Here is a 45,824-nt window from a genome sequence, read left to right on the forward strand (position 1 = left end):
TAAGACAGGCTGAGCGATGAGCAGGCTATGAAGCTGTGGGATGACGTATTGAATAGCTTCAGATTGCGTCCCACTTCTGATCCCGAAAAAACCAGCCAGCTCAATCCAGCCCCCTCGCCTGTGTCACCGCCCATGTGACGCCGCAAGGCGCGCGCGGTGCGCTGGTCGGAACCCGGTGCGCGCCCCAGGCCGAGGTCGATGCGGCCCGGATAGAGCGACTCCAGGGTGCCGAACTGTTCGGCAATGACCAGCGGCGAATGATTGGGCAGCATGATGCCGCCGGAACCGACGCGAATGCTGCGGGTATGGGCGGCGATGTGCGAGATCACCAGTGCGGTAGCCGCGCTGGCGATGCCGGGCATGTTGTGGTGCTCGGCCAGCCAGTAGCGTTTATAGCCCAGCGCCTCGGCGCGCTGCGCCAGTTCCTTGCTGTTCTGGAAGGCCTGGGCGGCGCTGCTGCCTTGGTTGATGGGAGACAGATCGAGGACGGAAAAGGGAATCATGCGTGCATCCTTGTTGACGCGGTGGCCGGGTAGCTTCCCCGGAAAAAGCCCATGCGGGTGGTGTCTGAACCGAAGGTTCAGTCCAGCTTGACCACCAGCTTGCCGAAGTTCTTGCCTTGCAGCAGGCCCATGAAGGCCTCTGGCGCCTGTTCCAAGCCCTGCACCACGTCTTCGCGGTAGTGCAGCTTGCCCTGCTTGAGCCAGGTGCCGACTTCCTGCTGGAACGCGGCATACAGGTCGGGACGGTTGACGTAGTAGTCGAAGATGATGAAGCCCTGTACGCGGATGCGTTGGGTCAGCACGCGGCGCAAGATCGCGCTGCTTTCGGTGGCCAGGCTACCGCCGTTGTAGTGGGCGATCAAGCCGCATACCGGCACCCGGGCGTGGATGTTCAACAGCGGGAAGACGGCATCCAGCACGGCGCCACCGACGTTTTCGAAATACACATCGATGCCGCGCGGGCAGGCAGCCTGCAATTGCTGGGCGAAGTCGGCGGCACGATGGTCGATGCAGGCGTCAAAGCCCAGTTCCTTGACCGCCGACTCGCACTTCTGCGCGCCACCGGCAATGCCCACCACGTGGCAACCGCGCTGCTTGGCGATCTGCCCCACCAGGGAGCCGACCGCGCCAGTGGCAGCGGCCACCACCACGGTCTCGCCAGCACGCGGCTGGCCGATGTCGATCAGGCCGGCGTAGGCAGTGTAGCCGGGCATTCCCAGCACGCCCAGGGCGTGGGAGGGATGGTCGAACCCGGCCGGCAACTTGTGGGCGCCAGTGCCATCGGAGACCGCGTATTCCTGCCAGCCGGTGTAGGCCATGACCAGGTCGCCTTCCTTGAAATCGGGATGGCGCGAGCTGAGCACTTGCGAGACCACGCCACCGATCATGACGTCACCGATGGCCACCGGCGGGGCATAGGAAGGGGCATCGCTCATGCGCCCGCGCATGTAGGGGTCCAGCGAGAGCCATTGGCCGCGCAAGAGCATCTGGCCTTCCTGCAGCGCCGGAATGGCGACTTGTTCCAGGCGGAAGTTGTCGGCGCTGGGGGCCGCAGTCGGGCGCGAGGCGAGGACGATGCGGCGGTTGTTCTGGGGAAGCTGGGTCATGGGAAATCCTTTCTGTGTTCAGTTCATCGATGCGACGCAATCGGGGGCGGCACCAGCACGCGCCGGGTCACCAGCATGGCCGCTTCCATCGGTGCGCGGTCGCGACTCAAGCGCGCCAGCAGGCTGGCGCCCAGCCATTGCTGGTAGAGCATGGTGGCCGTGGCCAGCGGATGCAGTACGGTGTGCAGCGAGCCTTCGGCAATGCCCTCTTCGATGCACACGGCGATGCGCTCGATGAAGCGCTGCGTGCCTTCATGCAAGGCCTGGCGCATATCCTCGGAGAGATCGGCCACCTCGGCCGAGAGCTTGACCACCAGGCAGCGCTGCTCGACGTGCTGGCAGCACTGGCTTTCCAGCCAATTGCCCCAGTAGGTCAGCAGGCGCTCGCGGGCGTTGCCGCCATGGCGGGCCTCCAGAACCTCGGCTAGCCGGTCCAGGTAGCCGGCCACATAATGCTCGATCAGTTCGCGGCCGTATTGTTCCTTGGAACCGAAGTAATGGTAGAAGGAACCTTTGGGGATGTCGGCTGCGGCCAGGATCTCGGACAGGCCGACCCCGGAAAAACCTTTTTGCGCAATGATGGCGCGGCCGGCCTGGAGGATGTTGCGCTTGTTTTCGCCATAGTGTTCTCGCATGGCGACCATTCTAACGAAAAATTAGACCGGTCGTCTAAGACCGGTCTTTTAGGGTGAATCAGGCCCGTGGTTTGGCCAGCGCCGGGAACAAGGGAAAGACCAGCACGGCCACCAGCGCCGTGCCCAGCCACACGGCCGGCCAGCCCTGCCAGTGCAGCAGCAGCGGCACGGCCTGGGCGGTGAGGAAGAACACCAGGAACACGCAGCTATTGCCCAGCCCCAAGGCGGTGCCGACCTGGGAGGGGCCGGCCACCACGGCCAGTTCGGTATAGGCCACGCCATGCCAGGCCGACACCACCACGCCGGCGCTCACCAGTAGCAGTGACAGCCAGGGCAAGGCAGCGTGCAGGCTCGGGTGGGACAGCACGCCCAGCGCGGCGAACAGGATGGCGCTGGCCAGTGCGCAACCGCGCAGGTAATCGCGACGCTGGCCGCGCCGGTCGGTCCAGCGCCCGCTGGCAATGCGCGTGATCGCCGCGCCGATCTGGACCAGGGTCAACAGCACGCTGATGAGCAGCAAACCGGCCTGCCCGACCTCATGCAGGAAGATGCCGCCGAAGCTGATCAAGGCCACCTGCGGTGCGCAAAGCAAACCGATGCCCAGCGCCAGGCGCCACACCATTGCATTGCGCAAGGCCGGGGTGGTGCTGGTGGCGGCGAGTCGGGCGTGCAGCTGCAGCGGCGGTTCGCGCAGCCACCACAGCACCAGGCCCACGCTGGCCAGGCACCACGACATGAGCACGCCGAACACCGCAGCGAAGCCGGCCTGCGCCGCCAGCGAGGGCAGCAGCAAGGCGCCGATGCCGCCCCCCAGCGGCACGGCGGTCTGGCGGATGCTCATGGCCAGGCCGCGCTCGCCATCGGCGAACCAGCCCATGATGGCGCGCCCGCTGGCACCGTTGACGCTGCCGCCCAGCAAACCGGCCAGCATCAGTCCGCCACACAGCCACAGGTAGGCCGCATCCGCACCCAGCCCCGGGCGCGCCAGCAGCATCAGCAAGCCCAGTGCCACACTGGTGCCGAGCAGGCCCACCAGCAGCACCTTGCGGTCGCCCAGGCGGTCGGTGAGCAGGCCCCAGGGCAGCTCACCCAGCGCCACGCCCAGGCTCAACAGGCCCAGCGCCAGGCCCAGTTGCGCATTGCTCAAGTGGTAGTCGCTGCGCAAGACCAGCGAGGTCACGGGAATGCCCGAAAACACCGCCGAGAAGCTGGCATTGGCGGCCACACCCGCGGCCAGGACTTTCCAGCGATGCGCGCTGGCGGGCAGGGATGAGGATGGCGTTGAGACCAGTGGTGCAGAGGCTGTGGCGACGGGTTCCATGGCGGGCTCCGGTGAGGATCAGGCCCTGCAGTGTGGCGTGCAAGTCGATGGCTTGAATGTCATAATTCCGGCATTTCCAGCCATTTGACGTTTTCTGCACCATGCCCGCGCGCGATACTGCTTTTCTCATCTTTGCCGATTGCAGCATGTTGGATTTCACCGGTCCGCTATCGGCCTTCGATGCAGCCAACCGGGTCTCCGGTCAGGCGCTGTATCGGCTGACGCTGTATTCCGAAGCCGGCGGCATGATCCGCAGTTCGGCCGGCGCACTGATCCAGACCGAGCGCATCGGCCGTGCCAGCTTCGATACGCTGGTGGTAGCCGGTGGTGGTGCGCCGCGCGAGGGGCTGGTGTCACCAGCGCTGCGGCGGTACATCGTGCGGGCGGCGACGCGTTCGCGGCGCATCGCCGGGGTCTGCACCGGGGCCTTCGTCCTGGCGGCCGCGGGGGTGCTCGATGGCCGGCACGCGACCACCCACTGGCGCATGGCGGCCAAGCTGCAACAGATGCATCCGCAGGTGAAGGTCGATAGCGATCGCATCTATTCACGCGATGGCAAGGTCTGGACCTCGGCCGGCATTTCTGCCGGCATCGACCTGGCCCTGGCGCTCATCGAAGAGGATCACGGGGTAGAACTGGCGCGCAGCGTGGCGCGCGAGCTGGTGGTGTATCACCGCCGTCCGGGCGGGCAGTCGCAGTTCTCGGCCTTGCAGGAGATGGATGGCGGTTCCGAGCGCATCCGCCGCGCGCTGGGCTTTGCGCGCGAACACTTGCAGCATGAGTTGACGGTGGACCTGCTGGCCGAAGTGGCCTGCCTCAGCCGCCGCCAGTTCGACCGCGCCTTTGCCGCCGAGACCGGCCAGACCCCGGCGCGCGCCATCGAGCAGATGCGGGCCGAAGCGGCGCGGCTGCGGATCGAACAATCGCAGGACAGCCTGGAGAGCATCGCCCGCGCCACCGGCTTTGGCGACGCCGACCGGATGCGGCGCGCCTGCCTGCGCCTGTTCGGTCAGCCGCCGCAGGCCATGCGCCGACTGGCACGGCTGGATGAAACGTAAAACTGAAAACGTAAAACTGAAACGTAGAACGCCTCAGCGCGCCGTGAGCCGCAGGCGCGTGATTTCAGACGGCGCCAGCAGGCGCTTGGGTGGGCCCCAGTAGCCGGTGCCGCGACTGACGTAGATCCACAGCCCTTGCAAACGCTTCAAGCCCGCCACATAGGGCTGTTGCAGCGGCACGAAGAAATTCCAGGGGAAGAACTGGCCACCATGGGTGTGGCCCGACAATTGCAGGTCGAAGCCGGCCTCCACTGCCGCGGTCGCAGTGCGCGGCTGGTGCGCCAGCAGGATGCGGGGATGACCCGCTGGGGCCGCGGCGATGGCTGCCTTGGGATCGCTGCGATGGGCTTCATCGAAATGATGGGCGGTGTAGTCGGTCACGCCGGCCAGCACCAGGCCGGCCCCTTCATGGTCCAGCACCACGTGTTCATTCATCAGCACGGTCACGCCCAGGCGGCGCACTTCGGCTATCCATTCATGGGCATTGGAGTAGTACTCGTGGTTGCCGGTGACGAAGTAGCTGCCATGGCGGGCGCGCAATTGCGCCAGCGGCGCGGTATGCGGCGCGAGCTGGCGCACGCTGCCATCGACCAGGTCACCGGTGATGGCCACCACGTCCGGTTGCAGCGCATTGACCTTGTCGACGATGGCTTGCAGATAGGGCGCCTTGATGGTGGGGCCGACATGGATGTCGCTGATCTGGACGATGGTAAATCCTTCCAGCGCGCTGGGCAGCCCGGCGATGGGTACGCTGACCTCGACCACGGCGGCGGTGCGGCGAGCGTTGAGATAGCCGATGACGGTGGCCGCTGCGGTCAGCGCCAGCACCAGCCAGGCGGTCAGTTCCACCATCTCATGCCGCTCGATGGGCGACAGCGGCAACCAGGGCAACAGGGCCAGGGCGAGGCTGCGCAAGAGGGTCAGCAGCAGCGCCGAGGAAAACGCGCCCATGGCCAACATGCCGGCCCAGGCCAGGCGATCCGACCAGGGTTCGGGCAGGCCGCGCCGCTTCAGGTAGGGAATGGCCAGCGCCACCGGCATCAACAGGACCGACAGGACCAGCACGGTCACGCCCAGGCCGATCCAGAGCGCATCGCTGCTCAGTGCCGGCAGCAGTTGCCAGCCGATCCAGGCGTGCAGCGCGGCCAGCAGGCCCAGGACGAGGAAGACGGAAACGTAGCTACGTCGCATGGAATGCCTTTGCAAGAGGAAGGTGGGACAGCGCCACACAGGCTGCCGGAGCTTGCCAGAAGGCAAGCAGATGGAGGCTGGGGAAATGCTTTTCAAGCAATGTCTGCGAAAAACATCATAAATTCTCGGCAAAATAGCCCAACATTCAGTTAGTCAAGCCCTTCGCATAAAGAAAAAGTCGGCATCGGGTATGCAAGAAGACGTGCAGAGGAGGATAATATTGCCTTCATCCCCCCGTTTTTAATTTGCGCGACCTTGGCGGCACCCGCTGCATCGATGGCAAGAGCATCGACCAAAGGCCGCGCCTGCATCATTGGAAGAGTTATTTTGAGTTCAAGCAAAACCAAACGTTGGCATGGCAACGTCGAGGCGATCAAGGCCGAATTCCTCAACGGCGTGATCACCCAGATGACCTCCTACGGCGACCGCGTCCATTTCAGCATGTTCGGTTCGGTGCAAAAACCGCACTATGAAGTCATCAACAGCTTCGACAAGAAGATGGCCTTCGACGGCAACCATCACCTGCACCGCGCCGAGGAAACCGAGTTCGGTCCCGGCAACGTAACGCCCATCTTCACGCTCGACCAGATCAAGCGCATCGTCGCCACCGGTGGCAGCGGCACCCGCAGCACGCCGCGCTCGGCACGCGCCGCCTCGGCCCGCAGCGCCGGCGGCACGGCCCGCCCGACTACCGCCGCGGCCCGCGCGCGCGAAGCGGTCGATGGCGAGAAGTACGCCTACTTCAAGGCCAACCGCCACATGCTGCCCGATGAAATCAACCAGCATTCCGATGAGATCAGCAAGCTCATGCTCAATGGCATGTCGGCCGAACAGGCCTTTGGCGAAGTCATTTCCAAGTACTTCGACTAAGCTGGCTGGCACCACGCTGGCATCGGCGTGGTCCCAATGAAAATGGCCGGAGCTGCACTGCTCCGGCCATTTTTTTATGGGGGTGATCGACGCCGATCTTCCGTAGGTCAATAGTATTCCGGCACGATCATGGAATCCGGCACCGGGTGGCGCTCGTAATCCTCATGGCGCTCGCGCTCGGGCAAGATCACCGGCGGGTGCGGCACTTCGGCATAGGGCATCTGTTGCAGCAGGTGCTGGATGCAGTTCAGGCGTGCCTTCTTCTTGTCCACCGCCTGCACCACCCACCACGGCGCTTCGGGGATGTGGGTGCGTTCCAGCATCACTTCCTTGGCCTTGGTGTATTCCTCCCAGCGGCGGCGCGATTCCAGGTCCATGGGGCTCAACTTCCACTGCTTGAGCGGATCATGGATGCGCGAGAGGAAGCGCAGGTGCTGCTCTTCATCGGTGATGGAGAACCAGTACTTGATGACCTGGATGCCGGCACGCGTCAACATGCGTTCGAACTCGGGCACAGAGCGGAAAAACTCTTCATATTGCTCATCGGTGCAAAAGCCCATCACCCGCTCCACACCGGCCCGGTTGTACCAGCTTCGGTCAAATAGCACGATTTCACCGGCAGCCGGCAGGTGCGAGACGTAACGCTGGAAATACCACTGCGTGCGTTCGCGGTCGTTGGGGGCCGGCAGCGCTGCCACACGGGCTACGCGCGGGTTCAGGCGCTGGGTGATGCGCTTGATGACGCCACCCTTGCCAGCGGCATCGCGACCTTCGAAGACGATCACCACCTTGTGACCGGTCTGCACCACCCAGTCCTGCAGCTTGACCAGCTCCCCCTGCAGGCGGAACAGCTCGCGGAAATACAAGCGGCGGTATTCCTTTTCCTCGTTGCCATGGGCGCTGGAGAATTCACCGGTGACCGGGTCCACGGTGCGGTCTTCCAGCTCCAGTTCCATTTCTTCGTCGTAGCTGTCGGCCAGTTCGCGGTGGACGCGCTTGACCAGTTCTTCCTTATCCATTGTTTCCTCGTGTGCAAGATAAAGTGGCGAACGCGGCACTCCCCTTCGCCTGAAAAGTGCGTGACAACATACCTGCCCATTGTGACCAAGACGTGACAGGACGATAACACCCGGCGACAATCCCGGCAAACCCTGCCAATGCCCTTGCATCCTGCGCCAAAGAGCGGGAAATCACCATGATGCTGCGCAGAACCAGCACGGCCAAAATACGCTATAGTCCCGGAAACAGATTCGGCATAACAGCATGACACTTACAGAACTCAAATACATCGTGGCCGTGGCGCGCGAAAAGCACTTCGGCCATGCAGCAGAAGCTTGTTTCGTCGCCCAGCCCACGCTGTCGGTGGCCATCAAGAAACTGGAAGATGAGCTGGGCGTGGTCATCTTCGAACGCGGCGGCACCGAGGTCTCGGTCACGCCGCTGGGCGCGCAGATCGTGGCCCAGGCCGAGCGCGTGCTGGAACAGACTGCGGCCATCAAGGAGATCGCCAACCAGAACAAGGATCCGCTGTCGGGCCCCTTGCGCCTGGGCATCATCTATACCATCGGCCCTTACCTGCTGCCCTCGCTGGTCAAGACCATGATAGAGCGGGTGCCTCAGATGCCGCTGATCCTGCAGGAAAACTTCACTACCCGCCTGATCGAACTGCTGCGCCAGGGTGAGCTCGATGCCGCCATCATGGCCCTGCCCTTCCCCGAACATGGCTTGAACGTCTTGCCGCTGTATGACGAAGAATTCATGGTGGCCCTGCCGCGCCAGCATAAATGGGCCGACCGCAAGCAGATCGATGCCCGCGAACTGAAGAGCGAGACCATGCTGCTGCTGGGCAACGGCCACTGCTTCCGCGACCAGGTGCTGGAAGTCTGCCCGGAGATGTCGCGCTTTTCCACCAATGGCGATGGCATTGCCCGCACCTTCGAGGGCTCTTCGCTGGAGACCATCCGCCACATGGTGTCCTCGGGCATCGGCGTGACCGTGCTGCCGCGCGCCTCCATCCCCGATGCCGATACCCGCGACGGCATGGTGCGTTACGTCCCCTTCGTCGCCCCCGCGCCATCGCGCCGGGTGGTGATTGCCTGGCGCAAGAGCTTCACGCGCCAGGCCGCCATCGATGCCGTGCACCAGGCGGTGCTGGCGTGCAAGCTCAATGGCGTGGAAATGTTGACCAACGAAACCGTCACCACGGCTTGACGCCAACCAAGCCAGCCACAATAACAAACGGGCCTCGCAATGCGAGGCCCGTTGCATTTCCCATGCGCTTGCGCTGTTGCCTTCAGCCTATCCGGTGTGTGCTTTGCACATCGAACCAATGCACATCCGCCGCGCCGAAGGAGGCGCCAATACGCTGACCGGTGCTGACCGGTACATTGGCCGGACAGCGCAACACCAGCGACTGTCCACCGCAGCGCGCATGGACCAGCAATTCCGCGCCCAGCGCTTCGACCAGTTCCACCTCCAGCGCCAGTTGCGCCGCCGAGCCATCGAGGATGGGCAGCAGGTGTTCCGGTCGCACGCCCAGGATGCGCTCCTGACCGGCCGCAGCCGGCAGCGCCTGCGGCAGCCGGACGGTATCGGCCGCGCCGCCCTGGTCGACCTCAAAACTGGCGCCATCGGCCGACAGCTTGCCGCGCAGCAGGTTCATCGGCGGCGAACCGATGAAGCTGGCCACGAAGGTGGTAGCCGGGCGCGCATAGACTTCGGCGGGCGTGCCGATCTGTTCGGCCACGCCACGGTTCATGACGATCATGCGCTGACCCAGGGTCATGGCTTCGACCTGGTCGTGGGTCACGTACAGGCTGGTGGTGCGCAGATTGGCGTGCAGCTTCTGGATTTCCAGGCGCATCTGCACGCGCAGCTTGGCGTCCAGGTTGGAGAGCGGTTCGTCGAACAGGAACACCGCCGGTTTTCTGACGATGGCGCGGCCCATGGCCACGCGCTGGCGCTGACCGCCGGAGAGCTGGCGCGGGGTGCGTTCCAGCAAGGCGCCCAGTTCCAGGATGGCGGCGGCGCGCTGCACCCGTTCATCGATCTCGCTCTTGGACAGGCCCTGGATCTTCAAGCCATAGGCCATGTTCTGGTACACCGTCATGTGCGGATAGAGCGCATAGTTCTGGAACACCATGGCGATGTCGCGCTCCTTGGGTTCCAGATCATTGACCACGCGCTGGCCGATGACGATCTGACCGCTGCTGACTTCTTCCAGGCCCGCGACCATGCGCAGGAGAGTGGACTTGCCGCAACCCGAGGGGCCGACCATGACGATGAATTCGCCATCGGCGATCTCGGCATCGATGCCGTGGATCACATCGACCGCCTTGGCGCCGCCGCCATAGGTCTTGCGGACTTGCTTGAGATGGATAGCTGCCATGGCTGTAATTATTTAAATGATATAAATTATTTCTCGGAATCGACCAGGCCCTTGACGAACCATTTCTGCATCAGCACCACCACCAGTCCGGGCGGAAGCATGGCCAGGACCATGGCGGCCATCACCAGGTTCCATTCCACCGCCGAATCGCCGCCGGAGATCAAGGTCTTGATGCCAATGCCAATCGGATACATGCCGGGATCGGTGGCGGCGATGAGCGGCCACAGATACTGGTTCCAGCCATAGATGAACATGATCACGAACAGCGCAATCACATTGGTGCGCGAGAGCGGCCACAGCACATCCTTGAGGAAGCGCAGCGGGCCGGCGCCATCGATGCGCGCGGCCTCGGCCAGTTCATCGGGTACCGTCAGGAAGAACTGGCGGAACAGGAAAGTGGCGGTAGCCGAGGCGATCAGCGGCAGACTCAGACCGGCATAGCTATTGAGCAGCCCCAGGTCCGACACCACCTGGTAGGTCGGCGTGATGCGCACTTCCACCGGCAGCATCAGGGTGACGAAGATCATCCAGAAGAACAGGCCTCGTCCCGGAAAGCGGAAGTAGACGATGGCAAACGCCGAGAGCATGGAAATGGCGATCTTGCCGATGGCGATGATGAGCGCGGTGACCAGGCTCACCCACAGCATGTGCAGCACGGGCGGTGCGCTCACCTGGCCGGATGTGCCCTTGAAGAGGATGGCGCTGTAGTTGTTGAGCAGCTCGCCACCCGGCACCAGCGACAGCGGCGAGAGTGCCGACTGCTCGGCCGTCTGGGTGCTGGCCACGAAGGCCACGTAGAGCGGAAACACCACGATGAGTACCCCCAGTACCAGCACCACATGGCCGAGGAAGTCGAGGATGGGACGACGTTCTATCATGCGCGCACCTCTGGGTAGGCGAAATGGAGGGGAAAGAGAACAGGTGTCATGCGTATTGCACCTTCTTTCAACGTACTTGAATTGCACCACGGTGAGCAGGATCACCACCGCCATCAGCACCACCGATTGCGCCGCCGAACCACCCAGGTCGCCGCCGCGGAAGCCATCGACGAAGACCTTGTAGACCAGGATCTCGGTATCCTTGCCGGGACCACCGTGGGTGGTGGCATCGACGATGACGAAGGTATCGAAGAAGGCATAGACCACGTTGACCACGAAGAGGAAGAAGGTGGTCGGCGAGAGTAGCGGGAAGACGATGGTGAAGAAGCGCTTGACCGGCCCGGCGCCATCGATGGCCGCGGCTTCGATCAGGGACTTGGGAATCGATTGCAGCCCGGCCAGGAAGAACAGGAAGTTATAGCTGATCTGCTTCCAGATGGCGGCCACCACGATGAGGATCATGGCGTGGGTGCCATTGATCATGTAGTCCCAGGGCAGGCCCAGCCAGGCCAGCACATGCGAGAGGATGCCCAGCGAGGGACTCAACAGGAACATCCACAGCACCCCCACCACCACTGGTGAGACCGCATAGGGCCAGATCAGGAAGGTCTTGTAGAGCGCCGCACCGCGCCGCACGCGGTCGGCAAAGACCGCCAGCAGCAGCGACAACGCCAATCCGAAGAAGGCCACCAGCGCCGAGAAGACCGCCGTGGTGCGGAACGCTTCGAGATAGGTGGGATCAGCGAAGAGGGTCTTGAAATTGTCGAACCAGACGAATTCGGAATAGCCGCCGAAGGGATTTTCCAGCAGCATCGACTGCACCAGCGCCTGTACGGCGGGCCAGAAGAAGAACAGCAAGGTGATGATGATCTGCGGTGCCACCAGCAGATAGGGCAACCACTTCGAGGTGAAGCGCGCGCGTTTTTCCACGATCGTTCAGCCAGGGATCACCTGGCCGCAGAAGTTGAAGAAAGTCAGAAGTCAGAGCTCAGACATCTGAATACGGAAGCCAGCGCTGGGGTCCAGGATCATGGACCCCAGCGCCGCTACCGAAGCTGCTACCGGACAGACTTACTGGTTACCCTTGTTGGCGCGCTCGAAGCGGGCCAGCAGTTCATCGCCGCGCTTGACGGCCGAATCCAGGGCTTCCTTGGCGGTCTTCTTGCCGGTCCAGACGTTTTCCAGTTCCTCATCGAAGACGGTGCGGATCTGGACATAGTTGCCCAGGCGCAGGCCGCGCGACTTCTCGGTGGTCTTGACGATCATCTGCTTGACGGCCACGTCGGTACCGGGATTGCGGTCATAGAAACCAGACTGCCTGGTCAGCTCGTAGGCGGCCTTGGTGACCGGCAGGTAGCCGGTATCCTGGTGCCACTTGGCGGCCACTTCGGGCTTGGAGAGGTAGCTGAAGAACTTGGCCACGCCCTTGTATTCATCGGCCTTCTTGCCGTTCATCACCCACAGCGAAGCGCCGCCGATGACGGTGTTCTGCGGTGCGCCCGGCACGTCGCTGTAGTAAGGCAGCGGCGCCACGCCGAACTTGAACTTGGCGTTCTTGCGGATATCGGCATAGGCCGAGGAAGAACCGGTGATGATGGCGCACTCGCCGGCATTGAACTTGGCATTGGCCTCATCCTTGCGGCCGGCATAGGTGAAGTAGCCCTGCTTGGCCCAGTTGGCCAGGTTCTCGATGTGGCGCACGTGCAGCGGGCTATTCATCTTCAGGCGCGCATCCAGGCCGCCGAAGCCATTGTTCTTGGAAGCCAGCTCGACGTTATGCCAGGTTGAAAACGATTCCAAATGCACCCAGGATTGCCAGGTCGTGGTGTAGGCACAGGACGCGCCGCTGGCCTTGATCTTGGCAGCCATGCCGACGAATTCCTGCCAGGTCACGGGTGGCTTTTCCGGGTCCAGGCCCGCCTTGGCGAACATGTCCTTGTTGTAGAACATGATGGTGGTGGAGCTGTTGAAGGGGAAGGACATCATGCCCCTGGGGGTCGAGTAATAACCCGCGATGGCCGGCACGTAGGCGTTCTGGTCGAACTTCTCGCCGGCCTGGTGCATCACTTCATAGACCGGCTTGAACGCGCCCTTGGCGTAGATCATGGTGGCCGTGCCCACTTCGAACACCTGCAGGATGTCCGGCGCATTGCCGGCGCGGTAGGCGGCGATGGCGGCCGACATCGATTCGTCGTACTGGCCCTTGTAGATGGGCACCACCTTGTAGTCGCTCTGGCTCTTGTTGAAGTCATCGGCCAGGGCGTTGACGCGCTCGCCCAGGGCACCAGTCATGGAATGCCACCAGGTGATCTCGGTCGCAGCGAAGGCAGAGGAAGTGATCGTCGCCAGCACGCCAGTGGCGATCAGTTTTTTCATCATGTTCATCAGAGGGGACCTCTCAAAAAAGGGGTTTCGATGCTAACAATGCTCCATGACAGCGGCGTTACATTAGAACTCATTTCATAAATAGGCATGAGATGCGTTCTGCCCAGAAAGGGCGCTGGCAAGGCGCGCGACGCGTCGTGTGGCGGTGCCACACGCAAGGAGCGCAACGCGGCCAGCGCCCTTTCTGGGCAGAACCCGGAGGGAGCGGCTCGTTTGGGCGAATTGCTGCGTTACGAATTTGGGTCAAGACGCCCAGTCTTGACCCAAATTCGCGCCTTGCACTTCATCCCAAACGAGACTCGCTCGCACTCATGCCTATTTATGAAATGAGTTCTAGTCGTACTCGCCTGCCAGGGCAAAGAAAAACCGTGCCGTCCTGCAGCACGAAGCGGGAATGCCTCAAAAGAAATGTTTTTGCGTTTTTATAATATTTACTGATTGACGCCGCCGGCTCCGATCGCTGTCCGTCTTGTTATTCATTCTCTTGAAAAGCACGACAGTGCGGAAACGGCGACGCGAATTATAATGCGGACTTTCGTTTTTGCGGACATTCCATGTACAGGCTCAGGCTTTACGCGCTGCTGGTGCGCGCCCACAAACCGATCGGCATCCTGCTCTTGCTGTGGCCCACGCTCATTGCCCTGTGGCTGGCCGCGGGCGGCCCGCCTGACTGGCCTATACTGGTGATCTACGTACTGGGCACGGTGCTGATGCGCTCAGCCGGCTGCGCCATCAATGACTACGCCGACCGCGACTTCGACCGCCACGTCAAGCGCACCGAACAGCGACCGTTGACCTCCGGCAAGATCCAGTCGTGGGAAGCGCTGATGGTGGCCGGCGTGCTGGCGCTGGTGTCGTTCCTGCTGATCCTGCCCTTGAATGCGCTCACGCTGCAATTGTCGGTGGCGGCAGTCCTCATCGCCGGCAGCTATCCCTACTTCAAGCGCTTCTTCGCCATCCCCCAGGCTTACCTGGGCATCGCCTTCGGCTTCGGCATCCCCATGGGCTTTGCCAGCGTGACCGGCACGGTGCCGCTGGCGGCCTGGGTGCTGCTGGTGGCCAATATCTTCTGGGCGGTGGCCTATGACACCGAGTATGCGATGGTGGACCGCGACGACGACCTCAAGATCGGCATCAAGACCTCGGCCATCACCTTCGGCCGTTACGACGTGGCCGCCGTGATGCTGTGCTACGGGGTGGCGCTGGCGCTGATCTGGGTGGTCGGCCTGCAATACGGGCTGGGCCTGTGGTTCTCGGCGGGGATGCTGGTGGCCTGCGGTTTCGCGGGGTATCACTACACCCTCATTCGCGAGCGCGACCGGATGCGCTGCTTCGCCGCCTTCAACAACAACAACTGGCTGGGCGCGGCGATCTTTGCCGGCGTCGCGCTGGATTACCTGATGCGCTAAAAACGCATCGCAACAGGGAGACACGATGGAAGCGCAATTCTGGCTGGAACGCTGGCGCGAAGGCCGCACCCATTTCCACCAGTCGCGGGTGACCCCGCTGCTGCCGAAATACTGGCCGCAACTGGCGCTGCCCCATGGCAGCACGGTGCTGGTACCGCTGTGCGGCAAGTCGCTGGACATGCTATGGCTGGCCCAGCAAGGCCATCGCGTGCTGGGGGTGGAATTGTCGGAGCTGGCCATCACCCAGTTCTTCAGCGAGCACCAGTTGACGCCCGCCGTCCATGAGAGCGCCCAGGGCCGCCACTACGTGGCCGGCAACATCGAACTGATCTGCGGCGACATCTTCGCCCTGGAAGACGCCACCCTGGCCGCCTGCGCCGGCGCCTACGACCGCGCCGCACTGATCGCACTGCCGCCGCCCATGCGCGCCGACTATGTCTCGCAGACCTACGGCCGTCTGCCGGCACAGGCGCGCAGCCTGCTCATCACGCTGGAATACGACCAGCAGAAGATGGACGGCCCACCCTTCTCGGTGGCCGAGGAAGAAGTGCTGCGCCTGTATGCCGCCCACAGCGAAGCCGTGGCGATAGACCGCCGCGATATCCTGGAGAAGGAACCCAAGTTCCTGGAGCGCGGATTGACGGCGCTGGAGACGGTGGTTTATCGCTTGCAGCGCCGGGCTTGATACCCTGAGCTCATACCTCAGCCGTAGTGCGCACCACCGTCACCCGACTGATCAGGAACTCCCCCTCCACCACCACGCGAAACGGTACGCCCGCAACATTGAAGCCCGGGCCGCCTTCGTCGTCCCAGATCTGGGCGATGGCGTCGAATTCGCGTGGGCTCATCTGCAGCATTTGCGCGCTGATGACGAAGGTGGCCCCGGTTTTCTGTTTCCTGACGATGTCTTCCAGCTTGGCCATGTTCATTCCTGAGGTTCTGTGATGCCTTGGCGCTGCGGCTCTGCGCCGCAGCGCTTGCTCTTTCAGCGCGCCGGCAGCAAGGCCATCACGTTGACCGGCTTGCCGTTGCGGCGGATTTCGAAGTACAGCTTGACCTTGTCGGTGTCGCTGTTGCCCATGGTGGCGATCTGTTGGCCACGCGTGACCATCTGGCCTTCCTTGACCAGGATGCTGTCGTTGTGTGCATACACCGACAGCAATTGCGGCGTGTGCTTGATGATGACCATGTTGCCGTAGCCACGGATGCCGTGACCGGCATAGGTGACCTTGCCGGCCGCCGCCGCCACCACCGATTGCCCCTGGCTGCCGCTGATGTCGATGCCCTTCTTGTAGCTGTCGGCGCTGGGCGCGGACTTGCCCTGGGTCGGCCACATCCAGTCCAGCTTGGCGTCGGCCGGAGCCGGGGCGTCGTCATCGTCATCCTGCGGCTTGGCGGCTGGCTTGGTCGCGGGTCGGGTCGTGCTCTTGCGCGGCGTGCCTGACGCCGAAGACGCGGCCGGGCGCGGGCTCTGTCCGGCGCCGGTGCGGGCCACCACGCCTACCGGCGGGCGCACCAGGATGCGCTGGCCCACTTCCAGGTCGTCGGGATTGCGCAAGCGGTTCCAGGTGCGCAGGTTGGCCGGGCTCTGGTCGAAGTCGCGGCCGATGCTGTAGAGCGTATCGCCGCGCTTGACGGTGTAGTAACCGTCGTTGTCGGCGGTAGCAGCGCAGCCGGCCAGCAGCAAGGCCAGCACCAGCGGCAAGGCCACCAGCCATGCATTGAAACGGTAAGGCTGTCTCATCAGGCCTGGCCGAATTCGTCGCCCAGCTCCTTGCTGCGCGTGGCAGCCGCTTGCAGGGCGGTGACGATGGCCGCTTTCACGCCCGACTGTTCCAGGCTGGTCAACGCGGCATAGGTGGTGCCCCCCTTGGAGGTGACGCGCTCGCGCAAGGTCGCCACCGATTCCTCGGAGCGACGCGCCAGTTCGGTGGCGCCGGCGAAGGTGGCCTTGGCCAGCTCCAGGCCCTCTTGGCGCGACAGGCCCAGTTGCGCGGCCGCCTGCTCCATGGCTTCGAGGAAGTAGAACACGTAGGCCGGGCCGCTGCCGGAGACGGCGGTCACCGCATCGAGCTGGGCTTCCTGCGCCAGCCACAGGGTTTCGCCGACTGCCTTGAGGATGGTATCGGCCTGGGCGCGCTGCAAGGTCGAAACCTGCTCATGCGGCACCACACCGGAAATGCCGCGACCGATCAGCGCCGGCGTATTGGGCATAGCGCGCACGATGGCCTGGTGGCCATCCAGCCAGCGCGACAGATCCACCATGCGGATGCCGGCGGCAATGGAGACGATCAGTTGCGCACCGATGAAGGGCTTGAGCGTGGCCACCACCTCGCGCATCTGCTGCGGCTTGACCGCCAGCACCACCACGTCCACGCTGGCAATGGCGCCATCGATGCTTTGTGCGGTGGCCACGCCGAACTTGTCCTTGAGCGATTGCAGCGCATCGGCATTGAGATCGACTACGTGGATGTCCTGGGCCGCCGCCACCTTGCCGACCAAACCACCGATCAAGGCCGATGCCATGTTGCCGCCGCCGATAAACGCTATCTTCACTTGTGCTCCTTGTGTCTTGTGTAGGGCTGATGCTATTGGGTTGAAAACTTCATATAGGCCGCATCAAGCGTAATGCCGAGCACCAAAGATAGCACTGCCGATGCGCACTATGCTTGCCCCTTCGGCCAGTGCGGCCTCCAGGTCGGCCGACATGCCCATGGAAAGAGTATCCAGGGGCAGGCCACTCTGGCGCAATTGTTCATATAGCCCCCGCACCGCGGCAAAGGCGGCCCGCTGCTGTGCCGGGTCCTCGCTGGGGGCCGGGATGGCCATCAGGCCGCGCAGCCGCAGATGGGGCAATTGCGCCACCTGGGCGGCGACCGCGGGCAACTCCTGGGGGGATAGACCGCTCTTGCTGGCTTCCCCGCTGATATTGACTTGCAGACAAATATTGAGCGGCCCCAGTTCCGCAGGCCGCTGTTCGGACAGGCGCTGGGCGATCTTGAGACGATCCACCGAATGCACCCAGGCGAAGTGCTCGGCGATGGGGCGGGTCTTGTTGCTCTGGATGGGGCCGATGAAATGCCACTCCAGCGCAATCCCCGGCACCAGGGCCGGCATGGCTGCGATCTTGTCCAGCGCTTCCTGCAAATAGTTTTCACCGAAGGCGCGCTGCCCGGCCTGCACCGCTTCGGCCACCGCCTGTGGCCCGAAGGTCTTGGAGACGGCCAGCAATTGCACCGAGGCGCTCGCGCGGCCGGCCTCCTGGGTGGCGCGGGCGATCTGTTGTTGCACGTGTTGTAAGCGTTGGGCGATTGACGACATAATCCGGGAGCCGGGAGGGGCAAGCCTGCAGGGAGATAAACAGATTGTTAGTGAAACCTCGCCGGGATTATAAATGGACATTGCCACCCTACTGGCATTTGCCGTCAGAAATCAGGCATCCGATCTGCATCTTTGTGCTGGTCTGGCGCCCTTGTTGCGGGTCCATGGCGCCATCCGCCGCATCAACCTGCAGCCGCTGGAGGCCGCACAATTGCAGCAGGCCCTGCACGCCGTCATGCCCGATGCCCTGCACAGCCGTCATGCCGCCGGGGCCGACTGTGACTTTTCCTTCGCCCTGCCCACCCTGGGGCGTTTCCGGGTACACGCCTTCCACCAGCAACGTGGCCCGGCCGCGGCCATCCGCTGCCTGGGACAGCAGCCCCCTGCGCTGACCGAACTGGCGGCGCCGCCGCTGTGCGCCGAGCTGGCCCTGCGGCCGCGCGGGCTGGTGCTGGTAAGCGGGCCGACCGGGGCCGGCAAGAGCAGCACGCTGGCGGCCATGGTCCGGCACATCAATGAAATGCGACCGGTGCATATCCTGACCATCGAAGACCCCATCGAATTCATCCATGAACCCCGGCGCGCCCTGGTCACCCAGCGCGAGATCGGCACCCACGTCGCCGACTTCGCCCAGGCCCTGCGCGCGGCGCTGCGCGAAGACCCGGATGTGTTGCTGGTGGGCGAGCTGCGCGACGCCGACACCATCGGCCTGGCCCTGACGGCTGCCGAAACCGGCCACCTGGTGCTGGGCACCTTGCACGCCGCCTCGGCGGCCAAGACGGTGGACCGTATCATCGATGTCTTCCCCGCCGGCGAAAAGGAAGCCGCACGCGCCCTGCTGGCCGAGGCCCTGGAAGGGGTGATCGCCCAGACCCTGCTGCCCACCGTAGACGGCTTGGGCCGAGTGGCGGCGCATGAATTGCTGGTGGCCACCCCGGCCGTGCGCAACCTGATCCGCGAGGGCCGCAACGCGCAACTGGTCTCGGTGATGCAGGCTGGCGGCGCGCAAGCCATGCAGACGCTGGAGGCCAGCCTGGCGGCGCTGGTCCGCCAGGGCCGCATCAGTGAGCAGACCGCCCGTGAGCATGGCGCCACCGGGTAAGCGGCAGCTCGCCAGCAGCCCTGCGCGCAGCGGTTTAGAATGGCGGCCACCATTTCGCCAGCTCGCAAGGACAAGCCCATGACCACACTCTACGATTTCCAGCCCAGGCTGCCGGACCAGACGCCCTTCCCGCTGGAACAGTTGCGCGGCAAGGTGCTGCTCATCGTCAACAGCGCCAGCAAGTGCGGCTTCACGCCGCAATACAATGGCCTGGAAGCGATCCATCGCCAGTTCCAGGCGCGCGGCCTGGAAGTGCTGGCCTTCCCCTGCAATCAATTCGGTGCGCAAGAGCCGGGCAATGCCGAAGAAATCGGCGCCTTCTGCGAAAAGAACTATGGCGTGAGCTTCCCGCTGTTCGCCAAGATCGACGTCAATGGCGAACACGCCGATCCACTGTTCCAGTACCTCAAGAAGGAAGCGCCGGGTCTGTTGGGCAGCAAGGCCATCAAGTGGAATTTCACCAAGTTCCTGGTGCGCCGCGACGGCAGCGTCTTCAAGCGCTATGCGCCGCAGACGCGGCCAGAGGAAATGATTTCCGATATCGAGACGCTGCTGGCCGAAGATGCTAGCCAATAAGCGGCAGCGCGCCCGCCCGCATCAGGGCAGTGCGCGGATGATCTGGTAATCGGCGTCACGCACCGGCACGAAGTGCGTGGCGCGCAGGTTGTCCAGCGTGAGCCTCACGCGCAAGGCGTTCTTGTCGAGGAACACGGCGCGGATCGTCTGACGGATATCGGCGCACAACTGCCCGCGATAGACGAAGGGATCGAAGGGAATCGGCGCCGAGCGCCACAACACGCGCAGGTCGCTCTTCTTGAGCTTGCCGTCGCTGATCATGCGCGAGAGATTGGTACTGGCCACGAAGGCGGCATCGGCGTGACGCTGCAATACCGCCATCACCGATTGCTCATGATTGCCGGAATACCCGATGCGCGAAAAATACTGGTCCAGTTGCAGCTTGTACTGGCGCGCAAAGATATGGCGTGGAATGAGCGAACCCGAGGTACTCTCGGGATCGGCCAGCACCAGCACCTTGCCCTTGAGCGAAGCCACGCTGTCATACGGACCTTGCTGGCGCGTGATCAACAAAGCGTAATACACCGACGACACCCCACCCTGCGCGGCAAAGTTGGGTTCCACCTGTTGCATCGAGGCAAACGGCGTGATCTGCGGATCGCCCTTGCGCGCCGTCACGTAGGAAGCCGGACCCAGCCGTGCCACATCGACCGCGCCGGCAATCAAGCCTTCGACCACGCTGCCATAGGAGGTAGGCACGACTACGTCCACCGGCATCTTCAGACGCTCGCGCAATTCCTCGATGAGGGGATTGAGCGCCGTCTGCTGGTCATTGCCCCGGCCCTGCGGCACGAAGGAAAAACGCAGCCGCTGCGGTCGTTCGCAGGCGCTCTTGCCGCCCGCCAGGGCAGGCGCCGTGGTCGATGCCGACAGCGCCACTGCCGCGCCCAGCAATACAGTTTTCAGTAAGCGCTTCATACGATCTCGAATCTGCCTTTCTGCAAGAGCGGCACCAGTTGGGCCGGCGCCACCGGGCGCTGCAGGTAGAAGCCCTGCACTTCGTCGCAGCCCATCAGCTTGAGGTGCATCAGTTGTTCGCGTGTCTCCACGCCCTCGGCCACCACCTTCAACCCGAGATTGCGCGCCAACGTGACGGTGGAGGCCACGATCATGCCGTCGCTGTTGTCGTTGCGGATGTCGCGCACGAAGGAGCGGTCTATCTTGAGTGCATACACCGGCAAGGTCTTGATGTGGCTGAGACTGGAATAACCGGTGCCGTAGTCGTCCAGGTAGATGCGCAAGCCTTCATCACGCAGTTTTTCCAGGGTCTGACGGGCCTGTTCCAGGTCGCTGATGAAGCAGCTCTCGGTGACTTCGATCTCCAGCAGGTCGGCACTGAGGCGATAACGGCGCAGAGCCTCGCGCACGGTGGCGATCAGCCGTTCATCATTCAATTGCTTGGCCGAGACATTGATGGCCACCGGCACCAGCGGCAAGCCATCGTCGCGCCATTGCGCCAGTTGCCAGCATACGGCCTCGATGATCCAGTGGCCCAGCGGCTGTACCAGATCATGGGTCTCGGCCAGGCCGATGAATTCGCCCGGATAGATCAGGCCATGTTCGGGATGCTGCCAGCGGATCAAGGCTTCCATGCCGACCACGCGATAATCCTGCAGCTCCACCTTGGGCTGGTAATGCAGGCAGAATTCATCATCCTTGATGGCCTGGCGGAAGCGCCCCAGCAGCTCCAGCCCGCGCACCGCAATCGCATTGAGCGAGGCATCGTAAAAACGATACAGACCGGCGCCGGCGCTCTTGGCGGTGTACATGGCGGAGTCGGCATTGGTCATCAAGGCTTCGATGCTCTGGCCATCGCGCGGATAGAGCGCGATGCCGATGCTGGGCGAGGTTTCGACATCGCAGCCCAGCAGGTCCGGGTAAGGCGCGCGCAAGGTTTCCACCAGCTTGTCGGCGATCTCGGCGACGATTTCCTCATCACGGATTTCGGAAACCAGCACCACGAATTCATCCCCGCCCAGGCGCGCCACCAGGTCGTATTCGCGCACGGCACCACGCAGACGGCGCGCCACTTCCTGCAACAGCGCATCGCCCACGGCGTGGCCCAGGGTATCGTTGATCAACTTGAACTTGTCCAGATCAAGGAAAAACAGCGCATACAGGTTGCGGCTGCGCCGCGCCCGCGACAGTTCGGTAGCGGCCAGTTCATAGAACAACATGCGATTGGGAATACCGGTCAGGTAATCGTGCGAGGCCAACTGGTAGGCGCGGCTTTTTTCCTGTTCCAGCTGATGGATCAGGCCACTCTTCTCACGCTCGGAATAGACCAGTTTTTCATACAGATAGCGACGCCGGTGCGCCAGGCTGATCAAGCCTCCCGAGAGCACCACGATCAAGAGCGAGATCAGGATGGCCTGCAGGTAATACACCCGATGCGCCGGCCACAGCTTGCTCAGCAGCACCTGCTGGTCGCGACTGACCACCACGGCCAGCGGGTAATGCGCCAGACGCCGCTGCACGCCCACGTGCTGCACCGGATCACCCGGTCGCAAGGCATGGATGAGGCCATCGCCCTTGCCGGTCAAGAGGAAGGTGGCGTACTCCTGGCCGGCATAGTCGGAGCCTCCCGAGAGGATGCCGCCGTACAGTTCAGCCAATTGCAAGCCGGCGGCATTGATGATCTCGATGCGGCTGCTGCCATCCACGCTCACTTCCTGGTAAGCCTTGAGGAAATAGCCCAGGTCCAGAATGGCCGCGAAGAAGCCTTGCAAGGCGCCCTTGCCATCCTGTAACGGAATGAGCAACGGCACGCGCCAGCTATACCCATCGCGGTTCATGGGCGGCTTGATGATCATCTGGTTCTGTTCGCCCGAGTTGGTCAGCGAACTCATGTAGCCGGCATTGATGAGACGACTCAACTCGGGCTCGCTCTTCTGGCGCGCCGAGGAATACACCAGCCGCCCGCGCGCATCGAACATGGCCACCCGCAGGTAGGCCGAGTCGCCGTTGAAGAGGGGATTGAAATAGGCCGAAGAGGATTGCTCGCCATTGAGCATGGACTGGCCGATGCGCGAATACAGCAGGGTCTTGCCCAGCACCTCATCGAGATTGGCCGAGACGATGGCGGCCACGTTGCGGCTGTCGGCGATGGAGCCGGCGATGGCCAACTGCTTTTCGTTCTCGATGCGGAGGATGGTGAAATACCAGACCAGTGACAACACGGCCACGGCGAGCAGCACCATCCCTGCCGACACCCCTCTGCCCGCGAGCAGTCTGGTCAGCAGTCCTTTCGGCTCGAACGATAACGGCTTACCCACTCCCACTCGCTCACTGGCTCACTGGCTTGAACATGGCACCAACGCTAGTGCCTTGGCGAATCCCTTTTTGACCGGGTGAGGGTAAAGGGGATTTATTTCAAGTTAATGACAAACCAGACAAACGATACGGCAATTGCTTGCAAGAATTCAGGGGTGCGCAGGTTCTGGCAGGACGCGCTTTATTACATAAATTATTTATATTATTTTAGGCTGCAGCATACGTACCCATCGTATCCATCACACGCACGCCCTGGTCGCGCACATGCGGAATATCCAGTTGCCGCAGCTTGCGATACAAGGAGGCACGGCACATGCCCAATTGGCGCGAGGCGGCAGAGATGTTCCAGCGACTGCCATTCAAGGCGGCGATGACGCGGGTGCGTTCATCCGGCCAGGGCCCGCCCGTGGGCACCGCGCTGGGCGGCCTCTCCGCCATGCGCGGCGCCAAGGGATGGACCTGGGCCAACACCGGCCCCTGCGACTGCATCAACTCTTCGGGCAGGTCGCTCACTTCGATGCGCCTGCCATTCATCACCGCGCAACTGTAGCGGATCACCGCGTGCATCTGGCGCAGGTTGCCCGGCCAGGGATAGGCCAGCAGACGCTGCCACGCCGCCGGGGCGATAAGCTGCTCATCGGCCTGCACACCCAGTTCATCGGCCATCATCTGCAGCACCAGCCGGCGCAGGTCGGCGCGTTCGCGCAGCGCCGGCAGGCGCAGCACGCCACCGGCGATGCGATAGTAGAGATCTTCACGGAAGCGGCCCTCGGCAATCAGGCTAGGCAAGTCCTGATGGGTGGCGCAGATCAGTTGCACATCCACCGGTACCGGTCGCAGTGCGCCCAGCGGCGTCACCTCGCGCTCGGAGAGCACGCGCAACAGGCGCGTCTGCAAGGCCAGCGGCATGTCGCCGATCTCATCGAGGAAGAGCGTGCCGCCATCGGCCTGCTGTACCTTTCCCTTCATACCACCCGGCAAAGCCCCCGAGAACGCGCCCTTGCAATAACCAAACAATTCACTTTCGGCCAAACTTTCGGGGATCGAGGCGCAATTGACGGCGATCCAGCCAGCCTGGCGCCGCGCACTGTAGTCATGCAGGGCGCGCGACAGGTATTCCTTGCCGGTGCCGGTCTGGCCCAGGATCAGCACCGGGATGCCGCGCTCGATCAAGCGCTTGCCACGTTCGACCAATGCCTGCATCAGGGCATCGTCGCCGGCGAGCTGGTCAATGTCGCGGTAACGCGGCGCCTGGCGGCCAGAAGCGCAACGGCGGGAAAGCGGGAGGGAAACGGCAGTGCTGGCAGCATGGATCTGACTGTCAGCCAGGGGCTGGTCGGGCAAGGATGTCGGCATGTCGGTCTCCTGTCGAACTGCTTTTTTATGGGACGCGGCACTGCTGGCGCCCCTGCTCTGCGGCCCAGAATAGCCAGACACTCCCATGACTTCCAATACAATGTACAGACAGAATCAATACCTTGAAGGTATCAAATGATCGAATTGAGACATCTGCTCTATTTCCGCACCGTAGCAGAAACCCTGCATTTCGGGCGTGCTGCGGCGCTGCTGCACATCTCGCAACCGCCCCTCACACGGCAGATTGCGGCGCTGGAGAAAGAGCTGGGCGCGCAATTGTTCGACCGCAGCAAACGCGCCATCCAGCTCACCGCAGCGGGCAAACATTTCTATCGCGACAGCACAGAAATCTTCAAGGCCCTGGAGCGGGCCAAACGCAACGTGGCCGCTTCCAGCAGCGGCAAGCTTGGCGCCTTGAAGGTGGGCTTCATGATGTCCTCGGCCTACAACATCCTGCCCGCGCTCACGCGCCACTACTCGGCGGCCTACCCGGACGTGGACCTGCGCATGAGCGAATACCTGCCCAATCTGCTGGCCACCGATCTGGAAGATGAGAAGGTCGACGTGGGCATCCTGTATCGCCCGGAGGATTGCCGTCGCCTCGACAGCCACACCATCTACGCCGAACCCTTGCTGGCGGTGCTGCCACGCGAACATCGGCTGGCTGGCAAGCCCGCCATCTCGGCCGCCGAACTGGCCGAGGATGCCTTCATCAGCATCCCGCGTGCGATTGCCCCGGTGGTGTTCGACCTCATCCTGCAACACTGTCAATTACATGGCTTCCGCCCGCGCATCGTGCTGGAAACCAACCTGCAGCAGACCATCGTCAACCTGGTCGGCGAAGGCCTGGGCGTGGCCCTGGTACCGACCTCGATGCAGGCCATGCACCTGGAGAGCACGGTGTTCAAGCCGCTGATTGGCGCGCCGATGGTGGAGGTGGCAGTGGTCTGGAACAAGGACAATACCAACCCGTGCATTGGTACTTTTGCGCAGACGGCGGTGGAGGTTTGGCGAAGGATGCAGCCGGTCAATGCCGGAGCGGACACTTGAAGCGATGGACTCGGTAAATCAGCGATCCGGTCGAACAAAACACATCGTCTTTCTTCATCTCGCCAAGGCCTGAATCAAGCCTTGCAATTTCGTCGCCGTCCGGTCCTCGTCCAGTGGCGTGTAGACGATGAGTTTCATGTCCTGCTGTTCGGAAACCGCCAGACTGGTGTACTCGAAATTCATGCGTCCAGCCACCGGATGCTTGATGCGTTTATGTCCGGCAAAAGGACGCAGCACATCATGCTGAGGCCACCAATTTCGGAATTCGGGGCTGGCCTTCATCAGTGTGGCAATCAGTCGCTGGAAATCGGGATCGCCGGCATAACGGGCACTGTCGGCACGAAACATGGCCAACGATGCCGGCGCGAGCGTTTCCCAATCGACCAACAAGCGGCGATGTCTCTTGTTGGCGAAGACCATGTGCATGATATTGCGCTCATCGCCCTGCAAGCTGCCGTAGTCACCAAAAAGCGCTTTGGCCGCGCCATTCCAGGCCAGTACATCCCAGCGACGGCCCAGCACATAGGCCGGCTGTCCTGTAAGACTATCCAACATGCGCCGTAACGGCTGCTCGACCACTTCCGGGCCAGTCGGGATAGATTCCGGTGGCAGCCTGTTGCCCAGAGTAAAAAGATGTCGGCGTTCGGCCAGATCCAGCTTGAGGGCATCGGCGAGCGCCGCTATCACTTCCGCCGAGGGATGCACATCACGTCCCTGTTCGAGCCAGGTGTACCAGGTCGTTCCCACACCCGCCAGCAATGCAACCTCCTCCCGCCGCAGCCCAGGCGTTCGCCGGCGCAATCCTTCGGCCAGCCCGACACTGGCCGGCGTGAGCCTTTCGCGGCGGGAGCGCAGGAAGTCGCCGAACTCGCGACGACGAATTTCAAGGCTGGAGAGAAGATCGGTCATACCCAATCATAGCAGTATCAATACCATGATAGCTGGAGAACTGTTTGTCGCGTCCAGATAGGAGAACAATGCCGTCAACGCCATCAATTTCAGAGGAGGTGAGCCGCTATCAGCTGTTCCATCCACCGCAATCACGCATTGCGCTTTCAATCAATGGAAAAGGAAAAATCCATGTCACGACAACATACCGTCATCGTCGGCGGATCATCGGGTATCGGTTTTGCAACTGCGCGCCAACTTCTTGAGCTTGGCCATCAAGTCACCATCACAGGCCGCAGCAGGCAACGACTGGAAGTGGCGAAAAAAGAATTGGGTGGCGATCTCGCCACCATGGTTCTTGACGCTGCAGAGACGAACCGCCTGGCGGATGCATTTGCAGGCATTGGTGCATTCGATCATCTCGTCCTGGCGCTGGGCAGCAGCAAAGGCGCCGGGCCGTTTGCGTCTGTCAGTATCGATGACGTGCGGCAAGGGTTCGAGGAAAAAGTCTTCCCTCACTTTGCGACGGCGCAGGCAGCACTTCCCTCGTTGCGCAAGGACGGCAGCATCACCTTCATATCGGCCATCACCGCGGGTGCAGCCATACCAGGGACAGCCGGGATCGGCGCTGCCAATGCAGCGGTGGCGGCACTGGTCCCCATTCTGGCTGCGGAACTGCGTCCTCTGCGCGTCAATGGCGTGTCTCCTGGCGTCATTGACACGCCCTGGTGGGATTTTCTGACGGATGAACAGAAGGGGCCAGTCTTTGCCGACTATGCCGCCAAGACACCTGTGGGACGTGTGGGCCGGTCGCAGGACGTTGCACAGGCCATCACTTTGCTGATTTCCGATACTTTCATCAACGGGCATATCATCACTTGCGATGGAGGTCTGAGCTTGAACAGCTGATTCAACAGCTGGTTCAACAGCGAAGCTAGCGGCCCATCAAGGCAAGAAAAAAAGGCCCGGGCGGACAGTTGTTCGCCCGGGTCATCAAACCGCAGCAGGTCGGCTTCCACGCCCGCCTGGCCGCGATCAACAAACACTGCTCAACACCGCAATTTCATCCTGCACAGCGCAGCGACAAGCCGCCATCGACGATCATGTCCAGCCCCGTGATGTAACGCGCATGATCGGAAGCCAGGAACAGCGACGCATGAGCCACATCCCAGGCATCCCCCATGAAACCCATCGGACATTGCGCATCGCGCTGGGCGCACATCTGCTCGATATCGCCGCCGTAGGCCGCCTTCAACGGTTCGCGGATCATCGGCGTATCCATCATGCCCGGCAGCACGCAATTGGCGCGGATGCCCATGGCGGCGTACTGCATCGCCACGTTCTTGGTGAAGGCCAGGATCGCCGCCTTGGTGGCGCTGTAGCCGAGATAGGGAAAACCGATCCAGCGCAGCGCCGCCACCGAGGAGATATTCACGATGGCGCCCTTCCTCTGTCGCTCCATGATGGGCAGCACATGCTTGTGCGTCAGGAACAGACTGGTCTGGTTCACCGCCACCAGGCGGTTCCAGCTCTCCTCGCTGGTTTCGACCGCCCCGCCGAGCTCGGCGATGCCGACGTTGTTGTGCAAGACGTCGACCCGGCCGAAGTGATCCATGGCCGCCTCGGCCATGGCCTTGACCTCATCACTGCGCGAGACGTCGACCGCCAGTACCTCGCAGACGCCACCTTCACGGCGGATGATGTCCTGCGTTTCCAGAGCGGCCTGGATGCTGCGATCCACCGCCAGCACCCGGCCACCCTGGCGCGCATACAGTACGGCGGCGGCCTTGCCATTGCCCCAGCCCTCGCCCACCGAGCCGGCGCCGGTGACGATGATGGCGCGATCTTGCATCAGCTTGTCCATGCGCTTCTCCTGATCGGATTCCAGGTCAGATATCAGATATCCAACACGCCACCGGCCATGAAGCCGCCATCGACCGGCAGCACATGACCGGTGATGTAGGACGATTCTTCGGCGGCCAGATAGCACACCGCCGAGGCGATCTCATCGGTGGTGCCATAGCGATGCATGGGCACCAGGCGGTAGTAGCTCTCGCGGGTCTGCTCGGAATGCATGGCCTGCGTCATCTGGGTTTCCACCGGGCCGGGGGCGACACTGTTGACGGTGATGCCGTGCTGCGCCAACTCGATGGCCATCTGGCGCGTCAAGGCAATGACGGCGGCCTTGGAGGTGCCATAGGCAGTACGTCCGGCACCGGCGCGCAAGCCCGAGATGGAAGAGATATTGACGATGCGGCCCCAGCGCTGTTTCACCATCAGCCGCGCCGCGTGCTGGCCGGCCAGCATGACGCCGGTGACATTGACATTCATGGTCAGCAGCCAGTTCTCCAGCGGATAGTCGAGGAAGCAATAGGTGCGCGCCACGCCGGCATTGTTGACCAGGACATCGCAGCGACCATAGTCTTTTTCGATGTCGGCGAAGGCCGAGGCAATCGAGTCCGCACTGCCCAGGTCCATCTTCACGGGTGCAGCACGATGGCCCGCTGCGACCAGCGCCTGCGCAGTGCTGGCAGCGGCGTCCAGGTTGATGTCGGCCACCAGCACGGTGTGTCCGCGTGCGGCCAGTTGTTGGGAAATGCTGGCGCCAATACCCATGGCTCCGCCCGTCACGAGCGCCACGCGGGCGCCGCTATCATGTTGATTCATATTGTCTCCGTGAGTGTTGGCGGCCCCGGCAGGAAAGAAAAAAGAGGCCGCCGTTTTTAATTCGTCGTTGGCAGGTCAATCATGGAAAATCCCCGATCGCTGGCGTGACTGGTGAGACGATCAGAGGAAGCCGATGGAAATCCAGGGCAGGAAGGCCACCACCAACAGCGCCACCACCAGCGCGGCCAGATAGCCCCAGACCCGGTTGAAGACGCCGTCCGGCGAGACCTTGCCGATGGCGCAGGCGGCATAGAAGCCCACGCCAAAGGGGGGTGCAAACAGGCCGATGCCCATGGCCAGGATCACCACCATCGCATAGTGCACGTCATGCACGCCCAGCGAACGGGCCACCGGGAACAGCAGTGGCCCGAACAGCACGATGGCGGGAATGCCTTCCAGCAGGCTGCCCAGCACGATGAAGATGACGATGGTAATGAGCAGGAAACCGGCAGCACCGCCCGGCACGCCCTGCATGATCGCCACCAGCTTGGCCGAGAACCCCGACTGCGTCAGTGCCCAGGCCATGGCGGTGGCCATGCCGATGATGAGCAGGATGGCGCCCGACAAGGCCGCTGCCTCGATGAGCATGGGATAAAGACGTTTGAAATCCAGGTGCCGCATGAACAGGTGCATGACCAGTCCCACCACCACCGTATAGGCCACGCCGATGGTGGCCACTTCGGTGGCCGTGGCCACGCCTTCGATGACCGCCACGCGGATCAGCATGGGTAGCGCCAATGCGGGAATGGCAGCGATCAGGGTCTTGAGGATCAAAGAGACAGGGGCGCGCTTGACTACGGGCATCGGTTCGCGCCGGGCACGCCTCCAGCACACCATCGCAATGGCCAGGGTGGCAATGGCGGCCGGCATCAGGCCACCGATAAAGAGCGCCGTGATCGACACGCTGCACACGGCGCCGATGGTGATCAACACCAGGCTGGGTGGGATGGTCTCGGTCATGGCGCCCGACGACGAGAGCAGCGCTACCAGTTCTTCGGGCTGGGAACCGCGCTTTTTCATCTCCGGGAACAAGGCCGGGGCGATGGCGGCCATGTCGGCGGCCTTGGAACCGGAAATACCGGAGACCAGAAACATCGCCCCCAGCAATACGTATTGCAGACCGCCGCGCACGTGGCCCAGCAGCGCTGCCATGAAATCGATCAGGGTCTTGGCCAGGCCCGACTGTTCCAACAGCGAGCCCAGCAGCACGAACAGCGGCACCGACAACAGGATCAGGCTGGACATGCCCTCATCCATGCGGCTGACCACGATCATCAGCGGGGCCGTGGTGGCCAATGCGAGATAGGCCATGGTGGCGGTGCCGAAGGCGAAGGCAATCGGGATGCCAGCGGCCACGCACACGCCGATCAACAGCACGAAGAAGACGATCAGATTGTAGTTGCCCATGGCCAGCAGCATCGGCTTGGCCAGCCACAGTGCCGCGCCAATCACGGCCACCACCGCCAGCGCCGAGAGCAGCAGGCGCAGCGTGGTCATGGCGGCCATGCGCGAGAGCGCCGCCAGCAGCATCAGGATGGCACCCACCGGCAAGGCCGCAGCGCGCAGGCCATCGGGGATTTCCAGGGCCGGGGTGGTGATGGGCATCTGTTCCACCGCGTGATCGATGGCCGGATGGATCACCATCAATACGAAGATGCAGACCACCAGCGCGGCCACCGTCTCCAGCCAGATGCGGCCCTGCTCGGAGCACTTGTTGATGATGGCGGTGAGCCGCATGTGCTCGCCGCGATCCAGGGCCAGCACCGCGCCCAGCATGGAGAGCCAGATGAAGAGCATCGAGGCCAGTTCATCCGACCACACCAACGGATCATGCAGAGCGTAGCGATAGATCACACCGGTCAGCAGCACCACGGTCTCGGCCAGCACCAAGCCGGCGGCCACCGCCCCCACCACCTGCATGACCAGGCGATTCAAACCGACCAGCGCGCGCGCAGCCGGATGCAGCCTGGCCGGGGCGCGATAAGTCATTGCAGCTTCCATCATCAAGCTCCAGCGAAATTGAAGTCAGGGCCGACGGGCGAGGCAGCCATTACCTGGCCGCTCGCCACCTGACCCTCACGGGTCAGCCGTTCAGGCCAGCTTGCCGGTGTATTTTTCCAGCAGTGCCCAGGGTTCGTCACCGAACTTCTTTTTCCACTCGGCGTAGAACCCGGCCGTGCGCAGCTTGGCGCGGAAGGAGTCGGCGTCGGCATTGTTGAAGACCAGCCCCTTGCCCTTCATTTCATCGACCAGCGAATCGTTGAGCTTGCGCACATCGGCGCGCTGGTTCATGCCGGCTTCGTTGATGATGCGCGCCATCAGTTCCTGCAAGTCCTGGGCAGGCGTTCGAAGGACTTCTTGTTGCCCAGGAACCAGAAGCCATCCCACATGTGATTGGTGATGGAGCAGTACTTCTGCACTTCGTAGAGCTTGGCCGTGGAGATGATGGCCATGGGGTTTTCCTGTCCTTCCACGATCTTGGTCTGCAGGGCTGAATAGACCTCGGCGAAGTTGATCGAGGTCGGGGCTGCATCGAAGGCTTTGAACATCGAGGTCCACAGGGGGCTGGGCGGCACCCGCAGCTTCATGCCCTTGAGGTCGTCGGCGGTCTTGATGGGACGGGTGCTGTTGGTGATCTGGCGATAGCCGTTGTCCCAGATCTTCTCGAAGGCGAACAGGGTGGACTTGGCTTCGATCTGCTTGCGCACGTGCGCGCCCAGTTCGCCATCCATGGCCGGCCACACCTGGCTGTAATCCTTGAAGGCGAAGCCGATGCCGGAAATCTGCGCCGACGGCACCAGCGTACCCAGGATCAGCGGCGAGAGCGTGAAGAAATCGATGGCGCCGGCCCGCACCTGCGAGAGCATGTCGGTATCGGTGCCCAACTGGTTGTTGGGGTAGAGCTGCAACTCGATGCGGCCCTTGGATTGCTCGGCGATGGCCGCGGCCATTTCCTTGGCGCGCGCATTCATCGGGTGGGTGACCGGCAGATTGTTGGCGTACTTGAAGCTGAACTCGGCGGCGTGGGCGGCATTGCTGGACAGGCCCGTGGCGGCAGCCGCAGAAGCGAGCGAAGCGGTTTTCAGAAAATGACGGCGCGTGAATTTGCCAGTGGAATGGTCCATCTGTGTTGTCTCCTGTTTGTCGATTTATCTGTCTAGTTTTACCTCTGCCGACGTCCGCTACCTTGGGTGCCACGGATCTGGCGTGCAGCGCCCTGTACCGGTCGTCAACACTGCCTATGCCGCGATAGAGCAATTTGGATGCCATGTTGCTCATCGTTATCGGCATTGCGCTTGTATTCTCGGCGATAAGGGCGGCGCAGTACAAGAGCGCAGCCATCACATCGGGCATTTATTTGCGCTTAATGCTCCTGCCTGCTCCTGCCTGCTCCTGCGACAGCTGTCGCATCTACTGTCGCCGCAGTGTCGCCGCAGCGACACCTGTCACTGCTGCCCACTGGCAACAACTGGCAACAACCGGCGCTTGCGGCAGCATGATTTACGTTAACGTAAAGTCCGTGCTATCTTCATCCGCTCGGCCGTGGCGCTGCTGTGCGCCGGCCCCAGGAGCGGGGCAAGATGCCGCCACGGCAAGCGAGCTGCGCGTGGCATCGAATTTGCATCCTGCCCTTGCATGAACCGGAGCCAGGTCGCGCCCACCAGCGCGCTCCCCCTATCCTCTTACAAGGACTCACCATGATTGCTTCTGCATCCTCACCCTGCATCACCGGCTGGCATCATTCCCAATTCGGCAAGCTCGACGGCATCGATCCCGAAGTGCTGATCGGCCAGGTGGCCAAGGCCGCCATCGAGCACGCCGGGCTGCCACCGGAAGACATCGATTCGGTCCACTTCGGCACCTTCAATGCCGGCTTCCTGTACCAGGATTTTCCTTCTTCACTGGTCATGAACACGCTGCCGCAACTGCGCTTCAAACCCGCCACGCGGCTGGAAAATGCCTGTGCCACCGGCTCGGCGGCGATCCATTCCGGCCTGCAGGCGATCCAGGCCGGGCACGCCAAGCACGTGCTGGTGATCGGCTTTGAAAAGATGACCGAACTGGCCACCGCGCAGGTGGGCGAAGTCTTGCTCAAGGCTTGCTATGCCAAGGAAGAAGCCGGCATTCCGGGCGGCTTTGCGGGCGTGTTCGGCAAGATCGCGCAGAGCTACTTCGAGCGCTTTGGCGACCAGTCCGATGCGCTGGCCATGATCGCGGCCAAGAACCACAAGAATGGCATGGCCAACCCTTACGCCCACATGCGCAAGGATTTCGGTTTCGAGTTCTGCCGCACCGTATCCGACAAGAATCCCTTCGTGGCCGGCCCGCTCAAGCGTACCGATTGCTCGCTCATCTCCGATGGCGCGGCGGCCTTGGTCATCAGCGCTGCCGATGTGGCGCGCTCGATGCCGCGTGCGGTGCAGTTCCGCGCAGCGGTGCACGTCAATGATTTCCTGCCGCTGTCGCGGCGCGACCCGACCCGGTTCGAAGCGGCCGAGCTGGCCTGGAAGAAGGCGCTGGGCCAAGCCAGCCTGAGCCTGGATGATCTGTCGCTGGTGGAAACCCATGACTGCTTCACCGTGGCCGAGCTGCTGGAATACGAAGCCATGGGCCTGGCCCCGCACGGCCAGGGCGCGCGCGTGATCGCCGAGGGCATCACCGCCAAGGATGGCAAGCTGCCGGTCAACCCGTCTGGCGGTCTCAAGTCCAAGGGCCATCCGGTGGGTGCTACCGGCGTGTCCATGCACGTAATGGCGGCCATGCAGGCGGCCCACGATGCGGGCGACATGCAGATCGCCAATGCGCGTTATGCCGGTGTGTTCAACATGGGGGGCGCGGCGGTGGCCAACTATGTGAGCATTCTGGAGCGTGTGAACTAAAAGGATAGAAACGGCCTTACCGCGCCGTCTGCTCGTTGGCAGGCGGCGCGAAAGATGAAGCCACGCGCCAAAAAACAGAACGCGGCAAGTCCATCCATTCCTATCAGAACAACGAGTGAGACGATGTTAAGCAAAGTGATGAACCTGGGCCGCCTGTTGTCGGACGTGGCGCGCCGTTTTCCGCAGGAGCCGGGACTGATCCTGGCGCAGGGCCACGCCGATGGCAGCGACCGGATCATCTGCTGGCAAGAGATCAACGCCCGCGTCGATGCCCTGGCCCATGCCCTCACCCGCCGCGGCGTGAAGAAGGGCGACAAGATGCTGGTCCATTCGCGCAACAACCAGCAGATCTTCGAGAGTGCCTGGGCCGCCTTCAAGATGGGCGTGGTCTGGGTGCCGACCAATTTCCGCATCACCCCGCCCGAGGCGGCCTATCTGGGCCAGTCCAGCGGCGCCTGCATCATGCTCTATGACCGTGGCTTTGCGCACTATGTGGATGCGGTCAGGGCTGCCTCGCCGACGCTGCAACATGTGATCGCCCTGGCCGAGGCCCGACCGGATGAACTGGATTACCAGGCGCTGCTCGCGGAAGGCGATGGCCTCCCCTTCGCAGAAGCCGAAGTCGATCACCAAGACCCGCTGTGGTTCTTCTACACCTCCGGCACCACCGGCCACCCCAAGGCGGGCGTGCTCTCGCATGGGCAGATGGCCTTCGTGGTCACCAATCACCTGGCCGACCTGATGCCGGGTCTGAACCATCAATCGCGCTCGCTGGTGGTGGCGCCCCTGTCGCATGGCGCCGGTGTCCATGCGCTGGTCAATACCGCGCGCGGCGCGGCCAGCATCCTGCTCTCGTCGGAGCGGCTGGTGGTGGAAGAAGCCTGGCAACTGGTGGAGAAATACCGGGTCGATAACCTCTTCACCGTGCCGACCATCGTCAAGCTCCTGGTCGAGGATGCCTCGGTGGATCGCTACGATCACGCCTCCCTGAAGCACGTCATCTATGCCGGCGCGCCCATGTATCGCGCCGATCAGGTCTATGCGCTCAAGAAGCTGGGGCGGGTGCTGGTGCAGTATTACGGCCTGGGCGAAGTGACCGGCAACATTACCTTCCTGCCGACCTACATGCACTTCGAGGACGACGCCCATCCGCAGGCGCGGGTGGGGACTTGCGGCATCCCCCGCACCGGGATGCAGATCGCCATCCTCGACGACGATGGCCAGTCGCTGCCGCCGCGCCAGACCGGTGAAATCTGCGTGCGCGGCCCGGCTGTGTTCATGGGTACCACAACAATCCCGAGGCCAATGCCAAGGCTTTCAAGCATGACTGGTTCCATACCGGCGACCTGGGTCACGTGGATGAGGAAGGCTTTCTCTATATCACGGGGCGCTCCTCTGACATGTACATCTCTGGAGGTTCAAACGTCTATCCGCGCGAGATCGAGGAAGCCTTGCTGACCCACCCCGCCGTCTCGGAAGTGGCGGTGCTGGGCGTGCCCGATCCCAAGTGGGGCGAGAGCGGGCTGGCGGTGATCGTCTGCAAGCCTGGCCAGCAGGTCGATGAGCAAGCCTTGCTGGCGCACCTGGAAACGCGCATCGGCAAGTACAAGTGGCCGCGCCGCTTCGTCTATTGGGAGACGATGCCCAAGTCGGGCTACGGCAAGATCGTCAAGAAGCAGATCAAGGCGCTGCTGGAAGAACAGGGCCAATACCGGCTCTGACACATCGGCTCATCGACAGCGAGCCGGATACGTTGCGATCCCGGAAAAACAAAATGCCGTCCAGCGGCTGGCTGGACGGCATTCATCGCTTGGCGAGGTCAGTGCGGGATCAGGCTTCGGTATGCAGCTTGGCTTCAGCCTCGTGCTCGATCTCGACTTCGGCGCGGGCCGCTTCCTCTTCGGTCATCAAGCCACCTTCCCACTTGGCCACCACGGCCGAGGCAATCGAGTTACCCACCGCGTTGGTGGCCGAACGGCCCATGTCGAGGAAGGTATCGATGCCCAGGATCACCAACAGACCCGCTTCCGGGATGTTGAACTGGTGCAGGGTGGCCGCAATCACCACCAGCGAGGCCCGCGGCACGCCGGCGATGCCCTTGGAGGTCAGCATCAGCACCAGCATCATGGTGATCTGGGTGGAGATGGGCATGTGGATGCCATAGGCCTGGGCGATGAACAGCGTGGCGAAGGTGCAATAGATCATCGAACCGTCGAGGTTGAAGGAGTACCCCATCGGCATGACGAAGCTGGAAATCTTGCGCTTGACGCCAAAGCGGTCCAGCGCATCGAGCAGCTTGGGATAGGCCGCCTCCGAGCTGGCGGTGGCAAAGGCCAGCAGGAAGGCTTCCTTGATCAGGGCAAGCAGGTGGAAGATGCGCTTTTTCAGGAACACGAAACCCACCGCGATCAGCAGCACCCACAGCAGCACCAGCGAGAAGTAGAAGTCGCGCATGAAGACCGCGAAGCTGACCAGGATGTCCAGGCCATTGACGGCCACGGTCGCGGCCATGGCCGCAAACACGGCCACCGGGGCAAACTTCATGACATAGACGGTGATCTTCAACATGGTGTGCGAGAGGTCATCAATGACCACCAGCAGATGCTTGCCACGCTCACCCAGGGCCGCCAGGGCGATGCCGAAGAACATGGAAAACACCACCACCTGCAGGATTTCATTCTGCGCCATGGCTTCCACGATGGACTTGGGCACCAGGTGGTTGAAGAATTCCTTGACCGTGAACTTGCTGGTGGCCAGTCCCGCAGCGGCCGCGTCCGGCGCAGGCAGCGCCACGCCGGCACCCGGTTGCAGCAGGTTGGCCATGATCATGCCCAGCGCCAGCGACACCAGCGAGGCGATGAAGAACCAGGCCAGCGACTTGCCGAAGATACGGCCCACCGACTTGGCGTCCCCCATGTGGGCGATGCCCACCACCAGGGTCGAGAACACCAGCGGCGCGATGACCATCTTGATCAGGCGCAGAAACAGGTCGGAAGCGATCGAGATATAGCCGGCCAGTTCCTTGGCTTCACCCTTGTCGTAGTGGCTGAAAATGAGATAACCGACCAGGATGCCCAGCAGCATGGCTGCAAAGATGTAGGCGGCTTGTGGGATGCGTTTTTTCATGTGTTCTCCTGCCCTCGCTCGCCACCGGCACCAGGCACCGATGAGAGGACGATGATGTAAGGCTCGCGGTTGACGCCGGCCGGTGCGGTGACAGGGGCGCCAGTGCTCTTGGATGGTCAGGAAAGTTCAGTTTCTGATGAGAAACTCTGACCGTTTTTTCCCGTCGTGCGAAAAAAGGACGAAGCTTATTGACTTATGCCCCCCGCCGTCAAGCCGCAGCGCTCAAAACTGCCCCAAAATGCAGCAAACCGTCCACAGGAGGCGGAATATGGCTATTCTGCCAACATCATTGTCAGCATCTTGTCAGTGCCTCAAGGCATGAGGGAGCGCTCAGATCGCTGTGGTCACCGGTGCCGTGGCGGCCGGGTCGCTCATGCTGGGGTGGCCGGTTTCCAGATGGCCGGCCAGGCGGCGCAGCCAGTGCGGCGCTTCGGCGATGCGCCATTGCAGGTCGTACCAGTGATGGCTGGCGGCCAGCGCCCAGCGACTGCTCACGCTCTGCCCCGGCAATACCTGCACGGTGCGCGCCGGCTGGCCATAGGCCAGGTCGCTGACGGTGGCCGTCAAGGGCATGGTGCCAGGGTTGAGCAAGGTCACCGTGAGCACGCCGGCGGCGGCATCGTAATGGGTGCGCAGGTCCGGCTCTGCAAAGCTGCCCGCGGCAACCTGCCCCACGAAGCGGCGGAAATAACCGTTCGGTCCCCAGACGCTGAGGTGGTAGTGGCCTTCGGCTGAAAGCGCCCACCGGTCGCGCAATTGCTTGCCGGCTTCCACGGTGTAGCCACGCGGGGCGGCAGCGGCAGCATGAGCGCCTTGGGCATCGGTATAGACCCAGAAATGCGCGCCTTGGGTGCCGACATTGTCCAGCGTCAGGGTATAGCCTTGCGCATCGAGCCAGCCGGTCACATGCAGCGCATAGGGCAAGGCACAGGCCGGGCGCAGACCCGGCTCCTGGGGCGTGATGCTCAGCGCCGCATCCAAGGCCGGGGCGCTGATGGCCACCGGGCGCCGGCATTGCTGGTCGGCATCGGCCACATAGTGGCGGGTGTCGGGCAGGCGCGGCGGCGAGGCGTCGCGCCGGGTGAAGTCCAGTGTCGAACTCAGATCGCCACAGACCGCGCGGCGCCAGGGTGAGATATTCGGTTCCTTCACACCGAAGCGGCGCTCGATGAATTGCAGTACCGAGGTGTGATCGAAGACCTGCGAATTGACGCGCCCGCCGCGCGACCAGGGCGAGACCACGAACATCGGCACCCGCGGCCCCAGGCCATAGGGCAACTGGTCGGCGCTGAACTGATCCTGCTGGCGCGGGGTGACGTACACATGGCGCTCCAGGGCGATATCGACCGTGCTCTTGCCCGAGCCGGGCAAGGTCGGCGCCTGGGGCGGCACGATGTGATCGAAGAAGCCATCGTTTTCGTCATACATCACGAACAGCACCGTCTTGCTCCACACCTCGGGATTGGCGGTGAGCGCATCCAAGATGTCAGATAAGTAGCTGGCGCCATACAGCGGCGTGTAATCCGGGTGTTCCGAATACACCGCCGGCGGCAGCAGCCAGGATACTTGCGGCAAGGCGCCCTGCTCCACATCGGCCTTCAGTTGCGCGACCGTGCGCGTGCTCATGCCGCGCTCATACAGGGAAGAACCGATGGGGGCGTGGACGAAGTTCTCGAAGCTGGCCAGCATGTTGGTACCGTAGTTGCCGCTGAACTTGTCGAAGTCGGTCCCCTGCTGATACACCTGCCAGGAAATGCCGGCCCGCTCCAGGCGTTCGGGATAGGTGGTCCAGGTGAAGGGCGGCAGCTTGACGTCGCTGAACTGGTTGTCGATGTAATCGGTATTGTCCAGCAGCGGCCCACCGCCTGTGCCCAGCGGATCGACCATGCCGGTCATCAGGTACATGCGGTTGGGGTGGGTATTGCCGGGGATGGAACAGAAATACTGGTCGCAGACGGTAAAGGCATCGGCCAGGGCGTAATGGAAGGGAATATCTTCACGCACGTGGTAGCCCATGCACATATTGCTCTTCTGCTGCGCCCACTGGTCGGCACGGCCAGCATTGAGCGCACCATGCGTGGTGGCCCAGGTATGCGAGAGACTACCGACGCACTGCGCGTTCATGGCGGGATCGGTGGTGTCGTAACGGAACGGCGCGATCAGTGCAGAGGCATCCTCCTGGCGCGGCTGGAACCACACCGGGCGGCCATTGGGCAGGGTCACCGGGAAGCGGTCATTGTAGCCGCGCACGCCCGACAGATGCCCGAGGTAGTGGTCGAAGGAACGGTTCTCCTGCATGAAGACCACGATATGCTCGACATCCTCGATGCTGCCGGTGCGCCCCTGCGGAGCGATCGCCATGGCCTTGCGAATGGAGGCCGGCAACATCGCAGTGGCGCTCGCCGCCCCCGCCAGGGTGGCAGAAAATCTTAGAAAATCGCGTCGGGAATGGCCGCCCATGATCCTGGCTCTCATGTGGACAGCCAGGCAATACAAGGCATTGCGCGCTTGGCCTGGCCGCACCGGTTGGTTTGGTCGAGGCGGAAGTTTAAGGTGGCGATCTGACAGCACGATGACATCGCAGGCGGGCCTGCGATGTCATCGTCCATGCAGGATCATGGATCAGGTTTGCTGCAAGGCCGAGTCCAGCAACTCTATCCAGTGCCGCACCGGGGTATCGGTGCCGGATTGCAGATGAGTGACGCAACCGATATTGCCGGTGACGATCATGTCCGGGTCGGTGGCTTGCAGCTTGTTGATCTTGTTGTCGCGCAGGCGGTAAGAGAGTTCCGGTTGCAGGATCGAATAGGTGCCGGCCGAGCCGCAGCACAGGTGGCTGTCGGCGCACAGCTGCACATCCACCCCGGCCGCGCGCAGGATGCCCTCGACCTTGCCACGGATCTGCTGGCCGTGTTGCAGCGTGCAGGGCGGATGGTAGGCCACGCGCTTGCCGTTGAAGTGCTTGAGCTGGTGTTTCAGTTCTTGCTCGAACTCGGACAGGATTTCGCTGATGTCGCGCGTCATGCGCGAAATGCGACGGGCCTTCTCGGCATAGGCCGGGTCATGTTGCAACAGGTGGCCGTATTCCTTGACGGTGGCGCCGCAACCGGAGGCGTTCATGACGATGGTATCGGCGCGAATGCCATCGCGGCCTTCGATGTAGGGCCACCAGGCATCGATGTTGCGCCGCATGTCGTCCAGTCCGCCGTCCTGGTCATTCATGTGATAGCGGATGGCGCCGCAGCAACCGGCCTTGGGGGGCGCGAACAATTGCACGCCCAGCGCATCCAGTACGCGGGCAGTGGCGCTGTTGATGTTGGGCGACATGGCGGGTTGCACGCAACCTTCCAGGTACAGCATCTGGCGCGCATGGCTACGCGTGGGCCAGGCACCGGCCTGCTGCGGCGGTGGCACCTTGTTCTGCAACAGCTTGGGCAAGAGCGGGCGCACCAGTTGGCCAGCCTTCATTGCCGGGCGGAAGATCCACTTGCGCGGCACCAGTTCCTTCAAGGCGGTACGCATGAGGCGCTGGCCCAAGGGCCGAGGCACCTGCTGCTCCACCACCTTGCGACCGATATCCACCAGGCGGCCATACTGCACACCGGAGGGGCAGGTCGATTCGCAATTGCGGCAGGTCAGGCAGCGGTCCAGGTGCGATTGCGTGGCCGCGGTGGCAGGCTTGCCTTCGAGCACCTGCTTGATGAGATAGATGCGGCCACGCGGGCCGTCCAGTTCATCGCCCAGAAGTTGGTAGGTCGGACAGGTGGCGGTACAGAAGCCGCAATGCACGCAGGAGCGCAGAATGCTGTCGGCTTCCTGGCCGGCCTGGGTGTTGCGGATGAAATCGGCTAAGTAGGTCTGCATGAGTGGTCGCTGGCTAAGGAAAGCGCTTACAGGCTGGCGTACAGGCGGCCGGGATTGAAGATGCCGCGCGGGTCGAATTGCTGCTTCAAGTTGCGGTGGATCTTTTCCACCGCCGGTTGCAGCGGATGGAACACCCCGATGGCCTTGTCGCCACCGCGATGCAGGCTGGCATGGCCGCCCACGGCCAGCGCCGCAGCGCGGATGCTGACCGCATCGAGCCGGCTGTCCGGGCGCAGCCAGCGCTGGGCCCCGCCCCACTCGATCAGTTGCCGGCCCGGCAGGTCGATGGGCGGCGCCACCGAAGGAACGGACAAGCGCCACAGCGGTGCCTGCGGATCAGCGAAGAAGGGATGCGTCTGCTCACGCAGGTCGGTCCAGACATCTTCAGAATGAATTAACTCAGTGCCGCCCAACTTTGCGATGGCTGAATCAACGGCCGCCTGGGCGCCGGCCAAACGGATCGTGAGCACATTGTCGAGCCAGGCGCTGGCCACCAGCGGCAGCGGCTGGCCAGCACTCTGGTTCAACAGCCGCAGTGCGCCTTCCTGGTTGATCTCGAAGACCCGGGTGCTGCTGGAAAAGGGCCGCGGCAAGACCTTCAGCGACACCTGCAGGATCAGTCCCAGCGTGCCCATCGAGCCGGCCAACAGGCGCGCGATGTCATAGCCGGCGACGTTCTTCATCACCTGGCCACCGAAATGCAATTGCTCGCCCTGGGCATCCATCAATACCGCACCCAGCACGAAGTCGCGTACCGCGCCAGCACTGGCGCGCGCCGGGCCGGACAGGCCGGCGGCCAGCATACCGCCCACGGTGGCGGCGCCACCGAAGCGCGGCGGCTCCCAGGCCAGCATCTGGTTGTGCTCGGCCAAGGCGGCATCGATCTCGGAGAGTGGCGTGCCGCAGCGCGCGGTGATGACCAGTTCGGTCGGTTCGTAATCGACGATGCCGCGGTAGGCCCGCGTGTCGAGCACTTCGCCCGATGGCGTCTGGCCATACCAATCCTTGGTGCCGCCGCCGCGAATCTGCAAGGGACGGCCTGCCAGGATGCGTTCACGGAACGAGACCAGCACGGCCTCCAGGTCTTGTTGCGCTTGTTGAGCTTGCTCTTGCATGGTCAGAATCTCGGCAGGTCGGGGAAGCGCAGTTGGCCGCGCTGCACGTGCATCTTGCCGTACTCGGCACAGCGATGCAGGGTAGGAATGGCCTTGTCGGGGTTGAGCAGGAAGGGGGGATCGAAGGCGCGCTTCAACTTGAAGAAACTCTCGCGCTCGGCCGGCGAAAACTGTACGCACATGGAATTGATCTTCTCGATGCCCACGCCGTGTTCGCCGGTGATGGTGCCCCCCACTTCCACGCACAACTCCAGGATCTCGGCGCCGAACAGTTCGGCGCGGTGGAATTCGTCGGCCAGGTTGGCATCGAACAGGATCAGCGGGTGCAGGTTGCCATCGCCGGCATGGAACACGTTGGCGCAGCGCAGGCCGTATTTCTTTTCCATCTCGGCGATGCCCAACAGCACTTGGGCCAGTTGCTTGCGCGGGATGGTGCCATCCATGCAGTAGTAGTCGGGCGAGATGCGGCCCGCCGCCGGGAAGGCGTTCTTGCGGCCGGACCAGAAGCGCAGGCGCTCGGCCTCCGACTGCGAGCAGGCAATGGCGGTGGCGCCGCTGGCATTGAGCACGTCGGTCATGCGGCCGATTTCCTCTTCCACTTCCTCGGCGGTGCCATCGGATTCGCACAGCAGGATGGCTTCGGCGTCGATGTCGTAGCCGGCCTTGACGAAGGGCTCCACCATGCGCGAGCTGGTCTTGTCCATCATCTCAAGACCGGCCGGAATGATGCCGGCCGCAATCACATTGGCCACCGCATTGCCGCCCTTTACCACGTCATCGAACGAAGCCATGATCACGCGTGCGGCCTGCGGCTTGGGCACCAGCTTGACGGTCACTTCGGTGACCACGCCCAACATGCCTTCGGAACCGATGAACACCGCCAGCAGGTCCAGGCCCGGTGCATCCAGGGCGCCGCTGCCCAGTTCCACCACGTCGCCTTCGATGGTGACCATACGCACGCGCAAGACGTTATGTACCGTCAGGCCATATTTGAGGCAGTGCACGCCGCCCGAATTCTCGGCCACGTTGCCGCCGATGGTGCAGGCGATCTGGGATGACGGGTCCGGTGCGTAATACAGGCCATGCGGGGCGGCGGCTTCAGAGATGGCCAGGTTGCGCACGCCGGGCTGGACCACGGCGGTGCGCGAATACTTGTCCATCTTGAGGATCTGGTTGAACTTGGCGGTGGACAGCACCACGCCATCGGCAATGGGCATGGCGCCACCGGACAGACCCGTGCCGGCGCCACGCGGCACGATCTGCACCTGCAGGGCATGGCAGGTCCGCAGGATGGCCACTACCTGGGCCTCGGTCTCTGGCAGTACCACCACCATGGGCAACTGGCGGTAGGCGGCCAAGCCATCGCATTCGTAGGGGCGGGTGTCTTCCTCGTCGAACAGCACGCAGTGCGCGGGGACGACCCGGCGCAGGGCATCGACGACTTCGCGCTGGCGCGCCGGCGCGAAGGACGGTTGGGCGGGAGCATTCATGCTGGACCTCGGCGGTAAGCTAGGCAGGCGTGTGGGGTGTGGACGTCCCTCTTGGCGTCCGCTGGCACGGCTCACGCTGTCTCGTTTGTTGTGGGCCCGCTGGGGGCGGGCTTGTTCGATCCGACAAGTGTACCGAATTTTGCCCGCATGGACGGCACGCTGTAGCTACCCGCCCGACTGAAAAGAATTGCCGGCCGCAGTGAATTATTTTCAGGGCGGCCGTGGACAAGGCCGTGCCCTGGCGCTTTCAGAGGTTGCGGAAAGCGTTCTGCATCCAGTTGATGAAGGTATCTACCTCGGGGCGTTCGCGCACGGCGCGCTCGTAGACCACGTAGTAGGCGTGCGGCGGAGTGCGCAGGCGCACGTCGAACAGTTCCACGATCTCACCGCGGGCCAGCAGTTCTTCGGCGAAATGCTGGCGCGTCAAACCGATGCCATAGCCATGGCGCACCGCCTCCAGCAGCAAACCCAGGTCATCCACCCGCAGGCCCGAGGAGGGTTCCACCCATTCCTTGAGCCCCGCCGCCTCGAACCAGGGCTGCCAGGGTTCCAGTGCCGAGCGCAGCAGCGTGGCGTGCTGCAGGTCGGTGGGGGTCTTCAGCGGCGGCAGCGTCTTGAGATAGCCGGGGCTGGCGACGGCGAAGGCCGGCTCCTCGAACAGCTTCTCGGTGATGATGTTGGGATAGTTGCCGGCACCGAAGCGGATTTCGACATCGCTCTCCGAGAGCGACAGGTCGTACAGCGGCACCGACAGGTAGAGCTCCACCACGATCTCCGGGTGGCGCTGGGTGAAGTCGGCAATGCGCGGCATGAGCAGGTAGCGCGCAAAGGTCGGTGGCAGCATCACCTTGATCTTGGGTTGCATGGCGGCATTGCGATGCGGCATCGGGAAGTCGGTCAGCGTGCGCAAGGCCGAGCGCACCACATCGAGGTAGCGGCGACCGAATTCGGATAGACCGATGGAACGACCATCGCGATAAAACAAGCGCTCACCGACGAAGTCTTCCAGCAGGCGGATGCGGTGCGACAGCGCCGAGGGCGTGATGCACAGCTCCTCGGCGGCAACCGCAAAAGAGTTGTGACGGGCCGCCGCCTCGAAGGCGGACAGGGCATGGACGGGAGGTAGGCGGGTAGCCATGGGTGGTGGATTCCTGCTGCGTGTTCAAGCAAAACTGATGAAAACTAACATGGCGAAACCGAAAAACTAAGTCCTTGCACCTGGCCAGCCTGGCGCATCGGAATCACTGCTCCCAGCGCAGGATCTTGCCGGGGTTCATGATGTTCTTGGGATCGAGCGCATGTTTGATGGCGCGCATGACGGCAATGGCGCCCTCGCCATGCTCCTGGACCAGGAAATCCATCTTGTGCAGCCCCACCCCATGCTCGCCGGTGCAGGTGCCATCCATGCCGATGGCGCGCGCCACCATGCGAGCGTTGACGCCTTCGGCGCGGGCGATGTCGGCCGGGTCGTTGGGGTCCACCATCATCTGCACGTGGAAGTTGCCGTCGCCGACGTGGCCGATGATGGCGTGGGTCAGGCCCTGCTCTTCGCAATCGGCCTTGGTGGCCAGCACGCATTCGGCCAGGCGCGAGATCGGGACGCAGCAGTCGGTGGAAATGGCGCGCGCACCGGGACGCAATTGCAGCAGCGCGAAGTAAGCGTTGTGACGGGCGGTCCACAGGCGGCTGCGGTCTTCGGGCCGGGTGGCCCATTCAAAGCCGCACGCATGGTTTTCATGGGCGATATCCTGCACCAGCTCGGCCTGTTCCTTGACGCCGTTGTCGCTGCCGTGGAATTCGAACAGCAGCAGCGGATTGACCGGCAGGCTCAGCTTGTCGTGGGCATTGATGGCGCGCACGCCGTTTTCATCGAGCAGTTCCACGCGCGCCAGCGGCACGCCCATCTGGATGGTCTGGATCACGGTATTGACCGCATCGGCCACGCTGGGGAAGGAGCAGATGGCGGCCGAGATGGCTTCCGGCTGCGGATACAGGCGCACCGTCACTTCGGTGATGATGCCCAGCGTGCCTTCGCTGCCCACATACACACGGGTCAGGTCATAGCCGGCCGAGGACTTCTTGGCACGGGTGCCGGTCTTGATGATCTCGCCCTGTGCAGTCACGACTGTCAGGGTCAGGGTGTTTTCCTTCATCGTGCCGTAGCGCACGGCATTGGTGCCCGAGGCGCGGGTCGAGGCCATGCCGCCCAGCGAGGCATCGGCACCGGGGTCGATGGGGAAGAACAGGCCCGTGTCCTTGATTTCCTGGTTCAGTTGCTTGCGGGTGACGCCGGCCTGGACGGTCGCGGTCAGGTCTTCGGCATTGACGGCCAGTACCTGGTTCATCTGTGACAGGTCTACCGTCACCCCGCC

Annotated in this window: 37 protein-coding genes and 3 pseudogenes; 11 read left to right on the plus strand and 29 right to left on the minus strand. The window is 63.0% G+C overall.

Annotated elements, in window-relative coordinates; genetic code table 11:
* From I5W_RS22310 to I5W_RS22325, 4 genes are all read right to left on the minus strand, one after another.
* Nucleotides 1-503 (minus strand): MsnO8 family LLM class oxidoreductase (locus I5W_RS22310; protein WP_441294735.1); only part of this gene is annotated, 503 nt, incomplete at its 3' end.
* A 77-nt stretch (nt 504-580) separates the two neighbouring features.
* Nucleotides 581-1,609 (minus strand): NADP-dependent oxidoreductase, encoded by a 1,029-nt coding sequence (locus I5W_RS22315; protein ID WP_044530893.1) that lies wholly within the window; start codon nt 1,607-1,609, stop codon nt 581-583.
* Between the two features lie 23 nt (nt 1,610-1,632).
* Entirely contained in the window at nt 1,633-2,244 is a 612-nt protein-coding gene (locus I5W_RS22320; protein ID WP_044530894.1) for a TetR/AcrR family transcriptional regulator, read from the minus strand.
* Between the two features lie 58 nt (nt 2,245-2,302).
* Nucleotides 2,303-3,565 (minus strand): MFS transporter, encoded by a 1,263-nt coding sequence (locus I5W_RS22325; RefSeq protein WP_044530895.1) that lies wholly within the window; start codon nt 3,563-3,565, stop codon nt 2,303-2,305.
* A gap of 101 nt (nt 3,566-3,666) precedes the next feature.
* On the opposite strand from I5W_RS22325, the gene I5W_RS22330 reads away from it, so the two are divergent.
* Complete coding sequence (locus I5W_RS22330; protein ID WP_044530896.1) at nt 3,667-4,623, plus strand: GlxA family transcriptional regulator; 957 nt, start codon at nt 3,667-3,669, stop codon at nt 4,621-4,623.
* A gap of 33 nt (nt 4,624-4,656) precedes the next feature.
* On the opposite strand, the gene I5W_RS22335 is transcribed toward I5W_RS22330, so the two are convergent.
* Nucleotides 4,657-5,814 (minus strand): metallophosphoesterase, encoded by a 1,158-nt coding sequence (locus tag I5W_RS22335; protein ID WP_044530897.1) that lies wholly within the window; start codon nt 5,812-5,814, stop codon nt 4,657-4,659.
* A 327-nt stretch (nt 5,815-6,141) separates the two neighbouring features.
* Between I5W_RS22335 and I5W_RS22340 the strand changes: the two genes are divergently transcribed.
* A complete protein-coding gene (locus I5W_RS22340; RefSeq protein WP_026052079.1) occupies nt 6,142-6,684 on the plus strand; it encodes a hypothetical protein in 543 nt (180 codons plus the stop codon).
* A 107-nt stretch (nt 6,685-6,791) separates the two neighbouring features.
* Here I5W_RS22340 and ppk2 read toward each other — a convergent pair whose 3' ends face one another.
* Entirely contained in the window at nt 6,792-7,703 is a 912-nt protein-coding gene (gene ppk2, locus I5W_RS22345; RefSeq protein WP_017452371.1) for a polyphosphate kinase 2, read from the minus strand.
* A gap of 244 nt (nt 7,704-7,947) precedes the next feature.
* On the opposite strand from ppk2, the gene I5W_RS22350 reads away from it, so the two are divergent.
* On the plus strand, nt 7,948-8,895 hold the full coding sequence (locus I5W_RS22350) for a LysR substrate-binding domain-containing protein (protein WP_017452372.1): 948 nt from the start codon (nt 7,948-7,950) through the stop codon (nt 8,893-8,895).
* A gap of 82 nt (nt 8,896-8,977) precedes the next feature.
* Here I5W_RS22350 and I5W_RS22355 read toward each other — a convergent pair whose 3' ends face one another.
* The 4 genes and pseudogenes from I5W_RS22355 to ugpB form a co-directional block, all read right to left on the minus strand.
* Nucleotides 8,978-10,072, minus strand: a complete 1,095-nt coding sequence (locus I5W_RS22355) for a sn-glycerol-3-phosphate import ATP-binding protein UgpC (protein ID WP_044530898.1) — start codon at nt 10,070-10,072, stop codon at nt 8,978-8,980.
* Nucleotides 10,073-10,098: 26 nt separating this feature from the next.
* Nucleotides 10,099-10,950 carry a sn-glycerol-3-phosphate ABC transporter permease UgpE gene (gene ugpE / locus I5W_RS22360; protein WP_017452374.1) on the minus strand — a complete coding sequence of 284 codons (852 nt, stop codon included), beginning with the start codon at nt 10,948-10,950 and terminating at the stop codon, nt 10,099-10,101.
* A 60-nt stretch (nt 10,951-11,010) separates the two neighbouring features.
* Nucleotides 11,011-11,880: pseudogene (gene ugpA, locus I5W_RS22365) on the minus strand (sn-glycerol-3-phosphate ABC transporter permease UgpA); the annotation flags it as partial.
* A gap of 141 nt (nt 11,881-12,021) precedes the next feature.
* Nucleotides 12,022-13,335, minus strand: a complete 1,314-nt coding sequence (gene ugpB, locus I5W_RS22370; RefSeq protein ID WP_044530899.1) for a sn-glycerol-3-phosphate ABC transporter substrate-binding protein UgpB — start codon at nt 13,333-13,335, stop codon at nt 12,022-12,024.
* A gap of 554 nt (nt 13,336-13,889) precedes the next feature.
* Here ugpB and ubiA point away from each other — a divergent pair.
* Together ubiA and I5W_RS22380 are read left to right on the plus strand one after the other, a co-directional pair.
* On the plus strand, nt 13,890-14,744 hold the full coding sequence (gene ubiA / locus I5W_RS22375) for a 4-hydroxybenzoate octaprenyltransferase (protein WP_044530900.1): 855 nt from the start codon (nt 13,890-13,892) through the stop codon (nt 14,742-14,744).
* A gap of 25 nt (nt 14,745-14,769) precedes the next feature.
* On the plus strand, nt 14,770-15,429 hold the full coding sequence (locus I5W_RS22380) for a thiopurine S-methyltransferase (RefSeq protein WP_044530901.1): 660 nt from the start codon (nt 14,770-14,772) through the stop codon (nt 15,427-15,429).
* Between the two features lie 10 nt (nt 15,430-15,439).
* Here I5W_RS22380 and I5W_RS22385 read toward each other — a convergent pair whose 3' ends face one another.
* From I5W_RS22385 to I5W_RS22400, 4 genes are all read right to left on the minus strand, one after another.
* A complete protein-coding gene (locus I5W_RS22385; protein ID WP_044530902.1) occupies nt 15,440-15,667 on the minus strand; it encodes a hypothetical protein in 228 nt (75 codons plus the stop codon).
* 62 nt (nt 15,668-15,729) lie between these two features.
* Nucleotides 15,730-16,488 carry a peptidoglycan DD-metalloendopeptidase family protein gene (locus I5W_RS22390; RefSeq protein ID WP_017452380.1) on the minus strand — a complete coding sequence of 253 codons (759 nt, stop codon included), beginning with the start codon at nt 16,486-16,488 and terminating at the stop codon, nt 15,730-15,732.
* A complete protein-coding gene (proC, locus tag I5W_RS22395) occupies nt 16,488-17,300 on the minus strand; it encodes a pyrroline-5-carboxylate reductase (RefSeq protein ID WP_083893603.1) in 813 nt (270 codons plus the stop codon). The genes I5W_RS22390 and proC overlap by 1 nt, the downstream gene beginning before the upstream one ends.
* A gap of 63 nt (nt 17,301-17,363) precedes the next feature.
* Complete coding sequence (locus tag I5W_RS22400) at nt 17,364-18,065, minus strand: YggS family pyridoxal phosphate-dependent enzyme (protein ID WP_044530903.1); 702 nt, start codon at nt 18,063-18,065, stop codon at nt 17,364-17,366.
* A 73-nt stretch (nt 18,066-18,138) separates the two neighbouring features.
* Here I5W_RS22400 and I5W_RS22405 point away from each other — a divergent pair, with 73 nt between their 5' ends.
* Nucleotides 18,139-19,167, plus strand: a complete 1,029-nt coding sequence (locus tag I5W_RS22405; protein WP_044530904.1) for a type IV pilus twitching motility protein PilT — start codon at nt 18,139-18,141, stop codon at nt 19,165-19,167.
* Nucleotides 19,168-19,245: 78 nt separating this feature from the next.
* Complete coding sequence (locus I5W_RS22410) at nt 19,246-19,743, plus strand: glutathione peroxidase (RefSeq protein WP_026052080.1); 498 nt, start codon at nt 19,246-19,248, stop codon at nt 19,741-19,743.
* 21 nt (nt 19,744-19,764) lie between these two features.
* On the opposite strand, the gene I5W_RS22415 is transcribed toward I5W_RS22410, so the two are convergent.
* The 3 genes from I5W_RS22415 to I5W_RS22425 all read right to left on the minus strand — a co-directional run bounded on the left by I5W_RS22415 (nt 19,765) and on the right by I5W_RS22425 (nt 24,372).
* A complete protein-coding gene (locus I5W_RS22415) occupies nt 19,765-20,637 on the minus strand; it encodes a phosphate/phosphite/phosphonate ABC transporter substrate-binding protein (RefSeq protein WP_441294736.1) in 873 nt (290 codons plus the stop codon).
* A 20-nt stretch (nt 20,638-20,657) separates the two neighbouring features.
* Nucleotides 20,658-22,943, minus strand: a complete 2,286-nt coding sequence (locus tag I5W_RS22420) for a bifunctional diguanylate cyclase/phosphodiesterase (protein WP_044530906.1) — start codon at nt 22,941-22,943, stop codon at nt 20,658-20,660.
* Between the two features lie 280 nt (nt 22,944-23,223).
* Complete coding sequence (locus I5W_RS22425) at nt 23,224-24,372, minus strand: sigma-54-dependent Fis family transcriptional regulator (protein WP_199901787.1); 1,149 nt, start codon at nt 24,370-24,372, stop codon at nt 23,224-23,226.
* 135 nt (nt 24,373-24,507) lie between these two features.
* Between I5W_RS22425 and I5W_RS22430 the strand changes: the two genes are divergently transcribed.
* Nucleotides 24,508-25,422, plus strand: coding sequence for a LysR family transcriptional regulator (locus I5W_RS22430; RefSeq protein WP_044530908.1), 915 nt, complete (start codon nt 24,508-24,510; stop codon nt 25,420-25,422).
* Nucleotides 25,423-25,476: 54 nt separating this feature from the next.
* Here I5W_RS22430 and I5W_RS22435 read toward each other — a convergent pair whose 3' ends face one another.
* Nucleotides 25,477-26,331, minus strand: a complete 855-nt coding sequence (locus tag I5W_RS22435) for a helix-turn-helix transcriptional regulator (protein WP_044530909.1) — start codon at nt 26,329-26,331, stop codon at nt 25,477-25,479.
* Nucleotides 26,332-26,502: 171 nt separating this feature from the next.
* Here I5W_RS22435 and I5W_RS22440 point away from each other — a divergent pair, with 171 nt between their 5' ends.
* Nucleotides 26,503-27,219, plus strand: a complete 717-nt coding sequence (locus I5W_RS22440) for an SDR family oxidoreductase (protein ID WP_044530910.1) — start codon at nt 26,503-26,505, stop codon at nt 27,217-27,219.
* A gap of 154 nt (nt 27,220-27,373) precedes the next feature.
* Here I5W_RS22440 and I5W_RS22445 read toward each other — a convergent pair whose 3' ends face one another.
* From I5W_RS22445 to I5W_RS22460, 4 genes and pseudogenes are all read right to left on the minus strand, one after another.
* On the minus strand, nt 27,374-28,174 hold the full coding sequence (locus I5W_RS22445) for an SDR family NAD(P)-dependent oxidoreductase (protein ID WP_017452391.1): 801 nt from the start codon (nt 28,172-28,174) through the stop codon (nt 27,374-27,376).
* A gap of 32 nt (nt 28,175-28,206) precedes the next feature.
* Nucleotides 28,207-28,977, minus strand: a complete 771-nt coding sequence (locus I5W_RS22450; protein WP_044530911.1) for an SDR family NAD(P)-dependent oxidoreductase — start codon at nt 28,975-28,977, stop codon at nt 28,207-28,209.
* A 120-nt stretch (nt 28,978-29,097) separates the two neighbouring features.
* Nucleotides 29,098-30,981 (minus strand): TRAP transporter large permease, encoded by a 1,884-nt coding sequence (locus I5W_RS22455; RefSeq protein ID WP_044530912.1) that lies wholly within the window; start codon nt 30,979-30,981, stop codon nt 29,098-29,100.
* A gap of 87 nt (nt 30,982-31,068) precedes the next feature.
* Nucleotides 31,069-32,102 (minus strand): annotated as a pseudogene (locus I5W_RS22460) (TRAP transporter substrate-binding protein).
* 573 nt (nt 32,103-32,675) lie between these two features.
* Between I5W_RS22460 and I5W_RS22465 the strand changes: the two are divergent.
* Both I5W_RS22465 and I5W_RS22470 read left to right on the plus strand, forming a co-directional pair.
* A complete protein-coding gene (locus I5W_RS22465; RefSeq protein WP_044530913.1) occupies nt 32,676-33,857 on the plus strand; it encodes an acetyl-CoA acetyltransferase in 1,182 nt (393 codons plus the stop codon).
* Between the two features lie 123 nt (nt 33,858-33,980).
* A pseudogene (locus I5W_RS22470) lies at nt 33,981-35,578 on the plus strand (acyl-CoA synthetase).
* A 109-nt stretch (nt 35,579-35,687) separates the two neighbouring features.
* Here the strand turns inward: I5W_RS22470 and I5W_RS22475 are convergent.
* The 7 genes from I5W_RS22475 to I5W_RS22505 form a co-directional block, all read right to left on the minus strand.
* Nucleotides 35,688-36,983, minus strand: a complete 1,296-nt coding sequence (locus tag I5W_RS22475) for a dicarboxylate/amino acid:cation symporter (protein WP_044530914.1) — start codon at nt 36,981-36,983, stop codon at nt 35,688-35,690.
* 330 nt (nt 36,984-37,313) lie between these two features.
* Nucleotides 37,314-39,443: a phosphocholine-specific phospholipase C gene (locus tag I5W_RS22480; protein WP_044530915.1), complete on the minus strand. Its 2,130-nt coding sequence runs from the start codon at nt 39,441-39,443 to the stop codon at nt 37,314-37,316.
* A gap of 162 nt (nt 39,444-39,605) precedes the next feature.
* The gene (glcF, locus tag I5W_RS22485; RefSeq protein ID WP_044530916.1) at nt 39,606-40,847 is read right to left on the minus strand and encodes a glycolate oxidase subunit GlcF; all 1,242 of its coding nucleotides are present in this window, start codon (nt 40,845-40,847) and stop codon (nt 39,606-39,608) included.
* A gap of 26 nt (nt 40,848-40,873) precedes the next feature.
* Complete coding sequence (glcE, locus tag I5W_RS22490) at nt 40,874-41,962, minus strand: glycolate oxidase subunit GlcE (RefSeq protein WP_044530917.1); 1,089 nt, start codon at nt 41,960-41,962, stop codon at nt 40,874-40,876.
* A gap of 2 nt (nt 41,963-41,964) precedes the next feature.
* Nucleotides 41,965-43,452, minus strand: coding sequence for an FAD-linked oxidase C-terminal domain-containing protein (locus I5W_RS22495; protein WP_044530918.1), 1,488 nt, complete (start codon nt 43,450-43,452; stop codon nt 41,965-41,967).
* Nucleotides 43,453-43,699: 247 nt separating this feature from the next.
* On the minus strand, nt 43,700-44,590 hold the full coding sequence (locus I5W_RS22500; protein WP_017452402.1) for a LysR substrate-binding domain-containing protein: 891 nt from the start codon (nt 44,588-44,590) through the stop codon (nt 43,700-43,702).
* 103 nt (nt 44,591-44,693) lie between these two features.
* The coding region (locus I5W_RS22505) for an FAD-binding oxidoreductase (RefSeq protein ID WP_044530922.1) at nt 44,694-45,824 on the minus strand (1,131 nt) is incomplete at its 5' end.

This window comes from Herbaspirillum sp. B65, assembly GCF_000333555.1.
GTDB lineage: Bacteria > Pseudomonadota > Gammaproteobacteria > Burkholderiales > Burkholderiaceae_D > Herbaspirillum > Herbaspirillum rubrisubalbicans.

Bases quoted from the DNA above. Each gene is read 5' to 3' on its own strand.
- I5W_RS22390 (WP_017452380.1), bottom strand. From the start codon at position 16,488: ATGAGACAGCCTTACCGTTTCAATGCATGGCTGGTGGCCTTGCCGCTG.
- ubiA (WP_044530900.1), top strand. From the start codon at position 13,890: ATGTACAGGCTCAGGCTTTACGCGCTGCTGGTGCGCGCCCACAAACCG.
- I5W_RS22320 (WP_044530894.1), bottom strand. From the start codon at position 2,244: ATGCGAGAACACTATGGCGAAAACAAGCGCAACATCCTCCAGGCCGGC.
- I5W_RS22355 (WP_044530898.1), bottom strand. From the start codon at position 10,072: ATGGCAGCTATCCATCTCAAGCAAGTCCGCAAGACCTATGGCGGCGGC.
- glcF (WP_044530916.1), bottom strand. From the start codon at position 40,847: ATGCAGACCTACTTAGCCGATTTCATCCGCAACACCCAGGCCGGCCAG.
- I5W_RS22430 (WP_044530908.1), top strand. From the start codon at position 24,508: ATGATCGAATTGAGACATCTGCTCTATTTCCGCACCGTAGCAGAAACC.
- I5W_RS22500 (WP_017452402.1), bottom strand. From the start codon at position 44,590: ATGGCTACCCGCCTACCTCCCGTCCATGCCCTGTCCGCCTTCGAGGCG.
- I5W_RS22325 (WP_044530895.1), bottom strand. From the start codon at position 3,565: ATGGAACCCGTCGCCACAGCCTCTGCACCACTGGTCTCAACGCCATCC.
- I5W_RS22435 (WP_044530909.1), bottom strand. From the start codon at position 26,331: ATGACCGATCTTCTCTCCAGCCTTGAAATTCGTCGTCGCGAGTTCGGC.
- I5W_RS22480 (WP_044530915.1), bottom strand. From the start codon at position 39,443: ATGGGCGGCCATTCCCGACGCGATTTTCTAAGATTTTCTGCCACCCTG.
- I5W_RS22350 (WP_017452372.1), top strand. From the start codon at position 7,948: ATGACACTTACAGAACTCAAATACATCGTGGCCGTGGCGCGCGAAAAG.
- I5W_RS22445 (WP_017452391.1), bottom strand. From the start codon at position 28,174: ATGGACAAGCTGATGCAAGATCGCGCCATCATCGTCACCGGCGCCGGC.
- I5W_RS22475 (WP_044530914.1), bottom strand. From the start codon at position 36,983: ATGAAAAAACGCATCCCACAAGCCGCCTACATCTTTGCAGCCATGCTG.
- I5W_RS22455 (WP_044530912.1), bottom strand. From the start codon at position 30,981: ATGATGGAAGCTGCAATGACTTATCGCGCCCCGGCCAGGCTGCATCCG.
- ppk2 (WP_017452371.1), bottom strand. From the start codon at position 7,703: ATGGATAAGGAAGAACTGGTCAAGCGCGTCCACCGCGAACTGGCCGAC.
- I5W_RS22400 (WP_044530903.1), bottom strand. From the start codon at position 18,065: ATGTCGTCAATCGCCCAACGCTTACAACACGTGCAACAACAGATCGCC.
- I5W_RS22405 (WP_044530904.1), top strand. From the start codon at position 18,139: ATGGACATTGCCACCCTACTGGCATTTGCCGTCAGAAATCAGGCATCC.
- I5W_RS22495 (WP_044530918.1), bottom strand. From the start codon at position 43,452: ATGAATGCTCCCGCCCAACCGTCCTTCGCGCCGGCGCGCCAGCGCGAA.
- I5W_RS22425 (WP_199901787.1), bottom strand. From the start codon at position 24,372: ATGCCGACATCCTTGCCCGACCAGCCCCTGGCTGACAGTCAGATCCAT.
- I5W_RS22380 (WP_044530901.1), top strand. From the start codon at position 14,770: ATGGAAGCGCAATTCTGGCTGGAACGCTGGCGCGAAGGCCGCACCCAT.
- I5W_RS22465 (WP_044530913.1), top strand. From the start codon at position 32,676: ATGATTGCTTCTGCATCCTCACCCTGCATCACCGGCTGGCATCATTCC.
- I5W_RS22420 (WP_044530906.1), bottom strand. From the start codon at position 22,943: ATGGTGCTGCTCGCCGTGGCCGTGTTGTCACTGGTCTGGTATTTCACC.
- glcE (WP_044530917.1), bottom strand. From the start codon at position 41,962: ATGCAAGAGCAAGCTCAACAAGCGCAACAAGACCTGGAGGCCGTGCTG.
- ugpE (WP_017452374.1), bottom strand. From the start codon at position 10,950: ATGATAGAACGTCGTCCCATCCTCGACTTCCTCGGCCATGTGGTGCTG.
- I5W_RS22335 (WP_044530897.1), bottom strand. From the start codon at position 5,814: ATGCGACGTAGCTACGTTTCCGTCTTCCTCGTCCTGGGCCTGCTGGCC.
- I5W_RS22315 (WP_044530893.1), bottom strand. From the start codon at position 1,609: ATGACCCAGCTTCCCCAGAACAACCGCCGCATCGTCCTCGCCTCGCGC.
- I5W_RS22440 (WP_044530910.1), top strand. From the start codon at position 26,503: ATGTCACGACAACATACCGTCATCGTCGGCGGATCATCGGGTATCGGT.
- I5W_RS22330 (WP_044530896.1), top strand. From the start codon at position 3,667: ATGCCCGCGCGCGATACTGCTTTTCTCATCTTTGCCGATTGCAGCATG.
- I5W_RS22410 (WP_026052080.1), top strand. From the start codon at position 19,246: ATGACCACACTCTACGATTTCCAGCCCAGGCTGCCGGACCAGACGCCC.
- ugpB (WP_044530899.1), bottom strand. From the start codon at position 13,335: ATGAACATGATGAAAAAACTGATCGCCACTGGCGTGCTGGCGACGATC.
- I5W_RS22450 (WP_044530911.1), bottom strand. From the start codon at position 28,977: ATGAATCAACATGATAGCGGCGCCCGCGTGGCGCTCGTGACGGGCGGA.
- I5W_RS22385 (WP_044530902.1), bottom strand. From the start codon at position 15,667: ATGGCCAAGCTGGAAGACATCGTCAGGAAACAGAAAACCGGGGCCACC.